The sequence below is a fragment of the Lentilactobacillus kribbianus genome (assembly GCF_013184075.1).
GTDB classification, from domain to species: domain Bacteria; phylum Bacillota; class Bacilli; order Lactobacillales; family Lactobacillaceae; genus Lentilactobacillus; species Lentilactobacillus kribbianus.
This window is the reverse complement of the sequence record NZ_JABEQQ010000002.1, coordinates 403,164-460,834: the sequence shown is the minus strand read 5'-3', so window position 1 is coordinate 460,834 and position 57,671 is coordinate 403,164. Positions and strand designations below refer to the sequence as shown.

Genomic DNA, 57,671 nt, shown 5'->3' with positions numbered 1-57,671 from the left:
CAAGTTACGACTGCGGTTCGTGATACTAGTTTAAATGACTTAGAAATTAAAAAAGGTCAGTTAATGGGAATCGTTGATGGCAAAATCGCTGTTATTGGAACAGATTTGGTTCAAACATCCATCGATATGGTCGCAAAAATGCTTGATGAAGATAGCGAAGCAATCACTATCCTTTGGGGAAATGATACTGATGAAGATCATGCTCAACAAGTGGCTGATGGTATCTTGAACCTTGATGATGAATTAGAAGTTGAAATTCATGAAGGTGATCAACCGGTTTATCCATTTTTAATTTCGGTTGAATAATTTATTTATCCAAAGGGTCGGAGAACATAATGTTCCCGACCCCTTGTCTTTTTAAAGGATTAATAATGAAAAAATTAAATGATGCAATTACAGAATTAAATGGTGTAGGCCCTAAAAAAGCAGTTGCTTTAAATAAATTGGGAATTAATACCGTTAGGGACCTATTAACCTATTTTCCTAGGCGTTATGACGATATGTCGTTAATAGACCTGAAACAAGCCGTAGATGGTCAAAAAGTAACAGTTAAAGGGATCGTATTAGGAGAGCCGACTATTGTACGCTTTGGTCGTAAACGGGCTATTGTGAATGTCCAATTGCTAGTTAATAATTCACCAATAACAGTTTCTTTTTTTAACCAGCCATGGATTAAAAAACAAATTGAGGCTAATACTGAAATCATTGTTTACGGTACTTTTAACCAGGTTCGACACCAGATTCAAGGTATTAAAATCATTCACGATGGCGGCAATCAGTTTGCTTCAATTTACCCGGCTAGTAAGGAAATTAAGCAAAATACAATTCAAAAGCTGATCCAGCAAGCCTTTGATGATTATCAATCGGTAATTGTGGATGTCGTTCCGGAGAAATTGCGAAAACATTATCACTTAGAAAATTTTCATGACACTATCTATAATTTGCATTTTCCTAAATCACCTAAATCAGCTCAATTGGCTCTACGAACTGGTAAATTTATGGAGTTTTTTCTTTATGAAATGCAATTACAAGAAATGCGTGAACAAAAACGGATTATTAATTCTGTAGCTCAAATTGAAATTGATGATCAATCAATCAATCATTTTATTGATCAGTTACCATTCCAACTGACTAATGCCCAAATTAAAGTTATTAATGAAATCAAAGCGGACTTAAAGGCCCCTAGAGAAATGAATCGACTGTTACAGGGTGATGTTGGGAGTGGCAAAACTATTGTTGCAGCTATTGCAGTATTAATGACGGTCTTAGGCGGTAAGCAAGCGGCAATAATGGCACCTACCGAAATTTTGGCTCAACAGCATGCAAATAAGTTGGCTAATTTATTTAAGGATACGGCAGTTAATGTTGGTTTGCTTACAGGTTCTACTAAACCAGCGGCTAGAAAGTTATTGTTACCCAGAATTGAAGATGGTCAAATCAACTTAATTGTTGGTACCCACGCCTTATTTCAAACTGAAGTACGTTATCAAAATTTAGGGTTAGCGGTAATTGATGAACAGCATCGCTTTGGGGTTAATCAACGTAAGGCGTTAAAAGCAAAGGGTTCAGCAGTGAATCTTTTGTCCATGACAGCAACGCCAATTCCACGAACGTTGGCCATTACAATGTATGGTGATATGGATACTTCTATTATTGATGAATTACCAGCCGGACGACAATCTATTAAAACCACTTGGTTACCCGCTGCTAAAACTAACCAGGCATTAGCGTTCATTAAAAAACAGTTGTTAGCTTCTCATCAAGTATATGTTGTAGCACCGTTAATCGAAGAGTCAGATGCAGTGGATATGAAAAATGCTACTGAAATATATGAACGTTTTCGAACAATTTTTGGTGAGGAATTCAATGTCGGATTACTTCATGGCAGAATGACCAATGATGAAAAAGATGAAGTTATGCAACAGTTTAAGCAAGGACGTTACCAACTTTTGGTTGCCACAACGGTAATTGAAGTGGGGGTCGATGTTGCTAATGCTAATACTATGGTTATTTTGGACGCTGATCATTTTGGTTTGGCCCAATTGCATCAGTTGCGGGGGCGTGTTGGTCGAGGAGCTGATCAATCTTATTGTATTTTAATTGCCGATCCAAAGAATAAATTAGGAAAAGAAAGAATGAATGCCATTGTCCAAAGCACTGATGGTTTTTTCTTATCCCAAAAAGATTTGGAGTTAAGAGGCCAAGGAGATTTAGTTGGCTCTAAACAATCAGGTCTGCCGGAATTTAGACTAGGTGATCCAATTGGGGATATGAATATATTGACCGTTGCTGCTAATGAGGCCCGCCAAATTGTCAGCGAAAAAAATTGGCAAAGTAAGCCAGAGAATGTACAATTAGCTAAGTATTTACAAACTAATAAATTAAATAATATGTGAGGCACTATATGAAAATTGCTGTTGATGCAATGGGAGGCGATTTTGCCCCTGAACAAGTAGTTAAGGGTGTAATGTTGGCTCGCGAAGAAAATCCAGACCTAGAGTTTTTATTATTTGGTCAAACTGATCAAATTAAAAAGTATTTGGATAATGACGCACAAATTGAAATCATTGATGCTCCAGAGATCATTACCATGGAAGATGAGCCCGTTAAAGCGGTTCGAACCAAAAAACAATCAAGTTTAGTTCTAGCGGCTCAAGCTGTTAAAGATCAAAAAGCAGATGCCTTTTTTTCAGCCGGTAATTCAGGAGCAGTTTTAGCTGCGGGCCTCTTTATTGTGGGACGGATTAAGGGAATTGACCGACCGGGCTTAACCACGGAATTGCCAGTAGTAACAGAAAATAATGGCCATTTTGTTATGTTAGACGTGGGAGCTAATGCAGATACTAAGCCATTAAATATGTATCAATATGCGCTAATGGGTGAATTTTATGGTCAGAAGGTAATGGGGTTAACTAATCCTAGAATTGGTTTATTAAATAATGGTACTGAAGCAGATAAAGGTGATATGAATCACCGTAAAGTCCATGACTTACTAGCCAATAATTCAACCTTTAATTTTGTAGGCAATGTAGAATCTCGTGATATTTTAAATGGTCCGGCAGACGTGGTGGTTACTGATGGCTTTACTGGTAATGCAACTTTAAAAGCTATTGAAGGTACAGCCAAAGCAATGGGTTCAATGTTAAAGTCGGCTATTATGGATAATGGAATCAAGGCCAAAATTGGCGGCTTACTTTTAAAGAATGGCTTGAATCAAATGGTTTCTAAAATGGATTATTCTAAGTATGGTGGGGCTGTGTTGCTGGGGGTTAAAGCTCCAGTAGTTAAAACTCATGGTAGCAGTAAAGCAGATACGATAAAAAATACAATTAATCAAATTAAGATGATTGTTAATTCTGGTTTAATTGCTTCGTTAGAGGAGTACATTGCGGATCATCAAGCTGAATTAGAAGAAATTAAATTAAGCACCAAAAAATAATCTTATTTGTTATAATGTGATTATTAAGACTGCAAAATTAATGATAAGTTAGGTGTAATTTAAATGGAAAAAGAAGAAATTTTTAATAAAATTGCTGATATTACAGCAGATCAATTTGATGTTCAACGAGATAAGATAACTGGAACATTAAATTTTAAAACTGATTTGGATGCTGATTCAATTGACTTTGTTGAATTTGTATTGGAATTAGAAGACACTTTTGATGCTGAAATTTCAGACGAAGATGCTGAAAATCTTAATACTATCGATGAAGCAGTTAATTACATTTTTGAAAAACAAAGTAAATAAATCTTTGAAATTGAAATTGTTCCTGTAGGAATTAATTTCAATTTTTTCTTATATTACCAATTATGGAGGAACAAAATGATACCTGGTTTAAAGGAAATGTTATCAAAGGATTTTAATATTAATTTTCAAAATACGGATTTATTAGATGAGGCCTTTACGCAAGCTTCTTACGTAAATGAGCATAAGCAACAACACTTGAAATTTTATGAAAGAATTGAATTTTTGGGTGACGCAGTTTTACAATTAGTGGTTTCTGAATACATTTTTTTGAGATATCCAAAGTTACCGCAAGGACGATTAACCCGTTTAAGGGCAGCAATGGTTAACGAACAAAGTTTTAGTAGTTTTGCTCGAGAATGTCATTTTGACCAATATATTCGTTTGGGAAAAGGTGAAGAAAAGGCCCATGCTCGTGAACGTGATTCACTTTTGTGCGATATTTTTGAATCATTTGTAGGAGCATTATATTTAGACCAAGGCAAGGCAGCAGTAGAAAAGTTTTGTCATCAAGTAGTTTTTCCTAAGCTAGATCAAGGGGCCTTTGACGAATTTTTTGATCATAAAACTGAACTACAAGAATTAGCTCAACATGATGGTCCGGTTGCCATTGATTATGAACTGTTAGATGAATTTGGTCCGGAAAATGATCGTCAATTCAAGGTTAGTGTAACCGTAGGCGGTCAAGAACTTGGTGTTGGAGTAGGTCATTCTAAAAAAGGAGCTGAACAAAAGGCAGCTCAACAAGCATTAACTCACTATAGTGAAGTAGATAAGTAGGGGTCATTGTGCAATTAAAATCTATTCAAATTTCTGGATTTAAATCTTTTGCAGATAAAACGGTCATTAACATGCCCGATGGTATTACCGCAATTGTTGGTCCCAATGGTAGTGGGAAAAGCAATATTGCTGAGGCGGTTCGCTGGGTTTTAGGGGAACAGTCAGCTAAAACATTACGAGGACAAAAAATGACGGATGTTATTTTTTCCGGTGCCGAGAATCGCAAGGCAATGAATTTAGCTAAAGTTACAATTATTTTGGATAATTCAGATCAGTATTTAAAAACCCCTTATAAAGAAATCGCAGTTACTAGAAAATTGTTTCGTAACGGTGACAGTTGGTACGGGATTAATAATCAAGAATGTCGGCTCAAAGATATTACAGAACTATTTATGGATTCAGGATTAGGCGCTGACGCATATTCGATTATTTCTCAGGGAAATGTTGAGGGGGTTTTAAGCAGTACTGCTGAACAACGTCGATATATTATTGAAAATCTGGCCGGTATCTATCAATATAAACAACAAAAAAAGACGACCCAATCAAACATTGAAAGTACCAATGATAATTTAACTCGGCTAAATGATATTATTTTTGAATTAGAACAACGTTTACCGAAGTTAAAAGATGAAAGTGACATTGCTGCTGATTATTTAACTCAAAAGCAACAATTGGATACATTAAAAGAGCAACAAATAGGTAGCCAATATGCTTCTTTATTAAGTCAGTTAGAATTAAAATCAAACAATTTAGAAAATTTAACTGAAACCAAAAATCAGGCACAGCAACAAATTAAAACGGCTCAAGGGCATATTACTGCCTTAAAGCAAAAGATAGTAATGATTGAGCAAGATAATGATACTCAGCGTGACCGTCACAATAAAGAAATGGTTAAAAAAGAACAATTAGAAGGTCAGTTAAAATTAATTAAGCAGCAGCAACAATATCAACGACAAGCGGTAAATAATTTAGCTAACCAAATTCAACAGGCTAACGAAAGTCTTAGTAAGCAAGAAGATGAGTTAGCACAATGGCAACAACAAAAAAGGGAACTAGATCAGCAAATAACCCAAAAAAATGGCCTTTTGGATCAATATCAACGTCAAATTATTGAGTTGAACATTAAACCATTACAGTCAGATTTGGCCAAGATACAAGATCAACGGCTTAAGCTGTTAGAACAACAAACGGTGGGTGTCACTAGAGTTGAAGAACTTCAAAAGCAGCAAAGCCAACAGGAGCAAGAAACGGCTAATTTTATTAGAAGAAAACAAGAGCAACAAAAACAAATTGCAATTCAAGAAAAGCAAATTAATACTCTAAAGCAGGATATTGAGACCCTCGAGTTAAATTTAGATCAGCAAAAACAACAATTAAATAAACTGCAGCAACAGCGTCAAGAACAGCAAAAACAATTAGAATTGACCACCCAAAAGTGGCAACAATTGATCAATCAAAAGGAACAACTAAAGTCTCAGCTTACCTACGAAGACCGGTCAGTTCAAGAACACCATTCGTACCATCAATGTGTTCAAAATTTATTAAAACAACGAAATGATTTTAACGGTTTATGGGGAACAGTTGCTGATTTTATTGACACTAGTAATCGTTATACATTGGCCATCGAAACAGCTTTAGGAAGGCGATTACAGAATATTATTGTAGACAATGATGGTGTTGCTAAAGAGGCAATTTCTTATTTGACTAAAAATAAGCTAGGACGGGTCACGTTTTTACCCATTCAATCCTTAAAGGAACATAAGATTGAAGCACATTTGTTAAATCAAATCAAACAATTACCAGGGTACATTGGTGTTGCGGCCGATTTGGTTTCGATAAATGAAAAATTAACTAAAATCCAATGGTTTTTGTTGGGTAACACAGTTGTAGCTGATAATTTAACTAATGCGTTAACCATTAATCAAACCGCGCATCAACGAATTAAAGTAGTTACGCTAGATGGTCAAGTAGTTAATCCTGGTGGAACACTTACTGGTGGAGCGCAACGTCATGGTACTGGCCATTTTTTGGCTGATAAACAACAGGTAAAAGCTACTAAGCAAAAGTATCAGGATGTATTATTATTGGGCCAACAACAAGAAGTTAATTTAACTGCTAACCAGGCTAATAAAAGAAAATTAGAGCAAGAAATTGATAATCAAAAGCAACAAATTAGTGATCGATTAGAATTATTAAATCAAAAAAAACGCGAAAAAGAAAATGTCATTGCATCTAGACATACACTAATCAATCAAGCAACAATTAGCAAAAATCAAATACAACAACGGCAAAATAGTCTACAAGATATTAAACGTTTGAAATTAACTAATCAGCAGTTAACTGTTGATTTGGAGCGAGTTAATCGGAAAATTACGCAAATAAATCAAACAATTAATGAGAAAACAACAATTCAATTAAATCTACGAGCTAAGCAAGCTACAGAAACTGAGTCTTTAAGTAAATTAAACCAACAACAAAGTTATATCTCGATTAATATTGAACAAATTAGTAAATTGCTTAATTCAACTAAGCAACAATTGCAAAATTTTAAAGATAATCAAAAACAGCAAAATATGGTTACTGATGCTGAGATTAAAGAAGTTGAACAACAAATTATTGATTGTAAAGAACGGTTGTCAAAACAAGCTACTTCTGACAATAATTTAAAACAACAACAAATAACTTTATCGGATGAATTAACTAATTGGCAAGATACTTTAAATCAAGCAGAAGTTCAGGTGGCTACTATCATTCAGCAAGTGGCAACTCAGCGACAAAATACGAGTACGCTAAAACAACGTCTGGAAGAACTAATAATTAAGTTGAAACAAGAATACCACTATACGGATAACCAACTAATTCAACTTAAGGGAGCACAGTTAACAAGTTCCAAAGTGGCTACTAAAATTGCATTGTTAGAAAAGGGCTTGAATGAAATTGGAGCTGTCAACGTAGGGGCTATTGATGAATACAATTCAGTGAATAAACGTTATCATTTTTTGATTAAACAACGACAAGACGTGCAGGACTCACTGAAAAATTTACAGAATACAATCCATAAAATTGATCGATTAAGTGCCCAGCAGTTTGAAGAGTCCTTTAAGCAATTAGCGTTGGCTTTTAATACTGTCTTTAAAGAAATGTTTGGTGGTGGTGGTAAGGCTCAGTTAATTATGACTGATCCAGATCGACCGTTAACTTCTGGAATTGATATCATGGCAATGCCTCCTGGTAAAAAGAATCGACCATTATCATTATTATCAGGTGGCGAAAAAGCACTGACGGCTATTTCATTATTATTTGCTATTTTAAAAATTCAACCAGTACCATTTTGTATTTTAGATGAAGTAGAAGCTGCCTTGGATCCAGCTAATGTTGAACGATTTGCTAAGTATTTGAAGTTTTTTACTAATGAAACTCAATTTATCGTGATTACTCACCGAAAAGAAACTATGGTATTTGTAGATCAGATGTATGGAGTTACGATGCAAAATTACGGTGTTTCTAACCTAGTTTCGGTAGTAATGACAGATTGAAATAATGGAGTGATAAAATAATGGGATTATTTGATATATTCAAACGTAGAAGTAAAAAGGAACAAGAAACTAAAGAAGAGCCGGTTAAAACACCGGAAGATCACGCAGAAAACACAACACCAGATGATGATCCAGAAACTGTTGTTAAAAGCGTAGCAGACCAAACAGACCATTCTGAAGATGCAATAGATGAAGAACCGGACGAATCAACAGAATCAGTCAAGGTTAATACCCAAGAAGAAATTAATAACACTGAAGCAACACCAAAAGTGCTTGATAACACTAGTAGTGAAGTGAGCGATAGTGAACCAGAATCGGTTGTGTCTGATGAAGTAGTTACTAATAGTAACAATCAAGAAGACCAAGCTGAAATTGAGCATGTTACAAGTGAAAGTAAAGATAGCCAAGAGCTGCCGGTTGAAGCTGAGTTAACATCAGAAAATAATGAACAAAACAGTGAAGCGATTAACGAAAAAAATATTACGGTAAAAACCACAACTGAAGTTGAATTAAATAATGACCAAGATAAACCAGAAAATGAAACTGAAGCCACTAATAAAGATGATGATCAAATCTATGAACGTGGATTAGCTAAGTCACGGTCAACATTAGGCCAACGTCTTAATAAATTATTTGCTAATTTTAGAAGTGTTGACGAATCATTTTTTGATGATCTAGAAGATATGTTAATTGAATCTGATGTTGGTTATGAAATGGCGCTTCAAATTACTGATGAATTGCGTGATGAAGTTAAATTACGTAATGTAAAAAAGGCCAAAGAAGTTCAAAATGTTGTTGTTAAAAAAATGATTGATATTTACGATAACGCTGGCAACGGTGAATCAAATGAAATTAATATGGCGAAAGAAGGGCCTACAGTTATTTTATTTGTTGGAGTCAATGGCGTTGGTAAAACAACGACTATCGGTAAAATGGCGAAAATGTATAAGGATCAAGGAAAGAAAGTCTTGTTAGCTGCCGCAGATACTTTTCGAGCCGGTGCCATTCAACAATTAAATGTTTGGGCTGAACGCGATGGTGTAGATATAGTTAAAGGTAAGGAACAAGGGGACCCAGCTGCTGTTGTATTTGATGGTGTCAAAAAGGCCAAATCAGAATCGTATGATATTTTAATGGTAGATACTGCCGGGCGCTTACAAAACAAAGTTAATTTGATGAATGAATTAGCCAAAATGAAAAAAGTTATTACTCGTGAAATCCCAGATGCTCCCCAGGAGGTATTATTAGTGTTGGATGGTACTACTGGGCAAAATGCCTTAAATCAAGCTAAATTATTTAAAGAAGCAACCGATGTAACTGGAATTGTTTTGACTAAGCTGGATGGGACTGCTAAGGGTGGAATAGTTTTGGCCATTCGGAGCGAGTTACATTTACCGGTGAAATATGTTGGCTTAGGTGAAAAAGTAACCGATCTTCGTGAATTTAATGCTAATGATTTTGTATATGGTTTATTTAAAGGGTTGATTTCTGAATAAAGGATTGACTAAATAATCAAAAATCGGTAGGCTTATTTTGGCACCGTGACGGTGTTATGAAGGAGTTGTGGCATGGAATTAGAAAAAAATAATTATATTAATTCATTATTTGAATTTTACCAACCACTGCTAACTAACAAACAAGTTAATTATTTAGAGCGTTATTACGTTGATGATTACTCTTTAGGTGAAATTGCCGAAGAATATGATATTAGTCGGCAAGCAGTGTATGACAATGTCAGACGTTCTGAAAAAATATTGCAGCAGTATGAAGAAAAATTAGGTCTCTTTCATAGTTTTCAGCAACGTAATCAAAAACTGGATGCAATTCAACAATATGTCAAAGAAAATTATGCAGATGATCAAACACTAAATCATTTAGTGGATAGTTTAGAGATCACTGAAGAAGAATGAAAGTGGTGAAGTAAATGGCTTTTGAAGGTTTAACGGAGAGATTACAAAAAGCAATGCGCAATCTCCGCGGTAAGGGAAAAGTTTCTGAAGCAGATTTAAGAACAACCATGCGAGAAATTCGGTTGGCTTTACTTGAAGCTGATGTTAATTTTACGGTCGTTCGAAAATTTGTAAAAACTGTCGAGGAACGGGCTAAAGGAGCCAAAGTTTTAGAAGGTTTAAATCCTTCCCAACAAATCGTTAAGATTGTTGACGAAGAATTAACCCAAATGATGGGTGAAGAAGCTGTTCCGCTCAATCAATCAGATAAGATTCCGACTGTTATTATGATGGTCGGACTACAAGGTGCCGGTAAAACGACGACTGCTGGTAAAATCGCTTTAAAATTAAAGAATGAACAAAATGCACGTCCATTATTAGTTGCTGATGATGTTTATCGCCCAGCTGCGATTGATCAGTTACAAACGGTTGGTGATCAAATTGGTGTACCAGTCTTTCAATTAGGGACCGACGTTGATCCAGTCGAGATTGCTAAGAAAGGGCTAGAAAAAGCTCGCGAAGATCATAATGATTATGTCATTATCGATACGGCTGGTCGTCTTCAAATTGATACTAACTTAATGGATGAATTAAAAAACATTAAGGCAGAAATTAATCCAGACGAAATTTTATTAGTAGTCGATGCTATGACAGGGCAAAATGCGGTAGCTACTGCCGAAGGTTTTAACGATGCTCTGGGCATTACAGGGGTAGTTTTAACTAAGCTTGATGGTGATACTCGTGGTGGTGCTGCTTTATCCATTAGAGCTGTGACGGATAAACCAATTAAGTTTGTTGGTCAAGGTGAAAAGATGACTGATTTAGACGTCTTTTATCCTGATCGAATGTCATCACGTATTCTGGGCATGGGAGACATGTTGTCTCTGATTGAAAAAACCCAACAAGAGTATGATGAGAAACAAGCCGCTGAATTAACGGCAAAAATTAAGGAAAATTCGTTTGATTTCAATGATTTCTTAGATCAGTTAAGTCAAATTCAAAAAATGGGACCATTAGATGAATTAATGAAAATGATTCCAGGTATGGCAAATAATCCAGCATTAAAAAACGTGAACATGGATCCTAAGGATATGGAGCACATAAAAGCTATTATTTACTCCATGACTACTCAAGAACGCGAAGATCCAGATGTCTTAAATCCATCTAGACGTCGTCGGATATCCCGTGGTTCAGGTCGCCCGATTCAGGAAGTTAACCGAATGATTAAGCAATTTAATCAGATGAAAACAATGATGAACAAAGTTTCCAATGGTAATATGGGCGATATGCAAAATATGATGAACGCTGCTGGTATGGGTGGCGGAAATGCGTTATCCAAGTTGGCTATGAAACAAGTAGGTCGCAAACTGAAAAAAAATCAACGAAAACGAGCAAAAAAGAAGCGAAAGCGACGTTAATAACGGCATTTGAGTGGTGTAAAGAAAAAAACCTTTACAACCCCTTAAAATACTGTTATATTATTAACGTTAAGAAATTACAGGAGGTGTAACACATGGCAGTTAAAATTCGTCTTAAGCGAATGGGTTCTAAAAAGCGTCCTTTTTATCGAGTAGTTGTTGCTGATTCACGCAGCCCTCGTGATGGTCGTTTCATCGAAAACGTTGGAACTTACAACCCATTGACTGAACCAGCTCAAATCACCCTTAAGGAAGAAGAAATCCTTAACTGGTTGAACAATGGTGCCCAACCATCTGATACTGTACGTAACATTCTTTCAGATGCTGGTATCATGAAGAAGTATCACGAAGCTAAGTACACTAAAAAGTAAAAAGTGAGTGATAATCATGGTTAGTATTGATAATTTAATCAAAACTATTATTTCGCCGCTCGTTGAATTTCCTGAAGAAATTAGCGTCTCTCGTCAATCGACGGAACGTTTTGAGGAATATCATGTACAGTTAGCTGCAGATGATATTGGCCGAGTAATTGGTCGGCAGGGCCATGTAATACAGACTATTCGTACGATTGTTTACAGTTTGCCAGTTCAAGCTGGTAATCGAGTTAGATTAGTCGTTGATGACAATAAACAATAGGATTTTAAATGAAACTGTCGTTTTGTTTAAGATCCTTTTTTATTACCTATATTTTGAAGTAGGAGGTAAATAATGGAATATTATAACGTTGGTAAACTGGTTAATACTCAAGGAATTAAAGGTGAAGTTAGAGTCATTCCGATTACTGATTTCGCTGATAGTCGTTTTCAAAAAGGAAACGTTGTTTACGCAAAATTAGTTGATCGTAGTGACCTAATCTCACTCGAAATTGATGGGGTTAGAAAGCACAAAAACTTTATTATTTTACACTTTAAGAATCATCCTTCCATTAATGATGTTGAATATTTAAAACCAGCTATATTAATGATTAGCGAAGCTGAATTAAGTGACGATGATTTGGCCGAAGGAGAATATTATTACCATCAAATTATTGGCTTGAACGTGGTGACCGAAACCGGTCAGACTTTAGGTACCATTAAAGAAATCTTGGCTCCAGGAGCCAACGATGTTTGGGTAGTTCAACGTGATGGTCAAAAAGATTTATTGTTACCTAAAATTGACGATGTGATTAAAAAAATTGATTTGGCTAATAAACAAGTTACCGTAGAACTATTGGAGGGCTTAGAATAGTGAAAATTGATGTTTTAAGTCTCTTTCCGGAAATGTTTGAAGGGCCAATGAAAGAATCTATTATTGGTAAAGCCATTGATAATAAATCATTAGATCTTTCAGTAACTAACTTCAGAGAATATACTAAAGATAAACACCGTCACGTAGATGATTATCCTTTTGGTGGTGGAGTAGGTATGTTATTACAAGCTCAACCAATTTTGGATGCTTATGATGATATCCAATCGCACAATCGGGAACAAGGAATTCCAACTGGTAAGGTTATTTTGGTTGATCCAGCGGGTATTACGTTTAATCAACACGAAGCCGAAAAACTTTCTACAGAAGACCACTTAACCTTTATTTGTGGTCACTATGAGGGATATGATGAACGAATTCGTTCTATTGTTACTGACGAATACTCAATTGGGGACTTCATTTTGACTGGGGGCGAACTCCCTGCGATGGTCATGATTGACGCTGTGACGCGTTTATTACCAGGAGTATTAGGAAATAATCAATCCAGTGTTGAAGATTCATTTTCCACCGGCTTACTAGAAGAGCCGCAATATACCAGGCCAGCCGAATTTAGGGGTATGAAAGTACCAGAAGTGTTAATGAATGGTGATCATAAAAAAATATTTGAATGGAATCAAAAAGAGTCACTCAGACGGACTTACTTGCGGCGACCAGATTTAATAGATCATTCTAAATTAACTAGTTTGCAAAAACAGCTATTACGTGAAGTGAGAGAAGAAGAGGAAGACCGTCAAGAAAAATAACTTTACACTGATTCCAGCAGTGTGTTAGACTATAACTTGGTTAATACCAAAAACAGTATTCCGCTGTCCAATCGATAATGAATGCTAGTGAAAGGAAGATTTATTTATGCGTCAGAACAAATTAATCGCTCAAATTAACAAATCACAATTACGAGATGACATTCCTGATTTTCGTGCTGGTGATACAGTTAAGGTTTTTGCAAAGGTTGTTGAAGGTACTCGTGAACGTATTCAATTATTTGAAGGCGTTGTTATCAAGCGTAAAGGTGCCGGCATTCAAGCAACTTATACTGTTCGTAAAGTAAGTAACGGTGTTGGGGTTGAACGGATTTTCCCAGTAAACTCACCACGTGTTGATCACATCGAAGTTGTTCGTTATGGTCAAGTTCGTCGTGCTAAACTTTACTACTTGCGTAACCTTCAAGGTAAGGCCGCTCGTATTACAGAATCACGTCGTGCTCGTTAATTATTACTGTTTAAAGGTTGATTCAAGTTTTTACTTGATATCAGCCTTTTTTCATATCAAAAAGTAGGTAGTTTATGATAGAAAATAATGAACAGATAAAATGGTTTTTAAAATATTTAAAAAGTGACCGGCAGTATTCACCAGAAACAATTAAATCCTATCAGGAAGCGTTAGATAGTTTTCAAACTTTTTTATCAAATTCAGAAATAAATGAGCACTTATTATTGGCCAATACGGATAATTTAACAGTGGAAGCGTACTTAAGTTATTTATACGATCACGATTACGCTTGGAGTACCATTTCACAGCGTGTCTCCGCATTAAGATCATTTTTTAATTTTTTGGAAAAAAATGAGGTTATTAAGCAAAATCCGTTTGAGTTTGTTCAATTAAAGAAGCATAATAAACAACTACCCAGATTCTTCTTTCAAAATGAAATGCAGGTATTATTTGAAGCTGCAGCTAATAATGGTAGAGTTGAACTAGCTCAACGTGATACAGCATTATTAGAAATTCTTTATGGAACTGGAATTCGGGTTAGTGAATGTGCCAATTTAAAACTAAGTAGTGTTAATTTAACTCAAAAATTATTATTAGTTTATGGAAAAGGTAACAAAGAACGTTATATTCCGTTTGGTCGTTATGCACACGATGCTTTGATCACTTATTTAAATCAAGGACGTAGCAAATTAATGGCAAAAAATCAGGTAAAACATGATAATCTATTTGTAAATAGTCAAGGCAAGCCATTGACATCCCGTGGGATTGAATATGTTTTAAATCAAATTGTTAAACGAAGCTCGATGACAACAAGTATTCATCCTCATATGTTACGACATACGTTTGCAACCCACATGCTCAACAATGGTGCTGATATGCGAACGGTTCAGGAACTATTGGGCCATAGTAGTTTATCATCAACTCAAATTTATACACACGTTACTAAAGAGCACCTCTTGCAGGATTATCAAAAATTTTTTCCACGAAATAATAATGATGATTAAATAATCAATAAAGGAGTTTTTTTATGCCAATCAAATTTGAAGCAACTACTATTGTTGCTGTGCGTCACAATGGTCATTTAGCTATGGCTGGTGATGGACAAGTTACAATGGGTGAAAAAGTGATCATGAAGGGTACAGCTCACAAAGTTCGGAAAATTTTTAACGATCAAGTAGTCGTTGGATTTGCTGGAAGTGTGGCAGATGCATTCAACCTAGAAGAACGATTTGAACGAAAGTTAAGCCAATATGATGGTGATTTGAAACGAGCTTCCGTAGAACTGGCTAAAGAATGGCGTAGCGATCAAGCCTTACAAAAATTAGAAGCACTATTGATTGTCATGAACAATCAAGACTTGTTGTTAGTATCCGGTTCTGGCGAAGTTATCGAGCCAGATGATGATATTTTAGCCATCGGTTCTGGTGGTAATTTTGCTTTAGCAGCAGCCACAGCTATGAAGCATCATGCTACTGATATGAGCGCTAGAGATATCGCTGAAGCCGCAATTCGGATTGCTGGTAATATTGATATCTTTACCAACCAAAACGTGATTTCAGAAGAATTATAATAGATATAGATAGGGAGCTGTTTGAATGGAAAATACGATTGAAACGCCTAAACAAATAGTTAATGTACTAGATCAATACATTGTAGGTCAAAATGATGCTAAAAAAGCAGTGGCGGTAGCATTACAAAATCGCATTCGGCGAATGAAATTATCAGCCCAAATGCAAGAAGAAATTTCACCTAAAAATCTATTAATGATTGGACCAACTGGAGTCGGGAAAACTGAAATTGCTCGCCGGTTAGCCAAAATTGTTAATGCTCCGTTTGTTAAAGTAGAAGCTACTAAGTTTACGGAAGTTGGTTACGTTGGTGGTGACGTAGAATCAATGGTAAGGGATTTAGTAGAAAATGCCGTGCAGATTGAAAAGAAAAAGGCATATAAAAAAGTTAATGCTGATGCTGTGAAAGAAGCTAATAATCGATTAGTTAAATTATTAGTTCCTGTCGATAAAAAGAAACAAGAAGCGGATAATTTAAAAAATGCACAAGAAATGCTCGCCGCATTGCAAAAAGGTCAGTTTGATTTTAATCGGCCTATGAGTGAATCAGAAGAAATCACTGATGATATCCGAGAAAAACGAATGACGGTTTCAGATAAATTACGCGCTGGTTTATTGGAAAATGATATGGTGGAAATTGAAATTGATGATCCCGCCCAATCCATGGCTGGCAATAATAACATGATGAATCAAATGGGAATTGATTTAAATGATTCCTTATCACAGTTAATGCCCAAGCGAAAAATTACGCGAACTGTTACTGTTAGTGAGGCCAGAGATATCTTAACTAAAGAGGTGGCCGAAGAATTAGTTAACCAAGCCGATCTTTATCATGATGCCATTGTAAATGCTGAAAATACTGGAATTATTTTCATCGATGAAATTGACAAGATTACCGGTAGTAATGCCCAATCAAGTGGACAAGTATCAAGAGAAGGGGTCCAACGAGATATCTTACCAATTGTTGAAGGAGCCCACGTTAATACTAAGTATGGCTCTGTCAATACCAATCATATCTTATTTATTGGCTCAGGAGCGTTTGCTGATAGCAAGCCTAGTGACCTGATTCCAGAACTACAAGGTCGGTTTCCGATTAGAGTGGAACTAAGTGATTTAACAAAAGATGATTTTGTTAGAATCTTAACGGAACCTAATAATGCCCTAATTAAACAGTATATTGCCTTGATCGGAACTGACAACGTTAAAGTAACTTTTACGATTGAAGCTATTAACAAAATTGCAGATATTGCTGCTAACGTTAACCATAATACGGATAATATTGGAGCTCGCCGGTTGCATACAATTTTAGAAAAACTATTAGAAGATATTCTCTACGAAGGCCCAGACATGCAAATGGGAGAGATTACCATCACTGAAAAATATGTGGATGATAAGGTAGGCAAGTTAGCTCAAAATCAAGATCTTTCTCGCTATATCCTTTAATAGGAGGAAGAATATGTTAGTACTACACAATGAATTTTTAAGTGCCAAAATTAATGAATTAGGGGCCGAATTAGTTAGTGTTACTAGTGATGATCAACTTGAATATATTTGGCAAGGAAATCAAAAATTCTGGGGTCGACACGCCCCGGTTTTATTTCCAATTGTGGGTCGCTTAAAAGATGATAGTTATCAGTACCAAAATCAAACCTATCAAATGAGTCAACATGGCTTTGCTCGTGATCAACATTTTGTAGTGGAATCTCAAACTGATGAAACGGTAACGTTATTATTAAGAGATAATGAGCAGACCTTGACAATGTATCCATTTCATTTTGAACTAAGGGTAAGCTATACTTTGGAGCAACACCAATTAATGGTGACATTCAATGTGATTAATTGTGGATCTGAATTAATGTATTTTGCATTAGGAGCTCATCCCGGCTTTAACGTTCCGCTAGATGCGGCTGGCGGTGATTTTACCAATTATTTTGTAAAAGTAGCTCCGGCTCAAAAATATGAACGAGTTCCTTTAGAAGCGCCATTAAGTAACCCTTATAATTTAAAAACGATTGATTTAACTAAACCTTTAATGCTTGACCGTGATTTGTTTAAGGCAGATGCACAGGTTTTAATGTTAAATAATCGTGAAACTACTGTTATGTTGGCTTCTAACTTAGATGACCGTGGTGTAGCAATGACCGTATTTGACGCACCATACCTTGGTATTTGGTCACCATATCCCAAGGAAGCTCCATTTGTTTGTTTGGAACCATGGTGGGGAATTGCTGATACGGTGGACGCATCCGGTCAACTGGAACATAAATTTGGTATTAATACGCTACCGGCACAAGAGCAGTTTGATACTAAATATAGCCTAACCTTTTTCTAAAAAAATAAGATGACTCAATTAAGAGTCATCTTATTTTTTGTGAGTTGTTTGCCACCAATAATATAATCCAAAGGGTACCAAGCTTTCATTACCGTTTAAGATTCGTTTGATATTGTTACGGTGGCGGTAAAAAATAAATATCGTCAGAAATAATGCTAGTATACCTAAAAAGGTTTCGTCAATTATAAAGGTCACAATAGTAATAATAGTAAAGGCAATCATACTGGCTAGGCTAACCATGCTAGTAATAAAAATCAACGATAACCAAATGGCTGCTGCTAATAAAAATAGTTCGGGACGATAGGCTAATAGCATTCCAGCACTAGTGGCTACGGCTTTTCCCCCCTTAAAATGATCAAAGATTGAAAAGGTATGACCCAGAATTGCCATAACTCCATAAATTAATGGTGAAATAGTATAATTGTGCATTAGGGTTGGCAAAAGGGTGGTAATGGCCCCTTTGGAAATATCTAAAACCATTACTACCGTGCCAGCAATCGGGCCAAGTACCCGGTATGTATTAGTGGTACCAATGTTACCAGAGCCAAATTGACGAATATCCTTATGAAAAAAAGCTTTACCAATCCAAACGCCATTAGGAATAGCTCCTAATAGATAAGAAATGATAAGCATTATGGTGATTTGGATGAAATTTGAATTCATATTTACCCTCTTTTAAATTCATGACATTAAAGTCGTACAATGGCTTTAATTTTAGCATGTTTACGGGGTTACTCCAATAAAATTTCATTTTCAAAGTTAAATTTTTAGGTTACTATAAGATAGATTGCTATAAAAGAAGGAGTCTGTGAACGAATGGCAAAAGGAAAACAAAAGTATGATGACTCTTCAATTCAGATTCTTGAAGGGCTGGATGCTGTCCGTAAAAGACCAGGAATGTATATTGGTTCCACTGATGGACGAGGATTACATCATTTAGTATATGAAATCGTAGACAACTCTGTTGATGAAGTATTAGCAGGCTACGGTAATGAAATTAACGTCATTATTCATAGTGACAATAGTATTACAGTTAAAGACCACGGGCGGGGTATGCCAGTAGGTATGCACGCTTCTGGTAAGCCTACTCCCGAAGTCATTTTAACCATGCTTCATGCTGGTGGTAAGTTTGGGCAAGGTGGCTACAAAACTTCTGGTGGTTTACATGGGGTTGGTGCTAGTGTTGTTAATGCACTTTCGTCATGGTTGAAAGTAGTAATTGTTCGTGATGGGATTAAATATGAAGAAGATTTTGTAAATGGTGGACATCCACAGGGAACTCTTAAGAAAATTGGTAAAACCGGATTACCCAGTGGAACCATGCTAACATTTAAGCCAGATTCGACTATTTTTACCACTACCACATTTAATTTTGGGACATTATCTGAACGTTTAAGAGAATCTGCGTTCTTATTGAAAGGTACCAAAATTACGCTTACTGATGAACGTGAGGGTATGGAACAAGAAGAAACCTTTCATTATGAAGAAGGAATTAAAGAATTTGTTTCTTACTTAAATGAAGATAAACATACTTTAGGCGATATCATGTATTTTGATGGTAATAAGGATAACGTGGAAGTAGAAGTGGCCGCCCAATATAACGATGGTTACTCTGAAAATATGTTATCTTTTGTTAACAATGTTCGAACTAAAGATGGTGGTACTCATGAAGCCGGTCTTAAATCAGCTTGGACTAAAGCTTTTAATGAATATGCTCGTAAAATTGGTTTACTAAAAGAAAAAGATAAAAATTTAGATGGTAGTGACGTGCGGGAAGGCCTATCTGTGGTAATTTCCTTACGAGTGCCTGAAAGTATTTTACAATTTGAAGGTCAAACCAAAGAAAAACTCGGTACGCCTGAGGCTCGAAGCATCGTTGACACGATAGTTAATGAGCAATTAGGCTACTTTTTAATGGAGAACGGTGAATTTGCCCAGACGTTAGTTCACAAGTCGCTACGAGCCCGTCAGGCCCGTCAAGCAGCTCGTAAGGCTCGAGATGAGAGTCGTAATGGCAAAAAGACGAAGAAAAAGGAACGATTACTTTCTGGTAAACTCACGCCGGCTCAGTCGAAGGACTATAGTAAAAACGAATTGTTCTTAGTCGAGGGTGATTCAGCCGGTGGTTCGGCTAAGCAAGGACGTGATCGAAAACATCAAGCGATCTTACCGTTGCGAGGGAAAGTTTTAAACACTGAAAGAGCCAAATTACCTGAAATTATGAAGAATGAAGAAATCAATACCATGATATACACCATTGGTGCTGGGGTTGGTGCTGACTTTAATATCGAGGATGCTAACTATGACAAGGTCATTATCATGACAGATGCTGATGATGATGGTGCTCATATTCAAACGTTATTACTTACATTCTTTTATAAATATATGCGACCAATGATTGATGCTGGTCGAATTTATATTGCGTTACCACCGTTATATAAAATGCAACAAGGTGGCGGCAATAAGACAAAAGTTGAATATGCTTGGACCAACGAACAACTAGTTCAAGTAGAAAAGAATTTTGGCAAAAATGCCAGCCTTCAACGCTTCAAAGGGTTGGGTGAAATGAATGCGGATCAACTATGGGAAACAACAATGGATCCAGCTACTAGAACTTTAATCAGAGTTCGAATTGATGATCCCGCCTTAGCTGAACGTCGAGTTACTACACTAATGGGTGATAAAGTTGATCGACGACGTGATTGGATTGAAGCTAATGTTAAATTTAATTTAGAAGAAGAGGGCAGTATTTTAGATAATACGGCGCCTTCTGAATGATAGAAAGGAAGGGAAATATTGAGCACAATTGAAGATTTAACGCTTGAAGATATTATGGGTGATCGTTTTGCCCGTTATTCAAAATCAATTATTCAAGAACGAGCCCTTCCAGATATTCGTGATGGGTTAAAACCAGTTCAGCGACGAATTTTGTATGCAATGAATAAGGATGGCAATACTTACGATAAAGGATTCCGTAAATCTGCCAAGTCCGTCGGAAACGTTATGGGTAATTTCCATCCCCATGGTGATAGTTCTATTTACGAAGCCATGGTTCGAATGAGTCAGGATTGGAAGGTTAGAGAACCACTGATTGAAATGCATGGTAATAATGGTTCTATGGACGGTGATCCACCTGCGGCCATGCGGTATACTGAAGCCCGTTTAAGCAAAATATCGGGTGAAATGTTACGAGATATTGATAAAGAAACGGTTGATTGGGTATTAAACTTTGATGATACTGAATATGAACCAGTTGTCTTGCCAGCTAGATTTCCTAATTTATTAGTTAATGGTTCAACGGGAATTTCTGCCGGATATGCCACTGATATTCCACCACATAACTTAGGTGAAGTTATCGATGCTATTTTGTATTTACAAAAACATCCTAATGCCTCCACCGAAAAATTAATGGATTTTGTTAAGGGACCCGATTTTCCAACCGGTGGCATTATCCAGGGAGTTGCTGGCATCAAAAAAGCTTATGAAACTGGGCATGGTAAAATTGTCGTTCGTTCTAAAACGGAGATAAAACCAATTCGTGGTAATAAATCACAAATTGTGGTAACGGAAATTCCGTATGAAGTTAACAAGGCACAGTTGGTTAAACGAATTGATGAAATTAGATTGACCAAAAAAATAGAAGGAATCGCTGAAGTTCGCGACGAAAGTGATCGCGACGGATTAACAATTGTAATTGAACTTAAGCGTGACGTAGATTCACAAGGTATTTTAAATTATCTATTTAAAAATACTGATCTACAAATTTCTTACACCTTCAATATGGTGGCCATTAATAATATGCGTCCCGAACGAGTTTCTTTGAAACAAATGTTAACGGCTTACTTGAGTTTTCAACAAGAAGTAGTTAAGAAGCGGACCGAGTATGATCTCAAAAAAGCATTAGCTCGCCAACACATTGTTGATGGCTTGATTAAAGCTCTCTCGATTTTAGATCAAGTGATTAAAACTATTCGAGCAAGTAAAAATCGTAAAGATGCAAGAGATAACTTAGTTAAAACATACGATTTTTCTGAACAACAAGCAGATGCCATTGTGGCTTTGCAACTTTACCGTTTAACTAATACAGATGTTACCCAACTTGAAAAAGAGGCAGCAGAATTAGCTAAACGTATTGAAGAATATCGACTAATTTTAAACGATGACACTGAACTTAATCGAATTTTGGCAAAAGAATTCCGCCAAATTTTAAAAAACTATCGTAATGATCGTCTTTCTGAAATCCAGGCTGAAATCAGTGATCTAAAAATTAGTACCACAGTAACGGTTCCAGATGAGGACGTGGTGGCCTTAGTCAGTTATGAAGGATACATTAAACGAAGTAGTCTTCGTTCATATAGCGCTTCTAGTAGTGATGACAGCGGTCTAAAGGAATTTGATCATCCGGTATTTTTAGCTCGCGTTAATACGCGTGATCACTTATTTATGTTTACTAATAAGGGAAATTTAATTTATCGACCAGTTCATGAAATTGCTGACGTTCGTTGGAAAGATACCGGTGAACACTTGTCACAAACGGTTGGATTGGATACCGACGAACAAATTATTGCCGCTTATTCGTTTAAATCACTCAAGGAAACGGGACAATTTCTAATTGCTACAGATGATGGTTATATTAAGAGAGTTGATTTTTCAAATCTAACTCCAGGTAGAACCTATAAAAAACATGCCTTTACGTATGAAAAATTGAAGCAAAAAAATGCTAAAGTAGTGATGGTTAAGTACTTAACGTTAGCTGATGTGGCTAAGGACGTCTTATTAATGTCTCACTTAGGTTATGGATTAAAATACGACCTAGGAGAAATTCCGGTGAATGGAGCTCGCACTACTGGTGTTAAATCGATGAATTTAGGTGATAATGATTTTGTGGTTGATGCTGCAGTTGTCACTGATGATTCGGAAGTTGCTCTAGTTACTCAACGAGGCTCATTCAAGAAAATGAAGGCTAGTGAAGTACCAACCACTTCACGAGCTCGTCGTGGGGTAATGGTGCTAAGAGAACTAAAAAATGATCCCCATAGAATCGCTGACTTTACATTAATTGAAGCTAATGATGCCCCATTAATTATTTATACTGATAGAAGTCGAATTCATGATATTTTACCTAATGAATTTAATAACAGTGGTCGTCATTCTAATGGTTCATTTGTAATTGATATTGATGCTGAGGGCCATCCCGTAGCAATTAAACGCAAAATTTTAGAATTAATTATAAAATAAGATAGCCATAAGTGTAATTGTTTGCTTGGGCATACAAGAGAGATTATATTATGGTTAATAATTCTAGCAACTTTAATTACTAAACAGATAAGGAGCCCAAAAAATGAAAACCACGCAAGAAAGCATTTTTTCTTCTAAAACGCTAAGTTATTTTCTTCAGCTGACAGAAACAATGAATTATACTCAGGCTGCTCAAATTTTGGGAATCACTCAACCAGCCTTAACGCAACAAATTAAAAAATTGGAGCGAACAGTTGGTGCACCATTATTTTACTCCGTTGGTAAAAAACTAAGATTGTCTGAAGCCGGACTTACAATGTTAAGGACTACCCGCGAAATTTATGAATTACTCAACGAAGCTACAGACGAAATTCAACAGTCTTCTAGTGCGTCAACCGGTGAAATTAATATCGGTATTCTAGCTTCCATTGAAACTAAAGTATTAGAAGCCTTTACGGTTGATTTATATAAGCAAAATCCTGATTTAACAGTTACTTTTCATATGTTAACTAGAAAAGAAATTTGGGAAAATTTGGAGAATAATCGAATTGATTTAGCTATTATGTATTTACCAGATGCTTCAATTAAAAACTGGCAACCATATGATTCGAAAAAGATTATGGCTGATGACTTAATGTTTGTACACCACGAAGAATCACTTAGCAATCGTAAATATGTGCGGTTTAAAGATACTGTTAATACACCTTGGGTTATTTATCCGCAAGGTTACTTTTTAAATGCTACATTGCATGAAGCATTTAAAAATCAAATGGTAGATTTTCCTAAGATTGCTGGCCGTTTTACATTACCTGGTCAAGTTTTGCATTTTGCTATTGACACTAAGACCAATACAGCACTACCATTATCGTACTTAGATGGTATTGATTCTAAGGTGTTGGAAGCTAGTCAAACTTGGTATACTGAATTAGAGCCTAAAGTTCAATTTGATTTAAGCTTTGTTTACCGTAAGAACAAAGATGAAATACCTAGAATTGATTATTTTCTTGAAGAGTTTGACAAATACCTAGCAGACGAGGATTATTTAACTAGGTTAAGAAAATTAACTAATTCTAAATAAACAATTAGGAGTGGATTACATGAGTAAAGAACTTGTTTTTGGACACAAAAGCCCAGATACTGATGCTATTAGTTGTGCCATTGAATATGCTTATTTAGCAAATAAATTGGGAGACGACGTTGAAGCGGTCGCTTTAGGAACCCCTAATGATGAAACTAAATTCGTATTAGATTACTTTAACGTTGATGCACCACGAGTAATTACTAACGCTAAGCCAGAAGTGGATTCAGTAGTGTTAGTTGACCATAATGAAGCTAAACAAAGTGTGGATGATTTAGCTGATGTAACAGTTACCCGTGTAATTGATCATCATAAAATTGATTTTCAATCTGCACAACCTTTGTATTACCGGGCAGAACCAGTAGGATGCTGCAGTACCATTATTTATAAAATGTTCTTAGAAAATGATGTTGTAATTCCACGTGAAATTGCCGGATTGATGCTTTCATCAATTATCTCAGATACATTATTATTAAAATCACCAACTACTACTGATGAGGAACGTCAAGCGGTTCCCGTGTTAGCTAAGTTAGCTGGAATTGATGATTATGAAACTTATGGTATCGAAATGTTAAAAGCGGGTACTAATGTAGCTGCTCGTTCCGCTGAAGATATTTTGCAAGGTGATGCCAAAACCTATGAAATGGGTGGTAAGAACCTTCGTATTGGTCAAGTTAATACAGTTGATTTAGAAGATGTATTAAGTCGTAAAGACGAATTAGAAGCAGAAATGAAGACAATTATGGCCGCTGATGGTTATGATATGTTCTTACTATTGGCTACTAATGTTTTAACTAGTGATTCAGTAATGTTAGTTTTAGGTGATCCTATTAATGCTATTGAAGAAGCCTACAATGCTAAAGTTGAAAATAATCTTGTTAACTTACCGGGAGTTGTATCTCGTAAGAAACAAGTAATTCCACCATTGCAAGCAGTGCTAGGTTAATAAATAAAAATAACATAAGTAGAGGAATTGATTACAATTCCTCTACTTATTTTTTATAAGCGTTTTTATTGATTTATAATTAGACCAAGAATATGATTAATAGAGATTAAAAAGGAGGCAGATTAGATGACAACTAATGATGATATGAATTTAAAACAAAAACTATCCAAAGAATCTTATGAAGTTACACAGCATGCTGCTACGGAACGTCCGTTTACTGGTAAATATGATCAATTTTTTGAAGATGGTATTTACGTGGATGTTGTGAGTGGAGAACCATTATTTAGTTCTAAGGATAAATATGATTCTGGTTGTGGTTGGCCAGCCTTCACTAAACCGATTGATAGAGCTGATATTAAAGAAAAACGTGATTCTTCCTTTGGTATGGAACGCACTGAAGTTAGAAGTCGAAATGCCGATTCCCATTTAGGTCATGTTTTTACAGATGGACCTCAAGATCGTGGCGGACTACGTTATTGTATTAATTCAGCGGCTTTAAGATTTATTCCTAAACAGGATTTAATTGAACAAGGTTATGGTCAATATACTCAATTATTTGAATAACTGTTGATTCTATTATGATAAGAAAGGAAGACCCTTAATGAATTTAGAAATTACTGCAGCAGCAAAACAACGTTTGGACGAAATTAATATTAATCACGGTAAAATTTTATTAAACCTAGATGATGGTGTTGGACCGTTTTCCAAATTTGCTACTTGTGCTTTTGATCTGGCTTTTAATGTAATTTTAGTAGATCAAAATGCCGAGGTCCTGGACTATGATCAACAAGTAGACTCGATTATGGGTCCGGTAGCTTATAAAGGTTATTCTAAGCCATATTTGGACAATCATCTGAAGTTAGATTGGAATGCTACTAACCATCAATTACAGCTTTCTGGGGATTCCAGTATGATTGATGAAAATGTTCAAATAAAAGACTTAACTACTACTAAAGTTAATGATTAATTTGAAAGGACGGTTGAGCTAATATGACAGTTGAAAAAGCCATTTTTGCAGGTGGATGTTTCTGGTGTATGGTCAAGCCATTTGAGGAACAGCCTGGAATTATTAAGGTAATCTCTGGATACACTGGTGGCCATACCGTTAATCCAACTTACCAAGAAGTAGCATCACATACAACAGGTCATACTGAAGCGATTGAAATTACTTTTGATCCAGAAATTATTTCGTATGAACAGTTAGTAGAAATTTATTGGCATCAAACTGATCCAACTGATGCTATGGGTCAATTCCAAGATCGTGGTGATAGTTATCGACCAGTTATTTTTGTAGACGGTCCAGAACAACGCCGAATTGCTGAAGCATCTAAACAGCGTTTAGCTGATAGCGAAAAATTTACTAAACCAATTGTGACAACTATCGAAGATGTTAAACCATTTTATGCTGCTGAAGAAGAACATCAAGATTTTTATAAAAAAAATCCATTTAGATATCAAATTGAAGAAATGGGTGGTCGAGCTGATTTTATTAAACAACATTGGAACGACTAAAAAAGTAAATTGACTAACTTCGTATAATATATATTATGTAAAGTAAAATATCAATTTACCATTTTAGTAAGAAAATAGTCAACCCTACATGAATTACATGTTCATGTTCGGTTGACTTTTTATTTTTATGACTGTATTTCTAATGATTAGCTAGATTGAAATTAAATAAATTATTTATGAACCAGCGTTTAATTGGATTTCATAAAATAACCAATGACACCTCTTTTAATTAAATCGAATAAAAATAATACTCACGTGTTAATATGGTTTTTTGATAGCCGGTACCGTAATATTTAATTGCAGCAACCATCGGCGGATTTAGCTTACTTATACAAAATTTTTTTTACTTTGGATTCTATATCTATATAGATTCTATATAATGGCAAAGAATTAAATACTTATGAAGTATTATTACCACTTTTATAAGCATCAAAACTTTGCTATAACAACTATAATTGTAGATAAAGAAATTTAGTTCTTGAAGCTATTTAGAAGTTATTGAAACCTTTTTTACTGATTTAACTTACTAAATTGTACAAAAGTCGATAGCGTTATTGTTAATACATGGCTGTTTTTATATAGAAAGTAGCCAATTAGCGTACTGTTAATTTTTGATTGTTTTTATTTCTTTGTTACGGGTACTGTCTATATTAGTGAATAAACTAGATTAATAATCAACTTTCATTAAAACAAGCATTTTAATGAAAGTACAGTAACAAAATATTTATTTTTCTTGCTTGACAGTAATTAAAACGATAAAATTAGATAAAAGAACATACGTTTGGAGAATCAAAATGGAAAAACAACGTTATTTAAAACTAATTGATAAAGAACTAGCTCTACTACCATGGTATGTACAAGAATATTACCAAGCTAAAGCGGTTATTCCCCTTTCACCAGCAACCCTTTATCAGTATTTAACTGAATTTCGTCGTTTTTTTGATTGGTTAATTACTGAAGGTTTTACTAATGCCACCTCACCTATTAATATAAATATAGATGTTTTAGCTCAATTAAAAAAAGAAACCGTTGAATTATATAAATCGGCCCTCTTGAATCAAGTTAAGCAAAAAGGAAGCAGAGATAGTCGCTCTCACCCTACCATTAATCGATCATTAAACGCATTATCGTCATTATTTAAATACTTAACTGAAGATACTGAAGATGAAAATGGTGAGGCTTATTTTGATCGAAATGTTATGCGTAAAGTTTCCCTAGTGCGTACTAATGAGACTTACTCTACCAGAGCTGCCAATTTAAAATCCAAATTAATGTTGGGGACTACAGATCATGACTATTTAGCTTTTATTGATGAGCGATACGAAAAACAACTTTCACCGGCACAACTAAAGTATTTCAAACGAGATAAATTGCGCGATCTAGCTATTAATGCTCTTTTGTTAGGCAGTGGTCTACGTGTGTCTGAAGCAGCTAATACAGATTTACGAGATTTGAATTTAAGAACTGGCACCATTAGTGTTATTAGAAAAGGTGGCCAACGTGATACAGTTCCAATTGCGCCGTGGACACTACCCTATATTGAAAAATATGTTAACAATAGAGAACAATTGTATCAGGTTACTGCAGATATGCATGCTTTATTTTTGAGTAATTATCGTGGTCAAGCATCTAGAATGCAAGCTAATTCTATTGAAAAGATGGTAGCTAAGTATTCAGAGGTATTCAAAGTACGAATCACTCCACATAAATTACGACACACGCTTGCATCCAAACTTTATCTAGCTACTAAAAATGAACAATTAGTGGCTACTCAGTTAGGTCAAAATTCTACTACCGCAACTGGATTGTACACTCATATCGTTGATGATGAACAACGACATGGCTTAGAGAAAATGTAATTGAATATTGTTGTTAAATAAAAAGAAACCGCTAAATTAGTCGGTTTCTTTTTATTATATATTTAATTAATTAGTGATTTGCTTATATATTTTTTTAATTGCTGGTGCGTTTAAGACAATGTATAAAACGATAATTTGAATAGGTGTAGTAATTATTTCCTTAATAATTCTTGTACTTAGCAACGCCATAAATGGTGTTTTGTACATAATATTTAGCCACCAAGTATTTAAGATGGTTGAGACAATGGTTGAAATAATTAATTGGCTTAAAATAACCCTGGTCCAAGTAGCCTGATGTTGGTATAAAAATAAACCGTAGATTATAGCAGATAAAATTGCCGATAACGTGAATCCCGGGGAATACCCCCCACCAGTTAATAAGGTACCAATGATATCTGCTATCATGGCTATTGCAGCCGACCACCATGGTCCATACCAAGCGCTAGTTAAAGCCATAACCGCAAAACCGAAACCAAATTGAATAAATTGGGTTCCAAAAGTTAATTGGTTTAGCACTAGGCCTACCGCCAATAAAACACCTAAAACAACAATATCTAAAGTCCGTAACTTACGAAAATGTAATGATTGCGTAATTGACTTCATGATAAACATCTCCTTAAAAAGGAGCTCACCAGACTATGACTTATTCAGTTAAAGTTATTGGTGAATGCGAAATTAGCATCGCAAGCAATAATTGCTTTTCGTTTGGAGTTCACATTCCGTTTCTCCAACACTTAACGCACTAATCTCTACCCCATATATTATTTGTAACTTCTAGAGTATAGCATAAGTATTAAAAAAAGACTATCAACTTACTTAAAATAAGCTGATAGTCTTATGATTAAAATTGATCTGTCTTTTCAAAATCACGTAGCCATGCTAGTGCTAATGCCTTTTCTCCTAAATGAGTACCGATGACTGGTCCAAAATAACTTTGTTCGATTGTCATGTTAGGGTATTGTTGCGCAATTTGTTTAGTCCAAGCATTGCCACCCTCTGGATCATTGGCATTTAAAATTAGAGCTCGCAACGGATAAGAAGCTTGCTGGTTAGCATCGGCAAAAATTTGTTCAACTCTGCCTAACGCTTTTTTTCTTGAACGTACTTTTTCAAAAGCCACAATTTCATTACTTTGATCATCAAAAGTTAATAATGGTTTAATTTTCAAAATACCGCCAATAAAAGCAGAAGCATTGGACAAGCGACCACCACGAACCAAGTTTTGTAAATCGTCAACGATGAATACCTCATCAATAGTGGAACGAAGATCATCGAGATATTGAATGATTTCAGTAACGGAGTAATTCTTAGCGGCCATTTTACTTGCTTGGATGGCAAGATAACCTAGTAGTTTAACTGTAATTTTAGAATCATAAGGGACTATTTTAATTTTTTCAATTGATGGAGCAATTTGTTCCAACGAATTATAAAATCCTGAAATGGTACTAGCTAAGTGAAGGCTAATTACCGTGTCGTAGCCTTCATCGGCCAATGAATTATATAAATTAATCATTTCACCGATTGGAGGTTGTGAGGTACTTGGAAATGAATTTGAATTACGCAATTTATCGTAAAAATCTTCAGTAGTGATGTCGACACCTTCATCGTAACTACGACCGTCAATTACTACCGGAATGGGAATCACTTTAATATTATATTTTTTAACTTCTTCATCAGTTAAATACGCAGTACTATCCGTAACAACTGCGATGCTCATATATTCCACCTACTTTTAAATTATATTCTAGCAATACTATTATCTAATCTATTTAACAAGATTTTTAGAAATTGTCGTTCTTGACTAGGCCAATGATTAAGAATTTGGTCGCATAGTTCATTGCTCAATTTATTGACCAACGTATAAGCTTCTACGCCACTTTCATTAGCTTGATACATTAATTGGCGGCGGTCTTTTCCTACCGCCACTTTAGAAATCATATTTTTGTTGACTAAACTTTTTAACTGTCTTGACAATGTGGAAATTTTTAACATAGACACAGTTGCCAGTCGTTCCTGGGTTGAAGCACCATCAATCACGTATCCTAGCAGATGCCACTCCGAGATTGTAAGATTAGCTGATTTAGTTAACTTTAATAAGTTTTTTTGATACTTTTTCTCAGCGCTAGTAAGGGCTTGAAACACTTCTTTCATTAAAAATCCCCTCCGTCAAAACAGTATATCGTAATTATTTGTACATTACAATTAATTCTCTTTAGTTTAGCTTTTCCTTTACAAAAGGACTATACTAGTTAATCGTAGGTACAATGCAAATGCAAAAATATATCATAGAAAGTGAGTTGTTACCATGTCATTTGATGGATCATTTCTCCATGCTCTCAGAAACGAACTAGATGATACCTTGACTACGGGACGAGTTAGTAAAATTAACCAACCATACCCAAATGAATTGATTTTAACAATCAGAGCTCACGGTAAAAGTCACCAGCTTCTCTTATCAGCTAATCCCACTTATGCTAGAACTCAAATTACTGAAATTCCATATAAAAATCCGGCCGTACCAAATAACTTTACAATGGTTATGAGAAAACATTTAAGTGGTTCGATTTTAAAAGAAATTAGCCAACCGGCTAATGATCGAGTACTCAAATTTCATTTCACGGCTAGAAATGAAATTGGTGATCAAGAAGAGCTTATCTTAATTATCGAAATTATGGCCCGTCATAGTAATATTATTTTAGTAGACCAAGCAACTAATAAAGTAATAGATTCGATTAAACGAGTAGGTAATGATGTTAATCGTTATCGAACAATTTTACCTGGATCCACTTATATTAACCCACCAAAACAAAATTCTATCGATCCATTCAAATCGGATGATTTAGACTTTTTATCAAAAATAGTTCGTGAATTTCCTAATGTAGATGTTTTAGCTAAAGAATTACAACATAATATTCAAGGATTGGGAAAAGACACATCTTTGGCATTAGCAACTAAATTACACGAACCTGGTGATTTAATTCAACATTATAAAACTTTTTTTGATGGATTTAACCATCCTAAGCCAACTATTAGCGAAGTTGCTAATAGCAAATATAATTTTACTGCTTTTCCGTATCCGGATACTTTTAATAACGTTGAATATTCGTCTTTAAGCGTTTTATTGGACCAATACTATCATGACCAAGTGCAACGGGATCGTGTAAGAGAAAAGGCCAATGTATTAATTAAAGTAGTTAAAAATCAACTTAAAAAAAATAAAACTAAATTAAATAAGTTAACTAAAGAATTAGAAGCTACCAAAAAAGCAGATAATTTTAGAATTAAGGGAGAAATTTTAACCACTTATCTCAATCAAGTTAAACGAGGTATGACAGAAATCGAATTACCAAATTTTTATGATGAGAATAATCAATTGATAAAAATTGCTCTATCAAATCAAATTTCTCCATCCGAAAATGCGCAAAAATACTTTAAAAAGTATCAAAAACTAAAAAATGCAATTACCTATTTAAATGAACAAATATCTAGTACCAAGACCGAAGTGAATTATTTTGAAAATATTCAAGCTCAAATTGAATTGGCTAACCCAGAGGATATTCAAGAAATCCGTTATGAATTAGAACAACAAGGATATCTAAAGAACCACGAACAACATAAAAAACAATCTAAGCGTCGTCATAAGGCTAATAAACCGGAAATGTTTAATGCTACTGATGGAACTGAAATTTTAGTTGGTAAAAATAACTTACAAAATGAACAGCTGACCTTGCATACCGCTGATAAACGAGATACATGGTTACACGTGAAAGATATCCCGGGCTCTCATGTTATTATTCGTTCATTTGACCCTAGTGATCAAACTATTCAAGAAGCTGCAATCTTAGCAGCCTATTTTTCTAAAGCACGTGATAGTACTAAAGTTCCAGTTGACTATGTTAAGGTCAAGGCTATTCGAAAGCCTAACGGGGCAAAACCAGGATTTGTTATTTATGAAGGACAGTCGCAAATATTAGTAGACCCAGATATTGATGTAATCAAAACACTAAAAAAGGAATGATTGTAATCATTCCTTTTTTTGTTGATCAATATTTTTAAATTGTAAACTAGCTCCCACCTCTTGCTTACTTGAACCTTGGTGGTTTCTGGCGTGAAGTGCTTCGAATGGAAAAATTCCGTTCATAATCGCAAAACGTTTAGGCTCGGTATGGCTTAATAATTCAGCTAATCTAACTAAATCCAAATTACCTAAATTCTTCTTGACTAGTACCCTCACCCAATTAATTCCAGTTGCCTTAGTTAAAAATGCGGTTTCAGTAATTCTAATGGGACGAATGCCAGCAAACTTAAAATTGCCTGGTGTGGTCTCTTCAAATAAAACTTGAACTAATCCCTGCCAATGACCACCAGTTAACTGCTTTCTTCCCTCAGCAATCAGCTTTTGTCCATATTGAGTGAATTGGTTCATGGGTTGCTGGTAATTAGTATTATAACGTTGATTTCGCTTATAACTTGTTACTGAATAGGAAATGGTCGTGATAGGAAGAATTACATTGCCATCAATGAAATAGTCAACAGCATTAGTAATCTCCGGTCGTATTAACTGGGCGTCCTTTTGATCTGGTGGTAGGACTATGATATTTAGTTCATCTCTTTGCTTAAGATTTTTAGCTAAATAGTGACGGTTTCCCGGCAATACGATTACTTTAGGCCGCTCCAATCGAATAATATTTAAAATATTACCAAGTTGAATTGGTTCAATATATTGTTTATCACTTAATTGTGGACTCATAGATACAGCATTAGGATTGTTATTTAACACAATGGTCTTATAGCCTGATTTATGCAATTGTATTAGAACTTGGGACGTATAGTAGTCTGCAGCCGCATTCGGCCCTAACTGATTACCACCGCGCCCAATTACTAATGCTGAATCGGTTTCGAATGGCTGACTTTCATTTTCTAGTTCGTAACTACTGTAAAAAATATTAGTGTTCTCAATAAATTCACCAGCACTGGATTCTACTTCTTTATAAGTCACTTGGACATTATTATCTTGGTTCAATTTTTCGACAGTTTGAATACTAGTATTCCATAATTCGGCTAACATACCATCACCAAAACCATATTGATGCCCCATTTTGATAGATTCAGCTGTCAGTGGATTAGTTTGGACAAATGTTTGTGCAAAAATAAGTTGTTTCAATTTATAAAAATAAAACTGATCAATCTTAGTTAGTTCAGCCAAGTCGTCGATAGAAAAGCCACGCCGTAAAGCTTCAATTAGAATTAAAATTCGGCTAGCTAACGGATGAATTAATTGATTAATTACATCATCATCATCAATATTTTGAACACTGGGTAAAATATCTCGTGGTGAAAATTGCGAACTGTGCATGGCTTTAATAATAGCTTCCTCGACGGTTCTACCGATTCCAATCGTTGACCCCACTGATTTCATCACGGTATCTAAATGCTGATCAGCGTCAGGAATGTCTTCAAACGGCCAAAGTGGTATTTTCACTAAAATATGATCTAGCGTGGGTTCCAACAGAGGTTTAATATGACTATATTTTGATGGTAATCGTACTTCAGCTAACGGATGCCCCACTTCAAGAAAAGTGGACACATAGGCTATGGGATATGCAGTTGCTTTTGTAGCCAATGCTGTATTACGTGTAAAATATGGACTAATTTTTGTTACAAAGTAATCTGAGTCGGTTCTACTTTGTGCAAATTGAATATGGCAACTGCCAGTAATGTTTAAGGCATCCATGATTTTAAAAGTTGCTGTTCGTAGACGTTGATACTCTTCATTGATTAGTGTTTGAGTGGGAGCAAAGATAATGGAATCACCAGAATGAATACCAATTGGATCCATATTTTCCAAACCAGTAACTAATATTTTATTACCATCTACATCTCTAATTCCCACCATTTCAATTTCTTTAAAACCAACAATACTTTGCTCTATTGAACAACGTTTAATGTAAGTTTGATCAAAACTGTACTGTAAGGCTGCCTCTAAATCATCCATATTAAAACAAATAATGCGGCTAGTATCGTGATCAGTTGAAAGAGGTTTAACGATAACTGGAAAACCAATTTCACGAACAAATTCTACGGCATCGTCATCAGAAGCTACCGTTCTTGATGCTATTACTGGTTCGTTCCAATCAGTTAATAATTGTCTGAGTCTATCACTATCGGCTACAGTTTGAAAAGTAGTTAAGCTATTACCAATAATAGCGACGTGTTCACTTTCTAAGATACCAGATTGATATAATTGTAATGCTAATTTTTGCCCTAATAATCCAGCCACACTAAATAAAATAGCATCAGGATGTTCTTTGGTAATGATGTTAATAATGTTTTCTAAGTTAATTGTTTGAAAAAAAACATTAGCGGCCTGAATTTCATCAGCAACAACTGAAAATGGATTGTTGTCTAAGTAAAGAACCTTGGTTCCCATTTTTTTAAAAGCGATTACTTTTTCAAAGGCGGCTGCATCTAATTCATTTTCACTACCTAAAGTGGTGGGACCGCCACCAATGATTAAGACCTTATTATAGTTATCAGCCATTGTCATTTCTTCTCCTTACCGCCATCATTTCTATGAAATCATCGAATAAGTCGACCCGATCTTTAGGACCTGGTGCGCCATCTGGTAAAAATTCCACTGAAAATGCTGGAAAATCACGATGTCTTAATCCCTGAATGGTTCCATTCATAACATCTAGATAAGTAATTAATAGCTGCTTATGATTAATTGATTTCTTGTCAATTTCATAACCTTGTTCTTGATCAGCATAAAATATTTCGTTAGTGATAATTTCTTTTATAGGATGATTACTACCATGATGTTCTACGTCTAAAGGTAAAATACGGGCACCATTGGCAAGACCAAATAATTGATGTCCCAGTCCGATGGCCATTAATGGTACTTGAGATTCAATAGCTTTAATCATATGTAACACCGATTCTGGTAAGCTGTTAGGAGAACCTGGGCCAGTTGATAAAACAACACCGTCTGGATCAAAATCCATAATTTGTTCGCTAGATGTATCCCAAGGAACAACCGTGACGTTACATTTACGTTTAGATAATTCACGTAAGATACCATGTTTTAGTCCAAAGTCAACGACAATCACATTATCACCTTCACCTGGATTAGGATAAGGCTTGGGTGTTGCCACCTGGGCAACTTGTTGATTAGTTAGTACCGTGGCACTAAGCTGGTCAAAAGCATGTTCATCATCAACATCAACAATACTAGCTTTCATAGTTCCTTGATTTTGTAAATGGTGTCGTAATTGTCGCGTATCAATACCATAAATACCAGGGATACCATGTTGTTTTAAATAACGATCTAATGAAATTCTTTTTAAATGATCAGTTGCTAGATTTTCATACTCTCGAACAACTACCCCTTTAGCTGAAGGTAAAATTGATTCATATGCATTTTGATCTAAGCCAGTGTTACCAATAGATGGTTGAGTAAAAACAATAATTTGGTTGTGATGTACTTGATTAGTAATGATTTCTTGATAACCGTTCATTGTTGAATTGGTAATTATTTCACCAGTAGTAGTTGCCAAAGACCCGAAGGCTTGACCTGTATAGCTAGTACCATCTTCTAAAATAAGATATCTTGTTGTTGGCATAAAATATACCTCGTTAGTGTTAATCTACTTATTAATTTCTACGGCATCTTTACCGTCAATTTCGGATACTAATACACTGATTTTTTCTTTTTGAGAACTTGGAATATTTTTTCCTACAAAGTCAGCTCTAATAGGTAATTCTCGATGACCACGATCGACTAATACAGCTAAGTTAATCATTTTAGGGCGACCCAAATCCATAATAGCACTTAATGCTGCTCTGACAGTTCTACCGGTGTATAAAACATCGTCAACAATGACTACCCGTTTATCTTTTACTGAAATGTTAGGGTTGCTGTTAGTAATCGTTACTTCAGTTTCCGTAGGTTTATCGTGCTCCACATCATCACGGTAATTAGTGATATCTAATTCTCCAACTGGAACCGAAACATTTTCTAATTGTTGAAGACGGCTAGCAATTCGTTGTGCCAGGTAAACTCCTCTAGTTTTGATTCCAATCAGTACTAGATCGTCTACCCCTTTATTTTTTTCAATGATTTCATATGTAATTCTTGTTAGTGCACGCTGCATTGCCATTTGATCTAATACCACTTTACCCATGTCGCTCCTCCTTATTTGCTTAAATACATCAAAACCGGGAGATTTTCCCGGTTCACTAGTTTTCTAAATTTAGAATATGAAAATGTTAAAAATAAGTCAAGCTAACCTTGCTTATCTTGTCGTAAATGAGCCAATGTTTTTTGAAAAATATCTGGTGCAGGCACAGAAAAGTACATTTCCTTGCCAGATTGAGGGTGCTTAAATCCTAATTCGGCTGCATGTAAAAACTGACCGTGTCCTTTGATGGTTTTACGCGGACCATACAACGGATCGCCCACTAATGGATGGCCAATATACTTCAAATGAACCCTAATTTGATGGGTCCGCCCAGTTTCTAACTGACACTCAATTAAAGTATAATTTTGAAATCTCTCTAAAACCTTAAAATGAGTTACTGCATTTCTACCACCAGCAATAACTGCTTGTTTTTTTCGATCTTTAGGCGATCTTCCTAATGGTGCATCAATTGTACCGTTATCTTCTTTAATTTGGCCATGAACAAGAGCAATATATTTCCGTAAATTGGTCTTAGCCTTTAATTGTGCTGACAAGGATTGATGAGCTTGATCATTTTTAGCAACCATTAATAAGCCAGACGTATCTTTATCAATTCGATGAACAATTCCAGGTCGATACGTACCATTAATGGTAGATAATGGACTATGAAACAGCAAAGCGTTCACTAAGGTATGATTGGGATGCCCAGCTGAAGGGTGAACCACCATGCCTTGAGGTTTGTTGACGACAATCACATCCTCGTCCTCATAAATAATATCTAAGGAAATATTTTCTGGTGTCACAGAAATAGTTTCCGGTTGAATATCTTCTATTAAGATAATATCGTTAGCTTTCACTTTTTGTTTGGGTTGAACCACTTGATCATTTAAAGTAATATCTTGGTCTTCAATCATTTTTTTGGCCTGTGATCTAGAAATGCTAGAATCTAGTTCAGAAATTACCTTATCTAACCGCCCAATTTGATCAGTTATGATATACCTAGTTGCCAAATAACTCACCTACTTTTCCTTAATAATTAAGACTGTGAGAATTATAATTCCAATGGTTAAAAAGATATCGGCGCCATTAAAAATGGGAAAATTAACAAAGTCTAATTGAAACATATCTACCACGTATCCGTTATGAATTCGATCAATCAAATTGCCAATTGTCCCGGCAAGAATTAATGATAAAGATATTAGATACATTTTCTTTTCTTTGTAATGAAACATAAAGGTGATAATTAATCCGGTTGCAATTAAACCAACTAAAACAAAGAACCATTTTTGACCTTCTAAGATGCTCCAAGCTGCTCCAGAATTATTTAGCCTAGTTAGTGAGAACCAATTGGGGATTATGTTAACTACTTGGCCCAAACTTAAATTGGCTACGGTCATCATCTTAATTCCCTGATCAATTCCTATTAAGACTAATATCAAAACAAAATATAATATCATTTAATTACTCCTAAAATAAGCCGGTGATAGTTCCCTGATTATTAATGTCCATATCTAAAGCAGCTGGATGACTTGGTAAGCCAGGCATAGTTAAAATATTGCCCGTAATGGCCACGATAAATCCCGCACCAGCTTTTAACTGCAGTTCTTTGACATTAATATCGAAATCAGTAGGAGCTCCCAAAAGCTTAGCATTATCGCTAAATGAATATTGAGTTTTGGCCATACAAATTGGTAACTGACCATAACCCAGTCGCTCAATTCGTTTCATTTGCTTTTTAGCTGAAGCAGTCAAGGTAACTTTATTACCACCATAAATTTTTTGAACAATGTGATTCATTTTGGTCTCAATTGAATCATTTGCTACATAAATATTTGCTGATTGATAATCTTGTTGTGATAGTTCAATGATTTGTTGGGCCAAATCAATGGCGCCGGCCCCACCATCAGCAAAACAGTTAACAACGGATACCGGCGTTTTTAACGTTTCATTAACATATTGTTTGAGCCAATTAATTTCTGCTAAAGTATCTGTATCAAAACGATTAATTGCCACTACCACTGGTTGACCAAATTGTTTCATATTATTAACGTGTCGTTTTAAATTAACAGCACCGGCCATTAAGCTAGCCAAATTTTCGGTAGCTAAATTAGTGGGATCATCACCGCCATTTAGTTTTAAAGCTCGAATGGTGGCCACCACTACCACGGCATCAGGTTTTTTATTTAACTTAGGTGTTAAAATATCCATGAATTTTTCTCCACCTAGATCTGAACCAAAGCCAGCTTCGGTAATGGTGTATTTAGCAGTTGCCATTGCAGCTTTTAAGGCTAACAGACTATTGCAACCATGGGCAATGTTAGCAAAGGGACCTCCATGAATGAATGCGGGGGTATGCTCTAATGTTTGTACTAAATTAGGCTTAATGGCATCCTTCATCAACACTGCCAAGGCACCTTGAACACCCAAATCGGCTACGGTTACTGGCTGGTTTTCGTACGTGTAAGCCACGATAATCTGGCTAATTTTATTTTTTAAATTTTCTAAATCAGTAGCTAAACATAAAATGGCCATAATTTCAGATGCTACGGTGATATCAAAGCCATCTTGACGAGGTTCTCCTGAGGTAGTTCCCCCTAGCCCTACTATAGTCTGGCGTAACTCACGATCATTAACATCTAAAACACGTTTCCAAACAATTCTTCTAGGGTCAATATTTAGTTGATTCCCGTGTTGAATATGGTTGTCAATTAAAGCTGCTAAAGTATCATGTGTTTCTGTAATTGCATGAAAATCACCAGTAAAGTGAAGGTTAATATCTTCCATGGGGACTACTTGCGCATAACCACCACCAGTGGCTCCGCCTTTTAATCCCATCACAGGTCCTAATGATGGTTCGCGTAATGCAATGGCTACCGATTGATTTAACCGATGCAATGCGTCACCTAAACCGACAGTGACTGTTGTTTTACCTTCACCAGCTCTAGTGGGATTAATTGATGTTACCAAAATTAGCTTCGCATCTGAACTAATTTCGTTATTATTAAAATTAGTGTTAACTTTAGCCTTGTAATTACCATAAAGCTCAAATTGACTATCAGATAAGCCTAGTTTTTGAGCAATTTGAGTAATGGGTAACATATCGGTACTTTGTGAAATTTCAATGTCTGTTTTCATTAATTATCACTCTTTTCTTGATTAGCTGATTCACCGATTAATTCAGCCAATTCGATTGCCGAATTTCTAGAAACCAGAAAATGATAAATTTTGCCGTTAGCAACAAAACCAATTTGGTGATTATCAGTACTAACTTCACTAATTTTATCGGTTTTAATAACTAATGATTTGGGATTGATTACTCGACTAACAGTAATAATTCCATTATGAATGGTAATCGTTCTAAAATGGATTTCTGCCCATACTACCAAAGCAAATAGAATAAAGAAAAACAGCGTAATCCATTGAAAATGTGTTACTTCCAACCAAAAAATTACGCCAATTAAAAAGATCACTAACGTCCAACTCCAGCAAATAACACTAACCAAAGGATTAGGTTGATATAAAAAGCGTCGTTTTTGAGTTATCATTTAATTAACTCCAATCTTAATAAAATATCGAGGAAAATATGATTAAACTATATACAGATGGGGCTTTTAACCCCTCAACCAAGAAAGCAGCCGCCGGAATTTTAATCGTTAATAATGGTCAGCAGTTACAATTAGGACAATCATTAACCAGTAATAATAATCACTCGGCCGAATTTGCTGCAGCCACGTTGGGATTTCAAAAGCTTTTAGAAAATGGACTTCAAAAAGAACCGGTTCTCTTTTATTGTGATAGTCAGTTAGTAATTGATAGTATGGAAAAACGTTACGCCAAGCACTATCAAGATCAAGTTGACGAACTACTAAAATTATATGACCAATTTGATTTAGTAGTCCTTGAATGGGTTTCTGACAAACAAAATCACGGAGCTCATGAACTAGCTTGGCAACACCTTAACAATTAGGCTTGAGTTCTGATTTTTTTACCCCAATATTGATAATAATCGGTCCTTAAAGCACCGTTATATAACTTTCTTTTTTTGGTAGCTGTTTGGCCATAACAATGTTCGAAATCTAAATCACTTGTAAGAAAATATTTTGACCAACTTGTCATCGGACGGAAAACATCACCTAATTGAGCGTATAATTTTTCCACTTGTGGCTTTTCTGCCATACGTTCCCCATATGGCGGATTACCAACTACGACGCCATTAATTTTATCCGTTTTAAAATCAGCTACAGCGATTTGTTTAAAGGTGATATCAGCAAATACGCCGGCTTCCATGGCATTTTTTTTGGCAATTTCAATCATGGAACCATCAATATCTGATGCCATGATTTGAAGTTCAGCATCATAATCTGCCTTATCATCTGCTAAAGCTCGTTGTTTTTCAACCATGTCAGCTGAAATCCAGTCCCAAGTTTCACAAACAAAATCCCGATTGAACCCAGGAGCGATATTTCTAGCAATTAGTGCGGCCTCGATAGGAATAGTACCTGAACCACAAAATGGGTCTAAAAATGGCATATCGGGGTACCAATTGGTTAACATGACAAGGGCTGCTGCCATATTTTCCTTCAATGGTGCAGGTCCTTTTTCAATTCGATATCCTCGTTTGAATAGACTAGAACCCGTAGTATCCATAGTTAACATTACTTGATCCTTATTCACGGCTACTTCTAGTGGGAATTCAGCCCCTGTTTCTGGTAATCGTCCTCGCCGATGATATTCTTCGGCGAGTTTATCAACGATAGCTTTTTTAACGATTCTTTGAACATCTGGAACACTGTGTAATTTAGAATTTCTAGATTTACCTTCTACTGGAAAAGCGGCATCCATTGGTAAATAAGTTTGCCAGTCAATGGCCTTAGTAGTTTCGTATAGTGTTTCAAAATCAGTAGCCTTAAACTCAGACATGATAATTTTAACTCGATCAGCAGTTCTTAGCCACAGATTAGCGTTGATAATATCTTCTTCAGTACCTTCAAATCTGACACGACCATTTTCCACACTGGTAGCATAACCTAAATCTCTTAGTTCTTTACCAACTAGCGATTCGATACCAGCGGCACAAGTAGCGATTAAATTGAATTTCATTTATTTTCCTCTTATATCTTGTTTTATTGATTACATACTAACTTAATTTTGGGTAATAAAAAAGTGGGAGCAAGCTCCCACCAATCCTGTTTAGTGTAAATTACTGTAAGCCATGTTTTGTGCTTAATTAATTCCAGGACAACTAATTAAGTAGTAATCATCTATCTCGAAGATTTTCATCTTCCCCCCACACTTGGTTCAGTTCCCGTGTGTGAAGCTCCCCTACCATAAGTTTGGGTTTCCCGCTCGAGGGGTTTACCGCGTTCCACCAGATAAGTTTCCAAATCTGAATCGTCACTGTGGCACCTTAAGGATTCGTTAGCATAGTCAAAGACCGTAGCATGGAATCCGCCATAACCTTAAAAAAGGTTCCCCGGCTTATTTTTTCACCGAGCACGAACACTACAAGCATCACAGCTTGTGCGAGCATGGACTTTCCTCAGCCGACCGTTGTCGACCGCAATTACTCATAATTTACACTAATATATAATTATAGACGATGTGAATCGTTTCCGTTATCTAATTGGGAACCAAACACCCGACGTTCAAGGTTGGACAATCGCTTTAAGATATCCATATTTGTTGCGCTTGACATAGGCTGTGAAACGGAACTACGGGTTAATGGAGATTGCCCGCTGCCACCACCAATGGCTACTTGCTTATTCAATTCATCTACTCGAATGCGAAGGCGTTCGTTTTCATCAGCCAAACTTTGATTTTGTTTGGTGAAGCTTTCGTAATCCTTAATAATGTCATCCAAAAAGCTATCCACATCATTTGGATCATAACCGCGCATTTTTTGGCGGAATTCTTTTTGAAGGATATCATTTGGAGTAAAATTAATATTTTCCATGTATCCATTACACCTCGTCATTAGTTTGCAACACATCACTAAAATAATATCACAATTTAACTATCTTGCAAACCATTATTTAGCATCTCTTGATATTCCTCAGCAGTTTCCTGCAGATCATCAAAAGTAATTAATTGATATGGGTATGAATGAGTTTCATTATACCCCAAAATTGCTTCGTAATCGTATTTTGGTTTACCAGGACTTTCTAAATCATATATCAAGATAGCCTCATCGGTATGACTTAACATAAATTCTTGGTAATTTCTTAATTGTTTGGGTGATTGATACTCTTGGTTACTAACAGTTGCTTGAAAATCAACCTGCAATTTAGTGTGAGTTAATATAGCCTGATTAGTTTCACCCCACTGGTTGCCAAAATTCTGAAATGGCAACATCATTGCCGTTTTAAATTCATCAGGATATTGTTTTTTTAAATCGGCGGCAACTTGAAGACTCCATTGTTCTACCCCAAGTTGACCACCAGAAATAATCCAATCAACGCCATCATTAATCGCTTGTTCTAAAGCAGATTTAATTGTCATTTTAACTACAGTTACTTTGGGATCTTGTTCATTAAAGGCGCCAATTTCGTAACTCCGATATCCTGTAATCCATAATCGACTCAAAAAAATCACCCGTTTATTTTATTTAATTGCCTATGATTGATATAATAACATTGTTTTTAAATTTAATGCTAGACGTTGAAATTGAATCAAGCTTAGTTGAGAGGCGGTTTTAATGACAATTAATTACCCTAATGGAAAGGCTTATGCCACCGATAACCATCACCAAATATCTAAAAAACCCATTTCTTTTTCTAACCGTGGTATGACCTTAGAAGAAGAAATCAATCGAAGTAATCAATATTACTTGGTTAATAACATTGCAGTCGTTCATAAAAAGCCCACTCCCATTCAAATTGTTTCTGTGGATTATCCTAAAAGAAGCGCCGCTAAAATTAAAGAAGCTTATTTTAAAAAAGCGTCTACTACGGATTATAATGGAGTCTATCAAGGTCATTATCTTGATTTTGATGCCAAAGAAACTAAGAATAAAAGCGCTTTTCCATTACAAAATTTTCATAAACATCAGATTGAACATATGAGACAATGTTTAAATCAGCAAGGAATTTGTTTTGCAATTATTAAATTTGTCGTTGATCAACAAATTTTTGTTTTAAAAGCGTCAGATTTAATTTATGCTTGGGATTGCCAATTTGATGGTGGTCGTAAATCAATCCCGCGAACAGAAATTGAAACTATGGGAATCAAGGTAGATTATCAAATCAATCCATTAATTCCTTATTTAAATGCGGTTGATCATTTTTTGAATTAATTATTAAAGGAGAAATACATGGCACAAGATAATAAAAAAAATACCAGGAGTGGCCGTCATTCGGTACCCAAACGTAAAGGACCCTTAAAAAAGATCTTATTAGTGGTTGGGGGAATAGTATTAGCTGGTGGCTTGGCAGGAGTCGGATTATTTACTTACTATGCCAGTTCAGCCCCTGCACTACCAGAAAGTGCATTAACTAGTGATAATTCAACTAAATTTTACGATGCTAAGGGTAACTTAATTTCTAGAACTGGGGCCCAAAATAGAGATTACGTGAAATCTAGTGATATTCCAGATAATTTAAAAAAGGCGGTAGTTTCTATTGAAGACCGACGTTTTTATAAGGATCATGGAGTTGATCCAGTGCGAATTGTTGAAGCTGCCTTCGCCAATTTAACTGGTAGTTCCTCGCTGGGACTACAAGGTGGCAGTACCCTAACTCAACAATTAGTTAAATTATCTGTCTTTTCCACTGCTGCTAGTGATCAAACTTTAAAGCGAAAAGCTCAAGAAGCTTGGTTAGCCATTCAAGTGGAAAGAAAATACTCTAAAGATCAAATTCTAGAATTTTATATGAACAAAGTTTATATGGGTAACGGCGTATATGGTATGCAAACTGCCGCAGAGTATTATTACGGTAAAACCTTAGACAAGCTAAACCTATCACAATTAGCACTGATTGCCGGAATGCCTCAATCACCAACCAACTATTCACCTTATAAATATCCACAATATGCTACTCAACGGCGTAATAATGTGTTACAAGCAATGGTTAAAAATAAAGCCATTACCCAGGCTCAAGCAGATGAGGCTAAAACAGTGAATGTTCAAACTGGACTAGCCAAAACTCATTCACAGTTAAATACTAGTGAGGCGACAAGTAAGTACATTGATTCTTACTTAAAAGAGACTATTTCAGAACTTCATGAAAAAGGTTATAAAAATACTAGTGGTTTAAAGGTATATACTAACCTTAAAATGAGTGCTCAAAAGAAAATGTATAAAACAGCTAATAGCAGTGATACCATCGTCTATCCTAGTAATAAATTTCAGCTAGGAGCTACGTTAATTAACGTGAATAACGGTAAAGTTGTGGCAATGCAAGGTAATCGCAAAAATAAAATTTCGTTTGGATTAAACCGTGCTGTTCAAACTGATCGTTCCAGCGGTTCTACTGCTAAACCGTTAATGGACTATGCCCCTGCTATTCAATATTTAAACTATCCAACTTATCAGCCGGTTAAAGATACACCATTTGTTTATCCCGGAACAGATAAAAGTTTAAATGATTTTGATAATCAATATCAGGGGACCATCACAATGAGAAAAGCCCTTATCGAATCACGAAATATCCCAGCTATCAGAACTTTGCAAAATGTTGGGGTGTCACAAGCTCAAACATTCTTAGAAGGTTTAGGAATGAAATTTAGCAAGCCATTGGATCTTCAAAACGGAATTGGTTTATATATTTCCTCAGAGCAAGAAGCTGCTGCATACGCTGCCTTTGCTAACGGTGGTACTTATTATGAACCTTATCTAATTAACAAAGTTGTTGAAACTAACGGTAAAACTAAAAAATTCTCCAGCAAAGGTAAACAAGCGATGTCTCCAGCAACCGCCTTTATGATTACCAACATGCTTAAAGGTGTTATGGATTCAAGTAATGGTTCTGGGACCGCTGCAAAGATTAGCGGTTTATACGAAGCCGGTAAAACTGGTACTACTCAATATCCTGATAACTATATTAATAAAGTACCTTCAAATTCAGCAATGGATTCATGGTTTACTGGATATACGAGACATTATGCCCTTTCAGTTTGGACTGGGTATGATCAACAATTTAAAGCTAACCACTATATTACCCAAGAACAAACTAAGATCGCTCAACAATATTATCGTGACGTAATGGCCACTGTTTCATTAACTAAAACCAACATTGATTGGCAACAACCAGCAGATGTTACCGCTGTTAAAAAGAATGGGCAAACAGAATATGCAGTTGCTGGGCATGAAACTACAGTAACTGATAATAGTTCGGCCACAGCAGCAAGTAATGCTACCACCACGGCTGGTTCTGGTAGTACTGCTACGGAGCCTAACAACAATAACAGTTCATCACAATCTACCACTAATACTTCTAACACTAGAAACAATACTGTTAGTAGCTACTCTTCTCGTGTCACCCAACAACCATCTACTAGTAATTCAACAAAATCTAATACAAATTCAGCTGATAATAGTAACGATGATTCAAATGATGATAATAACTCTGATGACAATAATTCTAAGTCAAATGACACAACCGATAATGATAAAAATGATGACAATAATAACGACAGTGATACAAATACTAAAGCCAATAAAGCTGACGATAACTAATTTATTAGCCATTTGAATTCATAAAAAACACCTTCGATTATTCGAAGGTGTTTTTTTATTGGTCTGATAAATTAACAAATGGAATCTCAGGGCCATTGTATTGACTCGTTGCTTCCGTTTCTTTATAGCGTTCGCTATGTTTCTTTTTATCTGCTTCTATTTGTGCCGGCGTCGTTAAATGTTTCTTTTCCCAATTAATCAAAATACGATCCATGTACTTCAAATTATATACCTGGCTAAGTGTAGCTTCTTTTAATGCTAGATTAACTAATTCAACTGAATAATGATCAATATCTAACCATTGGCTAATGGTTTCCATCTCAATCGGCGATAATGTTCGGCCAAATTCTTGTTCAATAGCACTAAATAAATTTTGACGAGTAAATTGTTGTACGGGCTGACTATTGGTAGTAACTGAAATCGATTCAGTATGCAATTCAGATTGATTTTTCATGATACCTTCTAAACGATCATAAATTGGTTGAAAATCGTACGCGTCCACCCGTTGACCATTTTGAATAATTGAAACAATTTTCATAATTTTTTTATCGATCATTTGTTGAAATAAATCAAATAAAGTTCGTTGATTCATTTGTGTTTGTTTAGATAGTGTTTTGATATTTGGTAACGGAACTACCGTACCCTGTTCTCTTTTAATCAACAAAAATACAACTAATTCCTTTTCTGTTAATCCCACTTGGCGATAATGTTTTAGCAACAATGTTGAAACGGTTGTCGTCCCAGTGGCAATTAACTTTTGAGTAAATGATTCCATTATTAACCCCACTTAGATTAGACGTTTTTTATATTTTTTTGTAGATTACCATTACTATATTTATAAGTTACATAATTCATTTTGTTATTTTTGCCAATATATCCTGCCAGCCAATAAGGTTTATCTTTTATCTTGGTTAAACCAATACTAACGATTTTTTGAGGCTTTAGTGCGGTCACTTTATTTTTAATTTGATCTTCAGTGACACCATTGTTGGCTTGAAGGACCGTAATATGTCCTCCTTTTTTAGCCACCATAACATAAACCTTTTGTTTGGCCTGATTGACCCCGGCGACACTATAGTACGTTTTGTTAAGATTAGTAGAATAAAAGGCCGTTATTTTATTTACCTTGCCGTACTTTTTCGCAATATCAATCGTTTGTTTTTTAGCACTATTCATTGGTTTTAATGCTAAGTGAAAAACTACAAAAATACTGAAAACTAAAACTAGCAGAGCCGTCCAGATAATCCAAGAATTACTAAATTCTCGTTTCATTCGAGTTTGACGTTGACGTTCCATTTAGGTACTCCTTTTTATTATGATAAATCATGACGATTAGAATAGAACTGATTCATTTCAATAATGGCCTGAGTTAATGATACTGCATTAACAGGTATATCAGTTCTTAAATTAGCTAAAATGGTTTCACCATAGTGTTTCGTAATCAGACGAGGATCTAAGACAAAAATAGTACCAAAATCACTACTTGTACGTAGTAGACGCCCTATTCCCTGTCGTAATTTTAGCGTTGCTCGTGGAAGTGTAATACTATAAAACGGATTATGTCCTTCACTTTTAGTGAAACTATATTTAGCATGATTATAAGGATCGTCAGGTGATTCAAAAGGTAATTGAGCAATCACCAAATTATCTAGCAGATGACCAGGAAAATCAACACCTTGCCAAAAAGTATTAGCCCCCAATAAAATAGCTGGTTCACTATGAATAAACTGACGACTTAATTTAGTGGCAGAACCATTGATCCCTTGTGCTAATACTAAATTATTAGCAGTAAAACCAGTTTCATGAATAATTTGAAATACTTGTTTAATCATTTCTAATGAGTTAAACAACACCAGTGTCTGTCTTTTAGAATCACCAAAAATGTGCATAATACTATTAGCCAAATATCTGGCATATTGTTCATCATTAGGGTTTCCTTTATAGTCATTAATTAGGAAAATTTTAGCATTATCAGCATTAGATAGGTCACTCTTCATACGTCGAATTTTAGTATTTTCGCGATCTAATTGCAGGTTTTCAAACGTATAGTTAGATTTTTTTGATGGTAACAAAGTGGCTCCAGTAAATGTAATTGGTTCAAATAAAGTATATACATTATCTGCCAAAAAATTAACATCGGGAGCCATGCCGTAACTAAAAGTCATGGTTAAAATATCTTTAGCGGCATTAACCGAAATCCAATAAACACGACTTTGAACTAATTCATCATCAATATCTAATGCTGACAATAGTTGTTCTAAAAACGTTAATAGGCTTTGACACTTTTGATTAAAACTATCTAATTGAACAATTTCAGCAGCGGATAATGTGTCCTCCAAATCTAAAGTGTGCGCGTATATATCGTTAATTTGTTTATTAAATTGGTTAGTCGCCCGTTTAATTATTTCAACGATATCTTTTTGAGAGGATACAAATTTTTTAAAATTATGCTCTGGAATTAACCACTCAAAAACATCTTTGCGTCGATGTAATTTTCGCTTAGCAATAAAGTGATTGTAAGTATTGGTTGACAGTATTTCTAACTGTCTTTTTATGGTTTCCAATTGATTTACTAAACTAATACCATTTCTCATCATTATTAAATTTCCAGCTAGAAGGTTTTTGATTGCTGGACCATGAGGTGTATTCCACATGGCAATTAATTTATTAATAGTTGAAATACCAGTAAATGGGCGTAAATGATTTTGATTTACCCGATTAGCTCGATCACTAAATTGCTGAGCTTCATCAATCAGTAGGTAAGGTTTATTGTCATCGTTAATTTTAAATTTGGACCAGTTAGTTAGCAAATAGTCATGGTTAATAATTACCATATCGGCTTTCTTTGCTTGAGCTAAATTAAATCGCAAAAAATCTTCTTCATAAAATTCTCCATGAGGATCTAGATTACGAATACCGTTATGCGAAATATCATTTATAAAGGGTGTTTGTTCTATATTGAGATGCAATTCATCCAAATCACCGGTCTGTGTGAGAGTTAACCAAACTAAAATCTGACTTTTAATGAATTTAGTTTGCACTGAATTATCATAAACCGTTAACTGCTCTTTAAATTTTTCTAAGTCCAGGTAATGATTATTCCCTTTTAAAATAACCGCTCTAATATCAAATGGTAATACTTGATTTAATAGCGAAATTCCTTGGTTTTTCAATTGCTCCTGTAAAAATGTAGTCGAGGTACTTATATATAAAGGTTTATCTTGACTTACTAAGTAACTAAAAGGCAATAAATAACCCAAAGTTTTTCCAATACCAGTTGGGGCTTCAATCACTAGATTTTCGCTTTGATGATCTTTTTGATTAGCATAATTTTTATAAATTAGATTCATCATTTTGTTTTGTTCGGTTCGAACTTCTAGATTTTTTAATAATTTGGTTTTAGCTACTGTGGTTTTAGGGAATTTATCTTTTGTAGTTCGAGTAATCTCGGTTTGATATATTAATGGAGATTCTCTTTTACGTAAAATCAAACCATGTACTAACTTAAGGTATTTGGGAATGGCTAAATAATCATCCTGATCTTCTCTGATGACTTGTTCGTCACGAAATAGTGTAATTGTTTCTTTAGGAAGTTCTGGATTTAATTGAATAATTTGGTTAAGGGTAATACTGGGTAGTTGATGTAATTGATTTAATAGCACAATTAATAGTTTAGCAGTAGCTAAGGCATCACTATCAGCTGAATGTGGTTGATCATGAGTAATATTAAAATAACTACTTAAATCTTGCAATCGATAACTAGACAATGTTGGTAATAGTATTTGACTTAAAGTAACAGTATCAATAGCTTCATTTTCCATTTCTGGATAACCGATTCGTTCGAATTCGGTGTTTAAAAAGGGAAAATCAAAATTGACGTTATGAGCTACAAAAATAGTGTTATTTAACAATTGATATAGTTTGCCAGCAATTTGTTCAAATGTTGGAGCATTTTTAACCCGCTCAGCATCAATACCAGTAAGTTGCGTAATTCGATTAGGAATATCGCGTTCCGGGTTAATATCTGTTGAATACGTTTCGACGATTATTCCATCTTTAACAATTGAGCAACTAAATTGAATAATACGATTATCAGTACTCATGTCCGTTCCGGTTGTTTCAATATCAACTACAGAGTATGTAATTTGATTGTTCACTAATTTCACCACACTGTCTTTTCATAAAATTCACTATTTTCATTTTACAAGATATTCAAAGGGATTGCTGAAAATTTCAATATTTATAGAATAATTTATAAATCATTAAATTTATTACCATCGTTTCAGAATTCAAATGGTAGTATGTTAAAATTGAAACGTTTGAAAGTGAGCGATTATATTGAAAAAATATGGCAATGGAAAGAGTTCCGCAAAAATAATTTGGTTTGGTGAACATAGCGTAGTGTATGAACAGCCCGCAATTGCTTTACCGCTAAGTGCTGTTAGTGTATCTGCTCAAATTAGTTTCAATGAAAATAATGAGCCTAGTCGTATTTATAGCCGGTATTACGACGGTCTTTGGCGACAGTTACCGCGTGAGTTAGCCGGTATTAAACAAATGGTAATCAAAATATTATCCCGTTTTGATAAAGCCGACCAAGCTTTTACTTTAACGATTGAAAGTGAAATCCCGTCTGAACGTGGTATGGGATCATCAGCGGCTACTGCTGTTGCAATCGCTAGAGCTACATTTAATTTATTTGATAAGAATATAAGTCGTAATCAATTGTTGCAATATGTGGACATTGAAGAACAGATAACCCATGGTAATCCCAGTGGGTTAGATGCAGCCACTGCTAGTTCTAAGTGGCCTATTTGGTATGTTAAAGGTGCCGAAAATATGCAGTTAGATATGAACCTCGCGGGCGCTTTTTTAGTAATTGCAGATAGTGGTATCAAGGGTAAAACCAGTGAAGCAGTTGCTAATGTTTCTGATCAGATGACAACAGATTATGATAAGACCAATAGTATTATTATGGAAATGGGACAAATAGCCTCAGCAGTCCCCCCACTTCTTTTAAATAATGACATTGATGAACTGGGTAATTTAATGAATGCTAATCATAATTGTTTACGTCAGTTACATGTTAGTAACCAACAATTAGACAAATTGCAACGAGTCGCTGTTTTAGCTGGTGCTAAAGGAGCTAAATTAACGGGTAGCGGTCTAGGTGGCTGTCTGATTGCTTTAAGTGACAGTGCTCAAAATGCCTCACTTGTAGCAAAACAACTAGAAAAACACGGTGCCACCAAAACCTGGATTCAGCCATTAGGTCAATTTTAATAATCAATTAGGAGACAAAAAATGACAACCGACAAGCAAGAAATTACGGCTAGAGCGCATACTAATATTGCTTTAGTTAAATATTGGGGAAAAAAAGACGACAATTTGATCATTCCTCAAACTGATAGTATTTCCTTAACCTTGGCAGACTTTTATACTGATACAACCGTTGCTTTTGATGACCAACTGTCAGCAGATAGCCTTAAAATTGATAATAAACCTATATTTGATAAGGAAGCCTTAAAAGTACAAAAAGTATTGGATTTAGTTAGGAATTTAGCTAAAATTAATACTTACGCTAAGGTTTCATCCACTAATCATGTACCAATGGCTGCTGGACTAGCTTCTTCGGCTTCAGGTTTTGCAGCACTCGCTGCAGCTGCTAGCAGAGCCGCCGGTTTAGATCTGAGTGATACTGATTTATCAAGGCTGGCTCGTCAAGGATCTGGTTCTGCCAGTCGTTCAGTTTTTGGTGGCTTCGTTCAATGGCATAGCGGTAATGATAACGAAACATCATTTGCAACACAAATTGATTCGGCTCAAAATTGGGATATTAAAGTGGTCGCCCTGATCATTAAAAAAAGTCGCAAAAAACACTCTAGTACTCAGGCAATGAGAGAATCAGTAGAAACTTCACCCTACTATCCAGTTTGGCGTCAGGTAGTTGCCAAAGATTTAAAAACGATCACTCATGCCATTAGAACCCATGATTTTGACTTATTGGGATCTACAAGTGAGCTTAACGCAATGAGAATGCATGCTCTTACACTAAGCTCTGATCCAGCCTTTACCTATTTCAATGGGCAAACTATCGAATTACTGGAAAAAGTAAAAGAATTACGGGCTAATAATGTTAATTGCTACGCCACGGTTGATGCCGGTCCTAATATAAAAGTGCTTTGTCAATCGAAGGATTTAAATCAAATAATTACGGTTTTTAGTCAATTAATTGGTCCAGAAAACGTAATAGCTACCGAACCTGGTTCAGGGATTCAATATTTGTAGCACGAAAGGAAATGAAGACGTGATTTCAGCCAAAGCTCCCGGTAAATTATATATAGCCGGTGAATATGCCGTTGTCGAAACGGGTTATCCAGCAATCATTGTTGCTCTTAATCAATTTGTAACGGTAACGATTGAAAAAAGTGAAAATTTCGGGAGTATTGTTTCCCAGCAATATCAAAATGGTTCAGTTATGTGGACTCGTCAAGGTGATCGTATGATCATTGATAACCGTGATAATACTTTTAATTATATTTTATCAGCTATTAAGTTAACCGAAGAATACGCTCAATCGTTAGGAAGACCTATGGAGACTTATCACTTAAAAGTGAATAGTGACTTAGACAGCCCCGACGGAAAAAAATACGGTTTGGGATCTTCTGCGGCGGTTACTGTTGCTACTATTAATGCCTTATGTCAGCTTTATGGCATCGAGATGGATAAAGAACGATTATTTAAATTAGCAGCCATCGCCCATTTGGATGTTCAAGGAAATGGTTCTTTAGGAGATATTGCTGCTAGTGTTTACGGCGGATGGATTGCCTATCGTTCCTTTGATCGTAATTGGTTAAATAGCAGTCGGCATCAGGTTGAATTAAACAAACTTATTCAATTAAACTGGCCTCAACTCAAAATTAAGCAGTTAAATCCTCCAGCTAACCTTAACCTATTGATCGGTTGGACTGGATCACCAGCTTCTACTTCTCGACTAGTTGACAAAGTTACTATTAACAAAGGTCAAAAACAACATGGCTATCAAGCGTTTTTGCAAGATAGTAAAAAATATGTCCAAGAAATCATTGCTGGCTTTAAAACAGAAAATTTGGAAAGTATTGAAACTGGAATCAATCATAATCGTTTAATTTTACAAAAATTGTCTCAATTAACTCAAGTTGATATTGAAACACCACTACTCAAAAAAATGTGTGATATTGCTAATCAATTTGGAGCAGCAGCTAAATCATCCGGAGCCGGTGGTGGTGATTGCGGCATTATGATTTTAGATAAAAATATTAATGCTGAAAAACTCATCCAAACTCTACAAAAAAATGATGTTGAAATTTTACCGCTTAAAGTTTATGAGGTTACTAAGCTTAATTAGGAGGTCAATATGATATCAGGACACGAACATCGAAAAAACGAACACGTTTCATTAGCACAAAAGTTCTATTCTGAAACCAACGATGATTTTTCCCGACTTCGGTTTATACCTCAAGGAATTGCGCATACTGCTATTGATGAAGTTGACATTAGTACTCAAATAGGTTCGATCAAACTTCAAGCACCTTTTTATATTGAAGCTATGACTGGCGGTAGCCAACAAACCGCCCAGTTAAATGAACGTTTGGCAACTATTGCTAAGGAAACTCATTTAGCAATGGCGGTTGGCTCGCAAAGTGTTGCATTAAAGCATCCTGAGTTAGAATCGTCTTTTAAAATAGTTAGAGAAAGCAACCCTAACGGTATTCTTTTTGCTAATATCGGTGCTGAACATAGTCCAGAGGATGCCAAAAAAGTAGTGAATATGATTCAAGCAGATGCTTTAGAAATTCATATCAATGCTGTCCAAGAATTAATTATGCCGGAAGGTAACAGAACGTTTGCTTTTATTGATAATATTGATCAAATAGTTAAACAAATTGATGTCCCCGTCATCGTTAAAGAAGTTGGGTTTGGTATGAGTCGACAAATGATTACCGAACTGCAACAAGTTGGGGTTAAATTGATTAATGTGGGCGGTCGTGGCGGTACTGACTTTGCTCAAATTGAAAATTTTCGCCGTCCTGATAAAGATATGAATTATTTCAATGATTGGGGCTTAAGTACTGTTGAATCTTTACTAGAAGCACTCCCCCAATTACCTACAAAAAATATCATCGCTACTGGCGGTATCAAAACACCAGCTAGTGTAGCTAAAAGTATGGCACTAGGAGCTTCTGCAGTTGGTGTGGCTGGCTTTTTCTTAAATCAATTATTTAAATATAATACCAATGAACCAATCATTGAAACCATTCAAAATTGGAAATATGGTCTTCACGCTATTTTAGCGTTACAAAATACGCGATCATGGACTGAACTTAGTAAACAAAAATTATTATTAAGTCCTGAATTAATAAATTATACTAAACAGCGAAACATTAAATACTAAAAAAACTTCGACTATTGAAAAATAGCCGAAGTTTTTTATTACTTAATATTAAAGCGAAGTCCCTTAGGAAAGAAATTCTTAACAACGCCATTAACTACTTTACCAAATCCTACTGCTTGAAAATCATGAACTAAAAGATACCACCCTTTTTTCAAATCTTTGGATACAGCAAAGGTATCTCCAGACACATAGTGATTCCAATTTATTTCATTAATGTTCAAGGATAGTCGCCATTCACTAGCTTTAATAGCTAATGCCAACGCATAACTTGGTTCAAATCGATTCTTTTTAAAAGTCCCGAGCCATAATCCTAAACGATGAATTTTTACTCCAGTTAAGTTAGGCGTTTCAAATGGAACTGAATATAAATTATCTCGGTAAACAACTAATTTAGTAAAGTTAATATTAACTAAATAATCATGTTTGAATTGTTGCCATAATTTAGTTTGTTCATTAGTTGGATCTGTAATTTGTGCATTAATTTTAATTTGATTTTTCTTTTTCCGTTTTGTTGATGTGGTTGAAACATCAGAATTAACTGGTTTTTTTAATTTAGCAATAAAGTGGCCCTCGCCATTAAACTTATGTGGAAATAGGCGAACGCATTTTTCTAAATCCTTATTACCATTGGCCCATTCTGGTTTACCAGCGACCATTCCCTCATATTTTTTTACAGGTAAAATTTCAAAGCCATATTTTTCCACTAACCAAGCAACAATTTGTTCGTCTTCCTCAGGAGCAAAAGTACAAGTAGAATAAATTAATTCTCCACCGGGCTTAATAACTTTTACAGCCTCTGTTAAAATTTCGCGCTGACGTAAAGCACATTCTGTTGGATAATCTAAATTCCAGTATTTTACCGCTTCCGGATTCTTACGAAACATACCCTCTCCTGAACACGGTGCATCAACTAAAATTCGGTCAAAAAAATCTGGTAACTTACCAGCGATATCTTCTGGAGTACTATTAGTGACAATCGTATTGGTTAAACCAAAACGTTCTACGTTTTCTGTTAAAATTTTTACTCGACCACCATCAATTTCGTTGGCAATTAATAAACCAGTATTATTCATGAAACTACCTAGATGAGTTGTTTTTCCTCCGGGAGCGGCACATAAATCTAATACTTTTTCTCCTAATTTCGGGTGAACTACTTCGCCAACATACATTGCACTGGGTTCTTGGCTATAAATTGCTCCAGATTTATGGTCACTGGTCTTACCATTGATTTCACCATAATAGCCCCATTGACTGTATTCAACAGGAAAATCCAACGATTCTTGAATAGGTTGGTGACCTTTTAAAGGATTAACTCGAAATCCATGATTAGTTTCGTTATTAAAACTCGTTAAAAAGTCAGTTGCTTCGTCTTCTCCCATCAATTTCGTGTATTTAGTTATGAAATCAGCTGGTAATTGCATTCATCTATCTCCTCTTTAATTGACTATATACAAACATTTGGTTATTATAACATGATACGTTAAATTTTTTGAGGTGATTATTATTAATAAAAAGCTGATTGCACTGGACTTAGACGGAACTACATTGGATAACAACGCTCAATTAAGTGAAATCACTAAAACTGCCATTAAAAAAGTAGTAGCAGCGGGTCACGTTGTTAGCATTGTTACTGGTAGGCCCAATCGACTTTCTGAAAATTTTTATGATGAACTTAATTTGACCTCACCGATGATTAATTTCAATGGTAATTTGGGTACGCAACCTCATGATTCCTGGTCTTTAGAATATGAGTATAATGTTAATAAAGAAATTGTGGCCGAATTACTTTCAAAACAAAATGAATTAGGCATTAATTTAATGGCCGTTGAGGGACGCTCACTTTTCATGGCTAACCGTGGTGCCAGTAAAGATATGGGCTTTTTTCCGACTATTTTAAAATCAAATCAAATTTTGGATGCTAAAAATTTAAAAACTAATCCGATTAGTATTACCGTTCAGATGCACCCAGAAGCCATTGGTAATCTAGCCAATTACGTAAACACTCACTTTAAAGATGATGTTACCATCACCCCTTGGGGTGGTAATTCACCAGTAATGGAATTAGCTGCCAAAGGTATTCAAAAAGATACTGGTGTTAAACGAGTAGCTGATTATTATGGTATTGCTCAAAAAGATATTATGGCCTTTGGTGACGAAAGTAATGACTATGCAATGATTAAATATGCTGGCTTAGGGGTAGCAATGAAAAATGCTATTTCAGAAATCAAATCCATAGCAAATGCTACAACCGATTTTAATAATCAAGAAAACGGCGTAGCCTATTTTTTAACTAATTATTTTGAATTAAATTAAAATATAAAACCCTCTTTATCAAAATTGATAAAGAGGGTTTTATTTATTCTTCTTCCTCATAGTGGAATTGAATAGTAGCGTTGATGGCTTTTTGCCAGCCGCTATATAAATGATCTCGAGTTGCTGCCTTCATATCAGGAGCGAATTCATCTCTACTTTTAATTGTGTGTTTTAATTCATCAATATTATCCCAAAAACCAACTGCTAATCCAGCAAGAAAGGCTGCCCCTAATGCAGTGGTTTCAGCAATTGATGCTCGTTCAATTGGTGTATTTAAAATATCAGCTTGAAATTGCATTAAATAATTATTATTAGCCGCCCCACCATCTACGGCAAGTGTTTTTAAATCCAATCCAGTTTCTGCCACCATAGTATCAATTACATCACGCGTTTGGTAAGCAAGTGATTCCAAAGTAGCTCTCACAAATTGGTTTTTGGTAGTACCACGAGTTAGGCCAAAAACAGCCCCTCTAGTTTCTTGATCCCAGTATGGAGCTCCTAAACCAGTAAACGCTGGTACAACATAGACTCCACCGCTGTCCTGCGCCTCCACTGCCATTTTTTCTGAATCTGATGAATGTTCTACCAATTCCATGCCATCTCGTAACCATTGAATGGCTGATCCAGCCACAAAAATACTACCTTCTAATGCATAT

Annotated in this window: 54 protein-coding genes, 1 other RNA gene and 1 riboswitch (2 of these 56 cut by a window edge); of the genes, 35 read left to right on the top strand and 20 right to left on the bottom strand. The window is 35.4% G+C overall.

The features are described from left to right. From HII32_RS07030 to HII32_RS06945, 18 genes are all read left to right on the top strand, one after another. Window positions 1-306 carry the final stretch of a DAK2 domain-containing protein gene (locus HII32_RS07030; RefSeq protein ID WP_172189757.1) on the top strand. Its footprint begins 1,383 nt before the window's first position, so the window shows 306 of its 1,689 coding nt (coding positions 1,384-1,689); the start codon falls outside the window, past its left edge; its stop codon occupies window positions 304-306. A 65-nt stretch (window positions 307-371) separates the two neighbouring features. Further along, window positions 372-2,396, top strand: coding sequence for an ATP-dependent DNA helicase RecG (gene recG / locus HII32_RS07025; RefSeq protein WP_172189755.1), 2,025 nt, complete (start codon window positions 372-374; stop codon window positions 2,394-2,396). A gap of 8 nt (window positions 2,397-2,404) precedes the next feature. Next, complete coding sequence (plsX, locus tag HII32_RS07020; protein ID WP_172189753.1) at window positions 2,405-3,439, top strand: phosphate acyltransferase PlsX; 1,035 nt, start codon at window positions 2,405-2,407, stop codon at window positions 3,437-3,439. 63 nt (window positions 3,440-3,502) lie between these two features. After that, the gene (acpP, locus tag HII32_RS07015; RefSeq protein ID WP_172189752.1) at window positions 3,503-3,748 is read left to right on the top strand and encodes an acyl carrier protein; all 246 of its coding nucleotides are present in this window, start codon (window positions 3,503-3,505) and stop codon (window positions 3,746-3,748) included. A 75-nt stretch (window positions 3,749-3,823) separates the two neighbouring features. Further along, the gene (gene rnc / locus HII32_RS07010; RefSeq protein WP_172189750.1) at window positions 3,824-4,525 is read left to right on the top strand and encodes a ribonuclease III; all 702 of its coding nucleotides are present in this window, start codon (window positions 3,824-3,826) and stop codon (window positions 4,523-4,525) included. 8 nt (window positions 4,526-4,533) lie between these two features. Beyond that, a complete protein-coding gene (gene smc, locus HII32_RS07005) occupies window positions 4,534-8,061 on the top strand; it encodes a chromosome segregation protein SMC (RefSeq protein ID WP_172189748.1) in 3,528 nt (1,175 codons plus the stop codon). A 20-nt stretch (window positions 8,062-8,081) separates the two neighbouring features. Further along, window positions 8,082-9,557: a signal recognition particle-docking protein FtsY gene (ftsY, locus tag HII32_RS07000; protein WP_172189746.1), complete on the top strand. Its 1,476-nt coding sequence runs from the start codon at window positions 8,082-8,084 to the stop codon at window positions 9,555-9,557. A 72-nt stretch (window positions 9,558-9,629) separates the two neighbouring features. Beyond that, complete coding sequence (locus HII32_RS06995) at window positions 9,630-9,971, top strand: putative DNA-binding protein (protein ID WP_172189744.1); 342 nt, start codon at window positions 9,630-9,632, stop codon at window positions 9,969-9,971. Window positions 9,972-9,985: 14 nt separating this feature from the next. Continuing rightward, window positions 9,986-11,428: a signal recognition particle protein gene (gene ffh, locus HII32_RS06990; protein WP_172189742.1), complete on the top strand. Its 1,443-nt coding sequence runs from the start codon at window positions 9,986-9,988 to the stop codon at window positions 11,426-11,428. A 95-nt stretch (window positions 11,429-11,523) separates the two neighbouring features. Then, window positions 11,524-11,799, top strand: coding sequence for a 30S ribosomal protein S16 (gene rpsP, locus HII32_RS06985; protein WP_172189740.1), 276 nt, complete (start codon window positions 11,524-11,526; stop codon window positions 11,797-11,799). Between the two features lie 16 nt (window positions 11,800-11,815). Next, entirely contained in the window at window positions 11,816-12,064 is a 249-nt protein-coding gene (locus HII32_RS06980) for a KH domain-containing protein (RefSeq protein WP_172189738.1), read from the top strand. Between the two features lie 72 nt (window positions 12,065-12,136). Continuing rightward, window positions 12,137-12,655: a ribosome maturation factor RimM gene (gene rimM / locus HII32_RS06975; RefSeq protein ID WP_172189736.1), complete on the top strand. Its 519-nt coding sequence runs from the start codon at window positions 12,137-12,139 to the stop codon at window positions 12,653-12,655. After that, window positions 12,655-13,416 carry a tRNA (guanosine(37)-N1)-methyltransferase TrmD gene (gene trmD, locus HII32_RS06970; RefSeq protein ID WP_172189734.1) on the top strand — a complete coding sequence of 254 codons (762 nt, stop codon included), beginning with the start codon at window positions 12,655-12,657 and terminating at the stop codon, window positions 13,414-13,416. Before rimM ends, trmD begins: the two co-directional genes overlap by 1 nt. Before the next feature lie 106 nt (window positions 13,417-13,522). Continuing rightward, window positions 13,523-13,882: a 50S ribosomal protein L19 gene (gene rplS / locus HII32_RS06965; protein WP_172189732.1), complete on the top strand. Its 360-nt coding sequence runs from the start codon at window positions 13,523-13,525 to the stop codon at window positions 13,880-13,882. Between the two features lie 74 nt (window positions 13,883-13,956). Continuing rightward, a complete protein-coding gene (gene xerC, locus HII32_RS06960) occupies window positions 13,957-14,886 on the top strand; it encodes a tyrosine recombinase XerC (protein ID WP_172189730.1) in 930 nt (309 codons plus the stop codon). Window positions 14,887-14,909: 23 nt separating this feature from the next. Next, the gene (gene hslV, locus HII32_RS06955) at window positions 14,910-15,452 is read left to right on the top strand and encodes an ATP-dependent protease subunit HslV (protein ID WP_172189728.1); all 543 of its coding nucleotides are present in this window, start codon (window positions 14,910-14,912) and stop codon (window positions 15,450-15,452) included. 25 nt (window positions 15,453-15,477) lie between these two features. Then, window positions 15,478-16,893, top strand: a complete 1,416-nt coding sequence (gene hslU, locus HII32_RS06950; protein WP_172189726.1) for an ATP-dependent protease ATPase subunit HslU — start codon at window positions 15,478-15,480, stop codon at window positions 16,891-16,893. A 13-nt stretch (window positions 16,894-16,906) separates the two neighbouring features. After that, a complete protein-coding gene (locus HII32_RS06945) occupies window positions 16,907-17,782 on the top strand; it encodes an aldose 1-epimerase family protein (RefSeq protein ID WP_172189724.1) in 876 nt (291 codons plus the stop codon). A gap of 30 nt (window positions 17,783-17,812) precedes the next feature. Here the strand turns inward: HII32_RS06945 and plsY are convergent, their stop codons facing one another. Continuing rightward, window positions 17,813-18,445 (bottom strand): glycerol-3-phosphate 1-O-acyltransferase PlsY, encoded by a 633-nt coding sequence (gene plsY / locus HII32_RS06940; RefSeq protein ID WP_172189722.1) that lies wholly within the window; start codon window positions 18,443-18,445, stop codon window positions 17,813-17,815. A gap of 153 nt (window positions 18,446-18,598) precedes the next feature. On the opposite strand from plsY, the gene parE reads away from it, so the two are divergent. From parE to xerS, 8 genes are all read left to right on the top strand, one after another. Next, complete coding sequence (parE, locus tag HII32_RS06935; protein ID WP_172189720.1) at window positions 18,599-20,560, top strand: DNA topoisomerase IV subunit B; 1,962 nt, start codon at window positions 18,599-18,601, stop codon at window positions 20,558-20,560. 54 nt (window positions 20,561-20,614) lie between these two features. Then, window positions 20,615-23,020, top strand: a complete 2,406-nt coding sequence (parC, locus tag HII32_RS06930) for a DNA topoisomerase IV subunit A (protein ID WP_246224893.1) — start codon at window positions 20,615-20,617, stop codon at window positions 23,018-23,020. A 103-nt stretch (window positions 23,021-23,123) separates the two neighbouring features. Continuing rightward, entirely contained in the window at window positions 23,124-24,098 is a 975-nt protein-coding gene (locus HII32_RS06925; RefSeq protein ID WP_172189716.1) for a LysR family transcriptional regulator, read from the top strand. Between the two features lie 19 nt (window positions 24,099-24,117). Further along, entirely contained in the window at window positions 24,118-25,044 is a 927-nt protein-coding gene (locus HII32_RS06920; RefSeq protein WP_172189714.1) for a manganese-dependent inorganic pyrophosphatase, read from the top strand. 126 nt (window positions 25,045-25,170) lie between these two features. Continuing rightward, on the top strand, window positions 25,171-25,608 hold the full coding sequence (gene msrB / locus HII32_RS06915; protein WP_246224878.1) for a peptide-methionine (R)-S-oxide reductase MsrB: 438 nt from the start codon (window positions 25,171-25,173) through the stop codon (window positions 25,606-25,608). A gap of 37 nt (window positions 25,609-25,645) precedes the next feature. Next, complete coding sequence (locus tag HII32_RS06910) at window positions 25,646-26,011, top strand: iron-sulfur cluster biosynthesis family protein (RefSeq protein WP_172189712.1); 366 nt, start codon at window positions 25,646-25,648, stop codon at window positions 26,009-26,011. A gap of 23 nt (window positions 26,012-26,034) precedes the next feature. Next, the gene (gene msrA / locus HII32_RS06905) at window positions 26,035-26,556 is read left to right on the top strand and encodes a peptide-methionine (S)-S-oxide reductase MsrA (RefSeq protein WP_172189710.1); all 522 of its coding nucleotides are present in this window, start codon (window positions 26,035-26,037) and stop codon (window positions 26,554-26,556) included. Window positions 26,557-27,350: 794 nt separating this feature from the next. After that, entirely contained in the window at window positions 27,351-28,415 is a 1,065-nt protein-coding gene (gene xerS, locus HII32_RS06900; protein WP_172189708.1) for a tyrosine recombinase XerS, read from the top strand. Between the two features lie 66 nt (window positions 28,416-28,481). On the opposite strand, the gene HII32_RS06895 is transcribed toward xerS, so the two are convergent. The 3 genes from HII32_RS06895 to HII32_RS06885 all read right to left on the bottom strand — a co-directional run bounded on the left by HII32_RS06895 (window position 28,482) and on the right by HII32_RS06885 (window position 30,566). Continuing rightward, window positions 28,482-29,018: a folate family ECF transporter S component gene (locus HII32_RS06895; protein WP_172189696.1), complete on the bottom strand. Its 537-nt coding sequence runs from the start codon at window positions 29,016-29,018 to the stop codon at window positions 28,482-28,484. Between the two features lie 56 nt (window positions 29,019-29,074). Next, window positions 29,075-29,174, bottom strand: a riboswitch (THF riboswitch). A gap of 82 nt (window positions 29,175-29,256) precedes the next feature. Then, window positions 29,257-30,132 (bottom strand): DegV family protein, encoded by an 876-nt coding sequence (locus HII32_RS06890; protein ID WP_172189694.1) that lies wholly within the window; start codon window positions 30,130-30,132, stop codon window positions 29,257-29,259. A 20-nt stretch (window positions 30,133-30,152) separates the two neighbouring features. Further along, window positions 30,153-30,566 (bottom strand): MarR family winged helix-turn-helix transcriptional regulator, encoded by a 414-nt coding sequence (locus HII32_RS06885; protein ID WP_172189692.1) that lies wholly within the window; start codon window positions 30,564-30,566, stop codon window positions 30,153-30,155. Window positions 30,567-30,720: 154 nt separating this feature from the next. Between HII32_RS06885 and HII32_RS06880 the strand changes: the two genes are divergently transcribed. Next, window positions 30,721-32,433: an Rqc2 family fibronectin-binding protein gene (locus HII32_RS06880; RefSeq protein WP_172189690.1), complete on the top strand. Its 1,713-nt coding sequence runs from the start codon at window positions 30,721-30,723 to the stop codon at window positions 32,431-32,433. Between the two features lie 6 nt (window positions 32,434-32,439). Here the strand turns inward: HII32_RS06880 and HII32_RS06875 are convergent, their stop codons facing one another. The 7 genes from HII32_RS06875 to HII32_RS06845 all read right to left on the bottom strand — a co-directional run bounded on the left by HII32_RS06875 (window position 32,440) and on the right by HII32_RS06845 (window position 40,140). After that, window positions 32,440-34,956, bottom strand: a complete 2,517-nt coding sequence (locus HII32_RS06875; RefSeq protein ID WP_172189688.1) for a carbamoyl phosphate synthase preATP-grasp domain-containing protein — start codon at window positions 34,954-34,956, stop codon at window positions 32,440-32,442. Next, entirely contained in the window at window positions 34,949-36,037 is a 1,089-nt protein-coding gene (locus tag HII32_RS06870; protein WP_172189686.1) for a carbamoyl phosphate synthase small subunit, read from the bottom strand. The genes HII32_RS06875 and HII32_RS06870 overlap by 8 nt, the downstream gene beginning before the upstream one ends. A 24-nt stretch (window positions 36,038-36,061) precedes the next feature. Beyond that, window positions 36,062-36,598, bottom strand: coding sequence for a bifunctional pyr operon transcriptional regulator/uracil phosphoribosyltransferase PyrR (pyrR, locus tag HII32_RS06865; RefSeq protein WP_172189684.1), 537 nt, complete (start codon window positions 36,596-36,598; stop codon window positions 36,062-36,064). A gap of 101 nt (window positions 36,599-36,699) precedes the next feature. Next, entirely contained in the window at window positions 36,700-37,605 is a 906-nt protein-coding gene (locus HII32_RS06860; RefSeq protein WP_172189682.1) for an RluA family pseudouridine synthase, read from the bottom strand. A gap of 9 nt (window positions 37,606-37,614) precedes the next feature. Then, window positions 37,615-38,052, bottom strand: a complete 438-nt coding sequence (gene lspA, locus HII32_RS06855) for a signal peptidase II (RefSeq protein WP_172189680.1) — start codon at window positions 38,050-38,052, stop codon at window positions 37,615-37,617. Between the two features lie 10 nt (window positions 38,053-38,062). Next, entirely contained in the window at window positions 38,063-39,730 is a 1,668-nt protein-coding gene (locus HII32_RS06850; protein ID WP_172189678.1) for a formate--tetrahydrofolate ligase, read from the bottom strand. After that, on the bottom strand, window positions 39,730-40,140 hold the full coding sequence (locus HII32_RS06845) for an EbsA family protein (RefSeq protein WP_172189676.1): 411 nt from the start codon (window positions 40,138-40,140) through the stop codon (window positions 39,730-39,732). The genes HII32_RS06850 and HII32_RS06845 overlap by 1 nt, the downstream gene beginning before the upstream one ends. Before the next feature lie 38 nt (window positions 40,141-40,178). Here HII32_RS06845 and HII32_RS06840 point away from each other — a divergent pair, with 38 nt between their 5' ends. Beyond that, window positions 40,179-40,562 (top strand): ribonuclease HI family protein, encoded by a 384-nt coding sequence (locus HII32_RS06840; RefSeq protein WP_172189674.1) that lies wholly within the window; start codon window positions 40,179-40,181, stop codon window positions 40,560-40,562. On the opposite strand, the gene HII32_RS06835 is transcribed toward HII32_RS06840, so the two are convergent. The 4 genes from HII32_RS06835 to HII32_RS06820 form a co-directional block, all read right to left on the bottom strand. Then, window positions 40,559-41,695, bottom strand: coding sequence for a THUMP domain-containing class I SAM-dependent RNA methyltransferase (locus tag HII32_RS06835; protein WP_172189672.1), 1,137 nt, complete (start codon window positions 41,693-41,695; stop codon window positions 40,559-40,561). The genes HII32_RS06840 and HII32_RS06835 overlap by 4 nt on opposite strands. A gap of 101 nt (window positions 41,696-41,796) precedes the next feature. Continuing rightward, window positions 41,797-42,170, bottom strand: an RNA gene (rnpB, locus tag HII32_RS06830) — RNase P RNA component class B. A 15-nt stretch (window positions 42,171-42,185) separates the two neighbouring features. Further along, the gene (gene gpsB / locus HII32_RS06825) at window positions 42,186-42,548 is read right to left on the bottom strand and encodes a cell division regulator GpsB (RefSeq protein ID WP_172190048.1); all 363 of its coding nucleotides are present in this window, start codon (window positions 42,546-42,548) and stop codon (window positions 42,186-42,188) included. A gap of 56 nt (window positions 42,549-42,604) precedes the next feature. Then, a complete protein-coding gene (locus HII32_RS06820) occupies window positions 42,605-43,177 on the bottom strand; it encodes an SLOG family protein (RefSeq protein ID WP_172189670.1) in 573 nt (190 codons plus the stop codon). Between the two features lie 112 nt (window positions 43,178-43,289). Between HII32_RS06820 and recU the strand changes: the two genes are divergently transcribed. Both recU and HII32_RS06810 read left to right on the top strand, forming a co-directional pair. Further along, window positions 43,290-43,886, top strand: a complete 597-nt coding sequence (gene recU / locus HII32_RS06815; RefSeq protein ID WP_172189668.1) for a Holliday junction resolvase RecU — start codon at window positions 43,290-43,292, stop codon at window positions 43,884-43,886. An 18-nt stretch (window positions 43,887-43,904) separates the two neighbouring features. Beyond that, window positions 43,905-46,268, top strand: coding sequence for a PBP1A family penicillin-binding protein (locus HII32_RS06810; protein WP_172189666.1), 2,364 nt, complete (start codon window positions 43,905-43,907; stop codon window positions 46,266-46,268). 55 nt (window positions 46,269-46,323) lie between these two features. Here HII32_RS06810 and HII32_RS06805 read toward each other — a convergent pair whose 3' ends face one another. The 3 genes from HII32_RS06805 to HII32_RS06795 are packed head-to-tail and all read right to left on the bottom strand — an operon-like array spanning window position 46,324 to window position 50,425. Continuing rightward, window positions 46,324-47,043: a DnaD domain-containing protein gene (locus tag HII32_RS06805; RefSeq protein WP_172189664.1), complete on the bottom strand. Its 720-nt coding sequence runs from the start codon at window positions 47,041-47,043 to the stop codon at window positions 46,324-46,326. A gap of 17 nt (window positions 47,044-47,060) precedes the next feature. Beyond that, window positions 47,061-47,564: a cell wall elongation regulator TseB-like domain-containing protein gene (locus tag HII32_RS06800; RefSeq protein WP_172189662.1), complete on the bottom strand. Its 504-nt coding sequence runs from the start codon at window positions 47,562-47,564 to the stop codon at window positions 47,061-47,063. A 17-nt stretch (window positions 47,565-47,581) separates the two neighbouring features. After that, window positions 47,582-50,425 (bottom strand): helicase C-terminal domain-containing protein, encoded by a 2,844-nt coding sequence (locus HII32_RS06795; RefSeq protein WP_172189660.1) that lies wholly within the window; start codon window positions 50,423-50,425, stop codon window positions 47,582-47,584. A 181-nt stretch (window positions 50,426-50,606) separates the two neighbouring features. Here HII32_RS06795 and mvk point away from each other — a divergent pair, with 181 nt between their 5' ends. The 4 genes from mvk to fni are packed head-to-tail and all read left to right on the top strand — an operon-like array spanning window position 50,607 to window position 54,702. Continuing rightward, window positions 50,607-51,551, top strand: coding sequence for a mevalonate kinase (gene mvk, locus HII32_RS06790; protein WP_172189658.1), 945 nt, complete (start codon window positions 50,607-50,609; stop codon window positions 51,549-51,551). A 21-nt stretch (window positions 51,552-51,572) separates the two neighbouring features. Further along, the gene (gene mvaD, locus HII32_RS06785) at window positions 51,573-52,556 is read left to right on the top strand and encodes a diphosphomevalonate decarboxylase (RefSeq protein WP_172189656.1); all 984 of its coding nucleotides are present in this window, start codon (window positions 51,573-51,575) and stop codon (window positions 52,554-52,556) included. A 19-nt stretch (window positions 52,557-52,575) separates the two neighbouring features. After that, window positions 52,576-53,655, top strand: a complete 1,080-nt coding sequence (locus HII32_RS06780) for a phosphomevalonate kinase (RefSeq protein WP_172189654.1) — start codon at window positions 52,576-52,578, stop codon at window positions 53,653-53,655. Between the two features lie 9 nt (window positions 53,656-53,664). Further along, window positions 53,665-54,702 (top strand): type 2 isopentenyl-diphosphate Delta-isomerase, encoded by a 1,038-nt coding sequence (fni, locus tag HII32_RS06775; RefSeq protein WP_172189652.1) that lies wholly within the window; start codon window positions 53,665-53,667, stop codon window positions 54,700-54,702. 38 nt (window positions 54,703-54,740) lie between these two features. Here fni and HII32_RS06770 read toward each other — a convergent pair whose 3' ends face one another. Beyond that, the gene (locus HII32_RS06770) at window positions 54,741-56,123 is read right to left on the bottom strand and encodes an RsmB/NOP family class I SAM-dependent RNA methyltransferase (protein WP_172189650.1); all 1,383 of its coding nucleotides are present in this window, start codon (window positions 56,121-56,123) and stop codon (window positions 54,741-54,743) included. Window positions 56,124-56,196: 73 nt separating this feature from the next. Here HII32_RS06770 and HII32_RS06765 point away from each other — a divergent pair, with 73 nt between their 5' ends. Continuing rightward, window positions 56,197-57,015 carry a Cof-type HAD-IIB family hydrolase gene (locus HII32_RS06765; RefSeq protein WP_172189648.1) on the top strand — a complete coding sequence of 273 codons (819 nt, stop codon included), beginning with the start codon at window positions 56,197-56,199 and terminating at the stop codon, window positions 57,013-57,015. A gap of 43 nt (window positions 57,016-57,058) precedes the next feature. On the opposite strand, the gene glpK is transcribed toward HII32_RS06765, so the two are convergent. Then, a protein-coding gene (gene glpK / locus HII32_RS06760) for a glycerol kinase GlpK (RefSeq protein WP_172189646.1) crosses the window boundary here: on the bottom strand, window positions 57,059-57,671 show its final stretch. Its footprint extends 899 nt past the window's final position; only the last 613 of its 1,512 coding nucleotides appear in the window; its start codon lies beyond the right edge, outside the window; the stop codon is at window positions 57,059-57,061.

What these genes read in the sequence shown, in the direction of transcription:
- recG (WP_172189755.1), top strand. Translation starts at nt 372, where the DNA reads ATGAAAAAATTAAATGATGCAATTACAGAATTAAATGGTGTAGGCCCT.
- plsX (WP_172189753.1), top strand. Translation starts at nt 2,405, where the DNA reads ATGAAAATTGCTGTTGATGCAATGGGAGGCGATTTTGCCCCTGAACAA.
- acpP (WP_172189752.1), top strand. Translation starts at nt 3,503, where the DNA reads ATGGAAAAAGAAGAAATTTTTAATAAAATTGCTGATATTACAGCAGAT.
- rnc (WP_172189750.1), top strand. Translation starts at nt 3,824, where the DNA reads ATGATACCTGGTTTAAAGGAAATGTTATCAAAGGATTTTAATATTAAT.
- ftsY (WP_172189746.1), top strand. Translation starts at nt 8,082, where the DNA reads ATGGGATTATTTGATATATTCAAACGTAGAAGTAAAAAGGAACAAGAA.
- HII32_RS06995 (WP_172189744.1), top strand. Translation starts at nt 9,630, where the DNA reads ATGGAATTAGAAAAAAATAATTATATTAATTCATTATTTGAATTTTAC.
- ffh (WP_172189742.1), top strand. Translation starts at nt 9,986, where the DNA reads ATGGCTTTTGAAGGTTTAACGGAGAGATTACAAAAAGCAATGCGCAAT.
- rpsP (WP_172189740.1), top strand. Translation starts at nt 11,524, where the DNA reads ATGGCAGTTAAAATTCGTCTTAAGCGAATGGGTTCTAAAAAGCGTCCT.
- HII32_RS06980 (WP_172189738.1), top strand. Translation starts at nt 11,816, where the DNA reads ATGGTTAGTATTGATAATTTAATCAAAACTATTATTTCGCCGCTCGTT.
- rimM (WP_172189736.1), top strand. Translation starts at nt 12,137, where the DNA reads ATGGAATATTATAACGTTGGTAAACTGGTTAATACTCAAGGAATTAAA.
- rplS (WP_172189732.1), top strand. Translation starts at nt 13,523, where the DNA reads ATGCGTCAGAACAAATTAATCGCTCAAATTAACAAATCACAATTACGA.
- xerC (WP_172189730.1), top strand. Translation starts at nt 13,957, where the DNA reads ATGATAGAAAATAATGAACAGATAAAATGGTTTTTAAAATATTTAAAA.
- hslV (WP_172189728.1), top strand. Translation starts at nt 14,910, where the DNA reads ATGCCAATCAAATTTGAAGCAACTACTATTGTTGCTGTGCGTCACAAT.
- hslU (WP_172189726.1), top strand. Translation starts at nt 15,478, where the DNA reads ATGGAAAATACGATTGAAACGCCTAAACAAATAGTTAATGTACTAGAT.
- HII32_RS06945 (WP_172189724.1), top strand. Translation starts at nt 16,907, where the DNA reads ATGTTAGTACTACACAATGAATTTTTAAGTGCCAAAATTAATGAATTA.
- plsY (WP_172189722.1), bottom strand. Translation starts at nt 18,445, where the DNA reads ATGAATTCAAATTTCATCCAAATCACCATAATGCTTATCATTTCTTAT.
- parE (WP_172189720.1), top strand. Translation starts at nt 18,599, where the DNA reads ATGGCAAAAGGAAAACAAAAGTATGATGACTCTTCAATTCAGATTCTT.
- parC (WP_246224893.1), top strand. Translation starts at nt 20,615, where the DNA reads ATGGGTGATCGTTTTGCCCGTTATTCAAAATCAATTATTCAAGAACGA.
- HII32_RS06925 (WP_172189716.1), top strand. Translation starts at nt 23,124, where the DNA reads ATGAAAACCACGCAAGAAAGCATTTTTTCTTCTAAAACGCTAAGTTAT.
- HII32_RS06920 (WP_172189714.1), top strand. Translation starts at nt 24,118, where the DNA reads ATGAGTAAAGAACTTGTTTTTGGACACAAAAGCCCAGATACTGATGCT.
- msrB (WP_246224878.1), top strand. Translation starts at nt 25,171, where the DNA reads ATGACAACTAATGATGATATGAATTTAAAACAAAAACTATCCAAAGAA.
- HII32_RS06910 (WP_172189712.1), top strand. Translation starts at nt 25,646, where the DNA reads ATGAATTTAGAAATTACTGCAGCAGCAAAACAACGTTTGGACGAAATT.
- msrA (WP_172189710.1), top strand. Translation starts at nt 26,035, where the DNA reads ATGACAGTTGAAAAAGCCATTTTTGCAGGTGGATGTTTCTGGTGTATG.
- xerS (WP_172189708.1), top strand. Translation starts at nt 27,351, where the DNA reads ATGGAAAAACAACGTTATTTAAAACTAATTGATAAAGAACTAGCTCTA.
- HII32_RS06895 (WP_172189696.1), bottom strand. Translation starts at nt 29,018, where the DNA reads ATGAAGTCAATTACGCAATCATTACATTTTCGTAAGTTACGGACTTTA.
- HII32_RS06890 (WP_172189694.1), bottom strand. Translation starts at nt 30,132, where the DNA reads ATGAGCATCGCAGTTGTTACGGATAGTACTGCGTATTTAACTGATGAA.
- HII32_RS06885 (WP_172189692.1), bottom strand. Translation starts at nt 30,566, where the DNA reads ATGAAAGAAGTGTTTCAAGCCCTTACTAGCGCTGAGAAAAAGTATCAA.
- HII32_RS06880 (WP_172189690.1), top strand. Translation starts at nt 30,721, where the DNA reads ATGTCATTTGATGGATCATTTCTCCATGCTCTCAGAAACGAACTAGAT.
- HII32_RS06875 (WP_172189688.1), bottom strand. Translation starts at nt 34,956, where the DNA reads ATGGCTGATAACTATAATAAGGTCTTAATCATTGGTGGCGGTCCCACC.
- HII32_RS06870 (WP_172189686.1), bottom strand. Translation starts at nt 36,037, where the DNA reads ATGCCAACAACAAGATATCTTATTTTAGAAGATGGTACTAGCTATACA.
- pyrR (WP_172189684.1), bottom strand. Translation starts at nt 36,598, where the DNA reads ATGGGTAAAGTGGTATTAGATCAAATGGCAATGCAGCGTGCACTAACA.
- lspA (WP_172189680.1), bottom strand. Translation starts at nt 38,052, where the DNA reads ATGATATTATATTTTGTTTTGATATTAGTCTTAATAGGAATTGATCAG.
- HII32_RS06850 (WP_172189678.1), bottom strand. Translation starts at nt 39,730, where the DNA reads ATGAAAACAGACATTGAAATTTCACAAAGTACCGATATGTTACCCATT.
- HII32_RS06845 (WP_172189676.1), bottom strand. Translation starts at nt 40,140, where the DNA reads ATGATAACTCAAAAACGACGCTTTTTATATCAACCTAATCCTTTGGTT.
- HII32_RS06840 (WP_172189674.1), top strand. Translation starts at nt 40,179, where the DNA reads ATGATTAAACTATATACAGATGGGGCTTTTAACCCCTCAACCAAGAAA.
- HII32_RS06835 (WP_172189672.1), bottom strand. Translation starts at nt 41,695, where the DNA reads ATGAAATTCAATTTAATCGCTACTTGTGCCGCTGGTATCGAATCGCTA.
- gpsB (WP_172190048.1), bottom strand. Translation starts at nt 42,548, where the DNA reads ATGGAAAATATTAATTTTACTCCAAATGATATCCTTCAAAAAGAATTC.
- recU (WP_172189668.1), top strand. Translation starts at nt 43,290, where the DNA reads ATGACAATTAATTACCCTAATGGAAAGGCTTATGCCACCGATAACCAT.
- HII32_RS06810 (WP_172189666.1), top strand. Translation starts at nt 43,905, where the DNA reads ATGGCACAAGATAATAAAAAAAATACCAGGAGTGGCCGTCATTCGGTA.
- HII32_RS06805 (WP_172189664.1), bottom strand. Translation starts at nt 47,043, where the DNA reads ATGGAATCATTTACTCAAAAGTTAATTGCCACTGGGACGACAACCGTT.
- HII32_RS06800 (WP_172189662.1), bottom strand. Translation starts at nt 47,564, where the DNA reads ATGGAACGTCAACGTCAAACTCGAATGAAACGAGAATTTAGTAATTCT.
- mvaD (WP_172189656.1), top strand. Translation starts at nt 51,573, where the DNA reads ATGACAACCGACAAGCAAGAAATTACGGCTAGAGCGCATACTAATATT.
- fni (WP_172189652.1), top strand. Translation starts at nt 53,665, where the DNA reads ATGATATCAGGACACGAACATCGAAAAAACGAACACGTTTCATTAGCA.
- HII32_RS06770 (WP_172189650.1), bottom strand. Translation starts at nt 56,123, where the DNA reads ATGCAATTACCAGCTGATTTCATAACTAAATACACGAAATTGATGGGA.